A 55077-nucleotide genomic window follows, 5' to 3' on the forward strand; every position below is an offset into this window, starting at 1 on the left:
AAGTCCCAGACGGTGTTCATGGGCGATTTCCCGCTCATGACACCCAAGGGCACCTTCATCATCAACGGCACCGAGCGTGTCGTGGTCTCGCAGCTTGTTCGTTCGCCTGGGGTCTATTACGAACGTAGCGTCGACAAGACGTCCGACAAGGATCTCTATGGCTGCAGGGTCATCCCGTCGCGGGGTGCCTGGCTGGAGTTCGAGATCGACAAGCGGGACAGTGTCGGTGTCCGTATCGACCGTAAGCGCAAGCAGGCCGTCACCGTGCTTCTCAAGGCACTGGGCTGGACCAGCGAGGCGATTCTGGAGCGGTTCGGCCAGTACGAGTCGATGCGCGCCACGCTGGAGAAGGACCACACGGCGGGCCAGGACGACGCGCTGCTGGACATCTACCGCAAGCTGCGTCCGGGTGAGCCGCCGACCAAGGAGTCGGCGCAGACCCTGCTGGAGAACCTGTATTTCAACCCCAAGCGCTACGACCTGGCCAAGGTCGGTCGCTACAAGATCAACAAGAAGCTCGGCGTTGATTCCGCGATCACTCAAGGCACTCTGACCGAAGAGGACATCGTCTCCGCCATCGAATACATCGTCCGGCTGCACTCGGGCGAGGAATCGATGCCGGGCACGGGCGACCGCGAGGTCATCGTCGAGGTCGACGACATCGACCACTTCGGTAACCGCCGTCTGCGCAGCGTCGGTGAGCTCATCCAGAACCAGGTCCGTCTGGGTCTGGCCCGTATGGAGCGCGTCGTGCGCGAGCGGATGACGACCCAGGACGTCGAGGCGATCACGCCGCAGACCCTGATCAACATCCGCCCGGTCGTGGCGTCCATGAAGGAGTTCTTCGGCACTTCGCAGCTGTCGCAGTTCATGAATCAGACCAACCCGCTCGACGGGCTGACGCACAAGAGGCGTCTGTCCGCGCTGGGTCCTGGTGGTCTGTCGCGTGAGCGGGCCGGCTTCGAGGTTCGTGACGTGCACCCGTCGCACTACGGCCGGATGTGCCCGATCGAGACCCCTGAGGGTCCCAACATCGGCCTGATCGGTTCGCTGGCCTCTTACGGGCGGATCAACGCCTTCGGTTTCGTCGAGACGCCTTATCGCAAGGTCGTCGACGGCAAGGTGACCGAGCAGATCGACTACCTGACCGCCGATGAGGAAGACCGTTTCGTCAAGGCGCAGGCCAACACGATCCTCAACCCTGACGGCACGTTCGCCGACGCGCGGGTTCTGGTCCGTACCAAGGGTGGCGAGACCGAGCTGGCGCGGGCCGACGAGGTCGACTACATCGACGTGTCGCCGCGCCAGATGGTGTCGGTCGCCACGGCGATGATCCCGTTCCTGGAGCACGACGACGCCAACCGCGCGCTCATGGGCTCCAACATGATGCGCCAGTCGGTGCCGCTGCTCAAGAGTGAAGCGCCCCTGGTCGGGACGGGGATGGAATACCGGGCCGCGACCGACACGGGCGACATGGTGAGCGCCGAGAAGGCCGGGGTGGTGCAGGAGGTCTCCGCCGACTACATCACGGTCTCCAACGACGACGGTACGAGCACCACCTATCGGGTCGCCAAGTTCAAGCGTTCCAACCAGGGCACTTCGTTCAATCAGAAGCCCATCGTGGCCGAGGGCGACCGGGTGGAGGTCAACCAGGTCATCGCCGACGGGCCGTGCACCGACAGCGGTGAGATGGCCCTCGGTAAGAACCTGCTGGTGGCGTTCATGCCGTGGGAGGGCCACAACTACGAAGACGCGATCATCCTGTCCCAGCGGCTGGTCCAGGACGACGTCCTGTCCTCGATTCACATCGAGGAGCACGAGGTCGACGCCCGTGACACCAAGCTGGGTCCGGAGGAGATCACCCGGGACATCCCGAACGTCTCCGAGGAGGTCCTGGCCGACCTGGACGAGCGCGGCATCATCCGCATCGGCGCCGAAGTAGTGAACGGTGACATCCTGGTCGGCAAGGTCACGCCGAAGGGCGAGACCGAGCTGACTCCGGAAGAGCGGCTGCTGCGTGCGATCTTCGGTGAGAAGGCCCGCGAGGTGCGGGACACCTCGCTGAAGGTGCCGCACGGGGAGCAGGGCAAGGTCATCGGCGTCCGGGTCTTCTCCCGCGAGGAGGGCGACGAGCTGCCGCCCGGTGTCAACGAGCTGGTCCGTGTCTATGTGGCCCAGAAGCGGAAGATCAACGATGGCGACAAGCTGGCCGGTCGGCACGGCAACAAGGGCGTCATCTCCAAGATCCTCCCGGTGGAGGACATGCCGTTCCTGGAGGACGGCACCCCGGTCGACATCATCCTCAACCCGCTGGGCGTGCCCGGCCGGATGAACGTCGGCCAGGTGCTGGAGACCCACCTGGGCTGGATCGCCGCCCGCGGCTGGGACATCTCCGGCGTCCAGGAGGCCTGGGCGGAGCGCCTGCGTGACAAGGGCTTCGAGAAGGTGGCCCCGCGCACCAACATGGCCACCCCGGTCTTCGACGGCGCCCACGAGGAAGAAATCGTCGGCCTCCTCAACAGCACGATTCCCAACCGTGACGGGGATCGGATGGTGCAGCGCAGTGGGAAGGCCCAGCTGTTCGACGGGCGTAGTGGGGAGCCGTTCCCCTATCCCATCGGCGTCGGCTACATGTACATCCTCAAGCTGCTCCACCTGGTCGACGACAAGATCCACGCACGTTCGACCGGCCCGTACTCCATGATCACCCAGCAGCCGCTCGGCGGTAAGGCCCAGTTCGGTGGCCAGCGCTTCGGTGAGATGGAGGTGTGGGCTCTGGAGGCCTACGGCGCCGCCTACGCCCTCCAGGAGCTGCTGACGATCAAGTCCGACGACGTCTTGGGCCGCGTGAAGGTCTACGAGGCGATCGTCAAGGGCGAGAACATCCCCGAGCCGGGAATCCCCGAGTCCTTCAAGGTCCTCATCAAGGAAATGCAGTCGCTGTGCCTGAATGTCGAGGTGCTCTCCAGCGACGGCATGTCCATCGAGATGCGTGACACCGACGAGGACGTCTTCCGCGCCGCGGAAGAGCTCGGCATCGATCTGTCCCGGCGTGAGCCGAGCAGCGTCGAAGAGATCTGACCGCTTTATGACTTCTGGGCGCCTGGTAACTCCTGGGCGCCCAGAAGCGCCTAGCGACTTCTGGGCACCGGCGAGTTCGAGATAGATCTCCTCGCGCGTGCCGAAATAGCGCACCACATTGGACTTCGCCAGCCCGACGGCCGCCGCCACGGCGCACAGGCTTACCGTGCGTACGCCCGACCGCAGGGCGAGCTCGCGTGCGGCGGCGAGGATCGCGCGTTCATCATGCGCAGGATCTTCACCCCGCACGACCGCAGGGAGCAGATCATGCGCACCGTGATGCTCCGCCTGATGAACCGGCCGGGCCTCGGGCAGGCCATGGGCAGAATAATGAAGGGCCCAGACTTCACGAACAAAGAGTTCGACGTCGCCGCCGTGTGACGAGCCATGGAAGAGGACGACTCCGGTGAGCCAGCTGATCGAGCACCAATCGCGCAAAGCCGCCCGCATCCTGGACAGCGCGCGCGAGTTGGTGCTCGACCACGGCGTACGCAAGGTCACGGTCAGCGAGATCGCCCGTACGGCCGGCGTCGGCAAGGGCACCGTCTACCTTTACTGGCCGGCCAAGGAGGACCTCATCCTCGGGCTGTTCGCCCGCGAACTGCTGACCCTCGTGGACGAGATCATCGCCCGCATCACCGCCGACCCCGCCGTGGTGCAGCCGCGCCGCCTGGCCCCGCTGCTGATCCGCACGGCGGAGAGACTCCCGCTGGCGGGTCGCCTCTACGGCGGCGACCCCGACCTGCTGCGGCTGCTCACCCAGCAGGCCGGCGACCGCGAGTTGTTCGCCCGCACCAGGCCCAGCGCGCTGTGCAACGCGGTCATGCCGATCCTCCACCGCTACGGCCTCCTCCGCCATGACCGCCCCTGGCCTGACCAGGCGTACACCGTGCACGCCGTGCTCACCGGATTCGGCATGGCCATGTCCGACCCGGCGACGGCCACGCTCGGCGTCGACGACCCTTACGAGATCCTCGCCGACACCGTGGCCCAGCTGCTCGAACCGCCGGTCGCTCCGGGCGAACCGGCCATCACCGCGGCCGCCGCCGACACCGTCGCCGTCTTCCGCGAAACCAGGGACGCGGTGCTGGAGCTCATCGAGCGCAGCCAGGTCACCGGAGAATGACGATCATCCGAGCAACGGGAACTCGGCGTGTTGGTGCCAGCGGTGGCCGTCGCTGACGAACAGGCTGACCGACGACACGTGGGCAGTGACCGGCAATCGTGGGGTGATCGCGGCTTCCACCTCGTGGAACACCTGGTCCTGCTGGCCGTGGGCGACCGTCAGGTGCGGGATGACCTCCGCGAACTGTCCGCCGTACGGTGGCGCTTCGGGCCATCGCGCCGCGACGGCCTCGGTCAGGGCACGGAACGGCTGCTCGGGCGTCGGCGCGAGGTAGAGCACGCCAGGGAAACGCCGGCACTCGTCGAAGCGGACGGCGAACGGGCTGTGCGCGCCGATCAGCGCGGTCAAATCGTCGATGACCGCGGGCCCGATGCGATCGATGTCGAGGAAGGGAACAAGCACCGTCACGTGCGCGGGAATCCCCGCGTTCGCGGAGGAATCAAGACGCCGCCGCCAGCTCCCGACCAATGGCTCGGCTTCCCGCACCACGGCCAGCAGAGCCGTCTCGCCTACTCGGTACTGTCCTGAAGCATCATCCGACATGGCCGGATGATCTCGAACTACTCGGCAGATTCGCCACCCATATTCCGGCCACGGCCTACCTCGAGGTAGCTGCGACGCCGAGACGGTGAGCGCGGAGCCAAGCCCATGCTGGTCCGCCGTGTCCTGCGATCCCGGACCATGCCCGGGATCGCTATTGACAGAATCAACCAGCGCTTAACTTCACGCCCTTGGCCTAAAGCGGTGCGTGAAACCCAGCTTTAGGGGGTGACTGGTAGTGGATCAGCTGCTTCACGGTGGGGGTCGGGAAACCGATCCAACGCAGCAGGATCATCCGGGCTTCCGAGATTCCGCATCCCATGCGACGACCGCTGAGAACGCTTGCGGACCAGGTGAACCTTGATCATGTGCACGGCGTCGTATTCGTTGTGGATCTTGCCAGGGCTCGTGGGCTGCGCGTCGCCGCCGCAGCTGTCACCCTATTGTTCACCCTCGGTGGTCTCGATCAGCTGCCTATGCCCGCGCTGCCGATGCCCAAGGACGCGGCGGCCTCCGTCGAGGAGATCGCTGAGCGACTGCGGGGCCGCGCGAACGATGACGTCGACCGCGGCCTGGAGGACATCGGCGTCACCTACGCGCCCTACGCACTGAGCTTGAACACCCCTTTGTTGCACTGGTGCTGGCCGGGACAGGGACAGGGCGTCGAGGCACGGCTGCCACCCGAGGGCGTGCCCGGCTACACCGCGCAATTGCGCGCTGGGGAGGTGGCAAGGCCGTTGGAGGTACGGTTCTGGATCACCTCGCCCACGCAGGCGACCCGCTTGGTCGCGGCAGCCCGGCGCGGCACCGAGCAGTGCGATGATCGCCCTGACTATGCGCTCAGCGAGGTGGCCGATTTCGACCGCTGGGGATGGCGCGGCATGCAGGCCCTGGTCACCACGGAGAACTGGACGGAGTATGGCGACTCGGGCGCCAGGGCGACGATCGTGGCCGCCCGTGGCGCGCTGCTGGCCGAAGTGTCGTGGGACTGGGAATTCGAGGCGGGCGGCCTACCGGGTCGGCCGCCGCTGCTCCAAGGCGCCGCCGTGGCAACGTCCGTGCTGGCCGCCGTAGGCGGTGCTCCCACCAGCCCCGCACCGGCCGGCGCCGCCCCCGCGGCCTCAACAGCGATGGCCGCGGCTCTGCCCCCGCCGTCCGTGTACGGCGAGGACATGGCGCCGTGGTCGAGCCCTACTGATGCCGACCATGACTGGATCTGCTCACTGGCTTTCAACGAGAACGTGTACGGCAGCGCGCCCGCCATCACGCGTCGCCTGATCGGTGAGGTCTCCGTCCGCGAGGACGTGCTGTTCCTGCCCGATGAGCAGAGCGCCGAGCAGGAGCGCGTCCGGCCACTTCTTTGGGCCGGACCAGGCAAGAGCGGGGGAAGGAGCTGCGACTTCCGCGACGCGGTCTTCAAGAATGTCCGCCCCCGCGTCGAGCCCTTCACCAGGGGCCCATGGATTGGCGAGATCGAGACCTTGGCCGCCGGTCAGGACTCTGTCACGCACGTCGCGGTGTCCGTACGGCGGAGTTCTACCGTGGTCTATCTGCGCTGGCAGGGCCCCTCCGGGACCGATCCGGCCGCCGCTCTGCGCAGAGGCCGCGCCGCCCTCACTCACACACTCGATCTCCTGTCCACCGCCGGCGGCTGAGGCCGTTGACCCGGGCATCCTCACACGGCAGTTGCGGGCCCCCGATCACTGGCCTTCGACCGCCTGACGCTCCTCTGGGGTGGTCACGAAGCTGCCCATGCCGGGTTCGGTGCGGATCAGGCCGTCCGCCCGCAGAGCCCGCATGACCTTCTGACCAGTGGCGTTGGCGATGCCGAACTCCTCAATGAGTGCGATAAGGGACGGGATGCGCTCGCCGGCCTTGTACTCACCCGTGCGGATGCGCACCACGATGATCGCGTGGACTTGCCGCCACCTGGGCCGATTCGCCCTCAACTCCACCACCCATGAACGGTAGGAAGCTGTTGCGTGCCATGGCGATGGACGGCGCGCTATAGCGCGCTATAGCTTTCACAGCTTAAGATGCGGCCATGACTCCTCCGGAGATCGCCCCTGACCGGTGTATCAGTCCGCATGTGGCGATGGCGGAGCGCGACCATGTCCGCCTGGAGTGGCACGTCTCCGGCCTCCGCATCCACAGGACACGATCGCTCGCCTGGACATGCGACTGCCGCGCCACGGTGTACGAACTGTGCGCCGGAAGCGGTCAAGCCTTCATCCGCCGCACTATCCAACTCGACGACGGCCCCAGATCCACGAAACTGCCCCATCGTCGACGAAGGAAGCATGGGGAGTCTGGACGGCTCTGCTGACAGGAACTGCCCGGTAGGCGCGCGTGGCGGCGTGAGATCCGGAGTGACTGGTACGTCCGCCCCGGGTCATCAGCGGTCGTGAGCCGCTCGGCAAGGGCCCGGCTGGTCAGCGGCCGGTCGATCCGTCGATCTGCTCGCGGAGGATGTCGGCGTGGCCGGCGTGCCGGCCGGTCTCCTCGATCATGTGCGCCAGGACCCATCGCATCGATGGCGCCGGCCCTGGGCGCGAGGGTCGCGGGGCGGGAAGGGCCAGGTCCAGGCAGGCGTCGATGACCTGGTTCGCCCGCTCGATGGTCTTCCGGTAGTCGGCGAGTACGCCGTCGACGGTGTCCTGCGCGGACGGCCGCATGGTCGCGGGCCAGTCGCCGGCATCCTCCCCGAGGAAGTAGAACCGTTCGACGAACGCCAGGTGCTTGACCAGCCCCAGAAGGTTGGTGCCCGAGGGCACTGCGGCCGTACGGACCTGCGGTTCCTGCACGCCCGCGACCTTGTCCGCGATCGCGTTCCGCAGATAGTCGAGGAAGCCCCGCAGGGTGGCCTTCTCGTCGGCGCCGGTCCGCGGCGGCGTGGTGTCCTTCGTCCGTGTTCTGGATCGCTGCATCGAGTCACTCCACTGTGGTTCAGGCGGTTGTGGTTCAGGCGGTTCGTTGGATGAGCAGGATGTTGTCGATGACAGTTGCGGTCTCACCTGCGGGTCCGGTGGCCTGGCGGCGGGGCATGTCGGCGCGCAGGACGGACCAGTGCGCGGGGTCGAGATCGAGTTCGGCGGCGATCTCGGTGGGTGTGGGGTAGTGGATGTCGGGGTCCTGGTTCCATGACCAGGGCGCGGTGGAGCCGTGGTCGACGATCAGCAGCAGACCGCCGGGGCGCAGGGCCTGTGCGGCGGTGCGCAGGACTTGGCCGCGGAGCAACGGGAACGGGGTCTGGAAGTACTGGGCGGAGACGAGATCGAACTGGCCGGCCGGGAAGCTTCTGGCCAGATCGTGCTGTTCGGTGGCGACCCGGTCCGCGATGCCGAGATCGCGGGCGCGTTCCCGTACCCGTTCGACGGCGGTGGTGGAGATGTCCACGGCGGTGACGTGCCAGCCCTGCTGGGCGAGCCAGATGGCGTCGCCGCCGGCGCCGCAGCCCAGATCGAGGGCGGCGCCGGGGCGCAGCGGCGCGGCGATCTCGGCGAGCAGCGGGTTGACGCGTGCGTCCCAGGTACGCCGGGTGCGGTAGTGCCGCTCCCAGAACAGCTCGGCGTCCTGATCGCCCGTAGCGTCGGCGGTGGGTTGTCGGTTTCGGGTGGAATCCATAAGGGTTGCCCCTTCGTCAGTCGTGATAGGCACTTTCGGCGCCCGTGATGTACGACAGCATCGCCACCGCCGCTTCCCGCTTGCAAGAAAAGTTGCGGATCCGCATTATCGGGAGGCATGAACAACCCCGCAGAAGACGTGTTGGCCGGAGTCGGGCCGCGTCTACGCGCCCTGCGCAAGGCGCGGAGCACCACGCTGGCGGCGCTGGCCGACGAAACCGGTCTCACCGCGAGCACTCTGTCCCGTCTCGAGAACGGCAAGCTCCGGCCTACGCTGGAACAGCTACTGCCTCTGGCCCGGGCGCACGGCGTCCCGCTCGATGATCTCGTCGCGGCGCCGCCCACCGGCGACCCGCGTATCCATCTGCGACCAGTGCGACGATCCGGACTGGTGATGGTGCCACTGACCAGGCGGGCCGGTGGCATACAGGCGTACAAGGTGATCTATCCACCCGCCGGCCGGGCACCCACGATGAACCTGCGGACCCACGAGGGATACGAGTGGTTCTACGTCCTCAACGGACACGTCAGGTTCGTGCTCGGCGAGCAGGAGTTCCGGCTCGGCGTCGGCGAGGCCGCGGAGTTCGACACCCACGTACCGCACTGGATCGGCAGCGCCGACAGCCAGTCCGCGGAGGTGCTCACCCTGTTCAGCGCGCAGGGCGAACGCGCCCATCTGGCACCGGCCAGACCATCGCAGGGATAAACCAGTTGTGCTTTGCGAGTCGACCGGCCAAGGATCGGCACGACGGTACGGCGAGCAGGAACGCCGAACGCCTTTCTGGATCGTGTCGCGGTACGGGAGGAGAGCCAGCATGTTTACCGACTCTGATCAATGCGGCAGGGAAAACCCCAGTCAGCGTGAGCATGCCCGGCGGCCCTGACACTTCGGGCCCCCGCTGCGGCGGCCTACCTGCGCGCGCTGACCGACCTCCAGAAAACAGGAGATCATGGCGCTGGAAGACGCGCGCAAGAAAGCGATCATCGCGGAGTACGCGACCTTCGAGGGTGACACCGGTTCACGTCAGCTTCTCGGCCGTAAACGACCGAGCTTGCAGCTCCTCGCCCTGAAGTGCAGATCGCGCTGTTGACCCATCGGATCGGCGACATCACCGCGCATCTGCGCATCCATCAGCTGGACCATCACAGCCGTCACGGGTTGCAGAAGCTCAACGGTCGTCGTCGGCGACTGCTGAAGTACCTACGTAACACCGACATCGAACGCTACCGACGCCTCATCCAACGGCTCGGCCTGCGCCGATGACACCTGAGCGGGGGGAAACGACCGCACTGCCGCCTCCCCCGGCTCACAGATCACGGTTGGCCGCCGGTTCCCGGTTTCACGCCGAAAGGGTTGTCGATGGCGTATCGCCAGCGCCCATCTTGCCCGCGTCGGGCGACATCGGTGGCGGTGCCCTCAATGTGTACGGGACGGCCGTCACGATCCATCCCGTCGATGACCCAGTCGACGATCAGCAAGGCGATGTCGCCGGCGGTGTAGACGTATCGCGGCCGAACGGTGATCGGCAGCCCGAGACTCAAGAATCGCTCGTTGGCGGCATGGGCCTCCTGCCCGGTCAGCGGCGAGCCCGGCTCCGGGACGAACACCGCCCCGCCCTCATAGACTTCCGCCACCGCCTCCACATCCCCGGTGTTGAACCGCTCGGCGAACACCGCGGGCACGTCCTCGGGGCGTTCAGCAAGCTGCCGCATCATCGATGCATGTCCTTCCAGCAGGTACAAATCAGTCAGACGCGGCAACGCTAGGAGGCGCCCTCGTGACTCACCAAACGGTTGGCCACCCAGGTCGGCCAGGCTTGCCCGACGACCCTCGCGCCAACGTCACCGAACCCACCCCCTCCTGCCCGGTGGAGATCACCCTCGCGGCTCTGCACGGCCGCTGGACAACCCTGGTGATTCGCGAATTCCTGCAAGGAGATCGCACTTTCACCGAACTCCGCCATGCCCTGCCCGCGCTGTCGGACAAGGTCCTGTCCGATCGGCTGGCGCACCTGACGGAAGCCGGTGTGCTCGCTCGCCACCGTCAGCCTGGCTGGCCGCCCCGGGTCTCCTACACACTCACCGCAGACGGGCGCCGCCTCGGCCCCGTTCTGCAAGCCCTATGGGATTGGGGCGCGGAGCACTAGCCGTCGAAGAGCTGGCCACCGCGCTGGCGGCCTACGGTCTGACGCTGGTCACCCATCTCGCGGCGGCACACGGCCGGTCACTGCCCGACGTGTGCGCTGCAGTCGAAGCCTCCGTGGTCGTCGGCTTCTCCTCCTTCGACCAGGACACCGTCCAGGCCCTGCACCGGGCCGGCGCCGATCTCGTGCTCCCCTCCGAGCCCGAGGACGCCTCTCCCATGCGACACTTGGGCCGCCTGCAGGCCGAGCTCGAACCTCCCGTGGCGCTGACCGTACACCTGGAGATCGCCAGCGCGGCGCAGGCCATCACCGGATGGCGCGAACAGGCGGTGACGGGTGTCTGCGCCTTCAACGACGAGACCGCGCTCGCCGTACTCGCCGGCCTGCACGACCACGGCCTCGCCATCCCCACCGACATGGCCGCCGTCGGAGCCGACGACATTCCCACGGCACGTCTGGCGGTCCCGCCGCTCACCACCGTCTGCTGGGACCTGCACGACGTGGCCCGACACCGCGCCGCGACGATCGTCACCAGCCTCGCCGGAGCAAGTCAGGTCTCAGCAGGTGCGACGTATCGTTGTTCACGCGCGTAAACACGCTAAAAGCAAGCATCGTGGAGACGGCAAGACGTGGCCCCCGTAACGAGTCCGCAATAAAGCGATCGGCCCGTCACCACGTTTCCGCTGGTGACGGGCCTCTAGGACCCGTCCGGTTGGTGCCCGCTCCCCCGGCCTGGACAGATCTGTCAGGCGCCAGGAGCCCGGTATGCCACCTCCATCCGCGCGGCATCGTCGATCTCCTCTGGCGTCAGCAGGACCGCCGTCTTCGTTCGCACCGCCCCGGTCGCCGATATCGTGAGCCCCACAGCGGCCGAAGCCGCGTTGCTCGGCAGCTCGACGATCACATACGTGTCCGTCTCGCCGAACGCGAAATACATCTGCTCGACCCGCCCGCCGACGCTTTCCGCCATGCGCTCCACCGCTTGCCGGCGTCCGGTGCCGCCATCTCGCAGCACTCCTTTGAGGCCATCCGCGGTGTAGGTCGCCTGGATCATGTACTTGGGCATGGTTGAGTCCCTCTTCTCGTACCGCCACCCTGCGCTGGGGCGGCCATTGCGGTCACGAGGTCGAAATTCTCGACTTAGGGCGACGGTAATCCCGCCCGCTGTACTGGTTTTCCCCTGCTGAAGGCTTTGTGGGGGCTCAGCCGTAATAGTCGCGGATTTCCCAGAAGCGGGAGGGGTGGCTGTCGCAGGTGTACTGGACGGCCTCGACGTTGTTCTCGGTGCTGACGCCGCCGGCGATGGTCAGGCATTTGCCGGTCTGGACGTTCCGGAATTGGAGGTGTTGGCCGATCTGATTGCCAAGCGCCCAGTAGCGCGAGGGGTGGGTGTCGCAGGTGTACTGGAGGGCGACGATGTTGTTCTCGGTGCTGACGCCACCGGCGATGGTCAGGCACTTGCCGGTCTGGCGATTCTTGACCTGCAGGTACGCGCTGGAGTAGCCCCAGACGTCCCAGCGGCGGGAGGGGTGGCTGTCGCAGGTGTACTGGACGGCGTGGACGTTGTTCTCGGTGCTGACGCCACCGGCGATGGTCAGGCACTTGCCGGTCTGCCAGTTCACGAGCTGGACGTTCGACGCGGCCCAGACGGCCGTGGCCGACGGCGCGGCGGATGCCGGGGTGGCGGTGGTCGCACCGAGGGCGAGGAGGGGAGCGATGACGGCTGCTGTACGAAGGATGTGTGACTTCATGTGACCCAGCGTGCTGGCGTGGGGCCGGCATGGCCTGAGTACCTCGTACTCAATGTGCGTGCCCTGGGCGGGTTGCTCTGGAACCGTCCCCCCGTCCCCCTGCCCTGCCGGTTAGGGGGGAAATGTACTGCCGCGCCTCACACCGCGCGGTTGCAGCCCGATTCGCCGTCGGACAGCACCATGGCCGCTTGCGGCGATGGCTGTTGCGGCTTGCGGATCACGGTGTCCGCATGCGCGGGAGTGATGCCCAGCGCCAGCACGGCGACCAGGCCGGCGGTCAAAGCGGCGGCACGGCGAGTCCAGGTACGGGTCTTCATACGGCTCTCCCAATCGGCCGATGATCATGACAGTACTGTGCACCAGCATCAGTGCCATATCCCTGATCGTCCACCCCAGAATGGGCGAGTGGCCGCAAGCGGACAGGCCCTCGCTGTTCCTCCTGGGCCTCGGTTATCTTGCGGATGACGCCGATCGCCAGCACGGCCGCGATGAGCATCAGCACGATGCTCACCACATCGAACCGCGCAGCAGCGGCCAGCGACTCCAACTCGTCGGCCCTGAACAGCAGGCGGCTCCCCAAGCTGGTCACCCAGGTGCCGATCAGCCAAGCCGCCCACCAGGCGTTGAACAGCCCCCGAGGAGGCGAGGGGACGCGGGAGGAGGCGTACCAGATGTCGTCCACGATCTGCTTGGGGAACCAGAAGTTGACGATCGGCACCACCCAGCCGAAGATCAGCCACGGCTGGCCGCGCCGGTGGCCGCCGGGTGAAAGGATCTCGGCGTTCGCCCTGACCTTGAACAACCACACCAGGAACGCCACGATGGCCACGACGTAGACGACCGCCTCGAGGATGCCGGACAAGCCGTAGACGAGGTCGGCCGTGTCGATCTCCGCCTCGGGCACGGAGTCGAGGTCAACGACCATGCGGTCCACGAATGAGGCGTACCAGAGGTCGATCCCGACCGCGACGATGCCGACGAGGGAGTCGCACACCAGAGCCACCACGGCGAAGATGGCGACGCCGCGGACCGGACGTAGGGGCATCGGTGGTGGCGGGTAGCCCGGGTGGGAGGGGGGTGGCGGATACATGGGGTGGCCCTTTCAGAATGGGGAGCGAATCAACATGTCGGGCCAAGACCCAGGAAAGGACCATTTGTCCTCGTCATGAAGCTGGACTTTCGGTATTCGTCACGGTGAAAGCGGGCCCGTCACTGTCGGGCGCTGGAACCTCACGTATATCGGAGCTTCGCCCGCGATCACCCTGCCTGTGGCGTTCTACCAGCTCTAGTAGTTGAAACCAACCCATTTAGCCACGCGGCCTAGCAAGCTACGTCCGTTCAGGTGTCTCCCAGAAGACCAGCCGGGCGTGCACAGTCAGTTCCGCGCCAGGAGAAACCTCGCCGCCAGTTCGTTGGCCAACTCAGCAATGCCTCGAGAGCCATCGACCTCCAGCAGCGGCAAATCCTGCTTGAGAGCCTGGCGTCGTACCTCGTCGTCCCAGAGCTCGTCGCGGCCCAGCCGATTCGCCATCGCCTCGACGTGGTCGCAGTTTCCCCAGTTTGCTCGCGCTCGGGCTGGGTCAGCGAATCGAGTGCCCAATGCATGGCGCCGGAATTCGGGCGTTGGCCGCAGAAATACAGCTTGCTCGCGCCACTTCAGCAATGGTGCGACGTGTTCGGGCAGGGTACGGAAATCGTCGACCAGAACGGGGCGGTCGGTTGGCAGGGTGAGCAGGTCTTCGATGACGAGTCCGATGGTCTCGCCGTGCAGACTGGGCATGCTCTGGAAGATCTCTTCCGGCGTGCGGCCCGTCCATCTCTGTTCCAGGGGTGTTTGCAGCAGTGCGCACATGTACGGATGTCGCTGCGGGGAACACCGCTGGATGTAGTGACGTTCGGCCAGATCGCCGTCATAAACGACCACGTCATAGCGTTCGGCCAAGACCTGGCTGAGGGTGCTCTTGCCCGCGCCGGCACCTCCGGCGATCCAGCGGACATGCGCGAGCCGACGGACGAGATCAGCAAAGTCATGTTCGTTCAGGCTGGTCATGCCCGTCAGTCTCACAAGATTGAGCAACTAGAAACAGTCTTGTTCTCGTGTCCCTTGCCGGTGAAGACTGAAGGAGAGGGACGGTTCGTACATGCCGCCGTCCGATCCGCCGCTGACGCCCGCAACCCCGTAGCCGCGGTCACCCGGCCGCCCGAGGAGACGGACAGTCGCGCCACTCGCATCACCCCGCGACGTACGGCACCAGATGCTGGTTGTGCACCAGCCAGATGGCCCGCTCCAGGTCAGGAGTGAGATAGCGGTCATCACCCAGGGGCGTGATGTACTCCCTGAGCTCCGCCAGCAGGGTCCGCGTGCCGGTGCCGAGCGGCAGGCCGGACATCTGCTGCGCGATGAGGTCGATTCCCTGAGCGGACATCAGGTACTGGACCGCCAGGACGATTTCCAGCCGGTCGAGGTTCTCGTGCAGGTGCCGGACCGAGGCCATCGCCATCGTGTTGTGGTCCTCCTGCCCATCCTTGACCGGCCGGGACAGGGTGCCCGCGGGTGTGGCCCTGGCCTGCATCTCCGGGATCAGCGCGGCGGCCACCGTCTGCACCTGCACCATTCCGGAGTTCAGGCCGACCGTCCCGCCGACGAGATTGGCCGGCAGGCCGTAGCTCCACCTGGGGGACAGCAGCCGCCCCGACAGTTCCTGCGACAGCACCCCAATGTCGGTGATCTCCGCGTTCACGGTGTCGGCGAGGTGCCCCATGACGGAGCCGTCCCAGTTGCCGCCCATCACGAACTCGTACCCCGGCCCTTGGTCGCGCTTGAAGATCAGCGGGTTGGAGGTCGAAGCATTGGCCTCCCGTACCAGAGCCCGGCGCGTGTCGGCGAGCACCTGCCGCAGCCCGGCCATGATGTGCGGCGCCGCCCGCACCGACACCGCGTCCTGGACCCGCGGGTGGTAGTCCGCCGGATCGAGGCGCCGGCGGCCCTCTTCCGTCATCCAGCCCGAGCCCGCCACCATCGCGCGCAGACGCGCCGCGATCGCGTTCTGCTCAGGGATGCGGCGTTCTTTGTGGGTACGCGCGTCCAGCGATCCCTGCTCGGCCCTGGTCGCCTCCATGAACAGGGCGAAGGCGCCCTCTGCCTGGTCGGCGAGTACGGTGGCCCGGTGTACGGCGTCCATCAGCGTGGCGGCCAGGACGGTGCTGCCGCTGATGATCGGCAGCGCTTCCCCGGCCTGCAAGGTGAAGTCGCCGGCCAGCCCGGCCTTCGGCAGCAGCTCGGAGGCGGGTCCCTCCTCACCCCGGTAGCGCACCGGCGCGTCCTCGCCTATCGCCGCCAGTCCCGCTGCCGCCTGCGGCTGCAGGTCTCCGGTGCCCAGCGAGCCGATTTGCGGCATTCGCGGCACCACCCCGGCGTTGACCATGGCCAGCAGCCGCTGGGGCACCTCGGGGCGCACGCCGACCGTTCCTCTGGCCAGCTGGTTCGCCTTGAGGATCAGGGCCAGTCTCACCACGTTGTCGGGCAGCGGCTCCCCGACGCCCGCGGCGTGGGAGCGCAGCACGTTGCGCTGGAACTGCTCCGCCTGCTCGGCCGTCAGCGGACGGTCCTTCAGCGGTCCGAGCGCCTGGTTCCACCCGTACACCCGCTGGTCGTCCAGGGCGGCCAGCGCTCCGGTTCGCGTCTGGTTCATGTGGGCCCACGCGTCCGCCGCGAGCCGCACGACGACGGGACGGCCTTCGAGGATCGCGAAGGAGTCGTGCAGAGAGAGCGAATCGCCGTCCAGCACCAGGTCCATCACCGGCGGCGCCGCCCCTGCTGGGGGCGGTTCGGGATCGGCGACCGCCTGCCCCGGCACGCACAGGGCGGCGAGCAGGCCCACACCGGCGGCCATTCGTCCTATATGGGTCATCACGTTGTCCCCCGGGGCGTCACGACGAAGATCAATGCCGCTCCGTTATAGCCACCGGACGCAGGAGAGCCAGAGAGGGCTCAACAGGGCTGGCTCAGCCTCGACCAGTCCTATGACCAGCACTTACTTCTTCGACAAGCCAAGCCCTGGGTCAATCGACCAGCCCGACCTCGATGAGCACCTCGCGCTCGCGCACGGTGAGGGGCGTCCAGCCGACGGGTTACGTGGCTCAGCCGTGGGCTTGTTGGGCGTGTTTGGGGAGCAGGCTGACCAGGAGGAGTGTGAGGAAGTAGAGGGCGGCCGCGATGACGAAGACGAGTTCGGCGGCGGCGGTATAGGAGCCAGTGGTGGGGTGGCCGGCGCGGGCGAAGAAGACCGTGCCGAGTGCGGCGACGCCGAGGGCTCCGGCGAACTGCTGGACCGCGTTGAGCATGCCCGCGCCAGTACCGGCCTCTTCGGGGGTGGCGTCGCCGAGGATGTAGTCGACCAGCGGGACGAAGATCAGGCCGGAGCCGAAGCCGGTGATCAGCAGTGCCGGGGCCAGGTTCCATGAGGTGATCGCGGTGCCGAAGTGCGCGACGGTCCACCACAGTGCGAGCAGGCCGGTGACGGCGAGGGCGAGGCCGATCTGCAGGGTGGCGCGGCCGAGTTTCTCGGCGAGGAAGGCGCCGGCCAGGCCGACGGCGATGGCCGTGCCGAGGGCCCAGGGGATCAGGGTGAGCCCGGCGTGGATGGGAGTCCAGCGCATGCCGAGCTGGAGCAGCAGGTTGATGACCAGGGTGAAGCCGCCCAGTGAGGCGAAGAACCCGCCGGTGATCACCAGGCCGACGACGAAGCTGCGCTTGCCGAACAGCGAGGGCGTGATGAGCGGGTGCCGGCTGCGGCGTTCGGAGACGACGAACAGCGCCAGGGCGACGGCGGCGGCGATCATCATGGCGTACGTCCACACGGGCCAGCCGAGCTCGCGGCCTTGGACGAGCGGGATGATGAGCAGGGCCGAGGCGGCGGTGAGCAGGGCCACACCGGTGAGGTCGAGGCGGACGGTGGCGTCCTCACCGCCACGGCGGGGCAGGACACGCCAGCCCAGCGCGGCGGCGATGACGCCGATCGGGACGTTGATCAGGAAGATGGACCGCCACTGACTGCCGAACAGGTCCATATGCAGCAGCCAGCCCGCCAGAATCGGCCCGGCCACGGTGGCCAGGCCCATCACCGGGCCGAACGGGATCAGGGCCTTGCGTAGGTGCTCGGGCGGAAAGACGACCTTCACCAGGGCCAGGCCCTGCGGGATCATGACGGATCCGAACAGGCCCTGCAGGATGCGGGCGACGATCAGGAACGCGACGCTCGGGGCCAGACCGCAGGCCAGCGAGGCCAGGGTGAAACCGGTCATGCCGATCAGGAACAGCCGGCGGCGGCCGAGCAAGTCGCCCAGCCGCCCGGAGGTGACCAGGCCGAGGGCGAAGGCCGCGGTGTAGCCGGTGAGCACCCATTGCAGGGTGACCGGGCCGCCGCCCAGGTCGGCGCGAATGGAGGGCCCGGCCAGGTTGGCGACGCTGGAGTCGATCAGGTCCATGACGTCGGCGATGAAGACGACGGCCAGGACGGCCCACGCGTGCCGCAGGCTCAGCGTCGTCGCAGGTGGAGTGCGCTCATCTATATCCATAGAACACTGTTCTACTATAGAACAGTGCTCCATTCAAATGGAAAGGTGTTCTATTCGCTGGTAAGGTGACCCCATGAGGTCCACTCCCGAGCAGCGGCGCGCGGCCCGGCATCAGCAGCCCACCGACCAGGACACCGCCGCCCGCGCTGCCGCGCCCGCCCGCCGCAAGCAGCCGATCACCGTCGACCTGATCGTCGACACGGCGCTGGGCATCGTGGCGGCCGAGGGGTACGAAGCGCTGACCATGCGGCGTGTGGCCACCGCCCTCAAGACCGGGCCCGCGTCGCTGTACTTCCACGTGGTCAACAAGACCGACCTGGACGACCTGCTCATCGGCCGCCTCAGCGCCGCGCTGGTCCTCCCCGAGCCCGACCCGGCCACCTGGCGAGAACAGATCATCGGCGTGTGCGCGCAGATGCGCGACCAATACCTGAAATACCCCGGCATCTCCCGCGCCGCCCTGGCCGTCGTACCGACGAACCTGGAAACCCTGCGCGTCGGCGAGGGGCTGTTTTCGATCCTCCTCGCCGGCGGCGTACCGGCGCAGACCGCGGCCTGGGCCGGCGACGCCCTGACCCTGTACGTCAACGCCTACAGCCTGGAAGCCTCCCTGCGCACCACACGGCAGAGCGACAACACCGGAGCCGGCGGGGAAGGCGCCGACGATGAGTGGGTTCTATCTCGCGACGAGCTGCTGAACCGCTTCGCCGCCCTCCCCGAGGACCGATTCCCCAACACCAGGCGGCACGCGGCCGAACTGACCGCCGGCACCGGGCACGAGCGGTTCGAGTTCACCCTCAACCTGATGCTCGACGGCCTCACCGGACGCTGACCTCGGCGTCGTTCATACCGCTACGTGTTCACTCCAGTCCCGGCCTGCTCCGGCGAGTGCCGAGCAGGGGGCGGGCTGGTCGCCGGCAAGGGTGAGCAGCGTAGCCCCACCGGACCGTCAGCTGGAGTGCCGTTTCCAGCCAGAGCCGTTCGAGTGTGTCCCACGTCGCGCGCAAGTCATCGGCTGTCCGCGTCGCGCGCGGCGGTACCACGTCGTCATCGCGCCATTGTCCCCATACCGCCGCGATCCCGAGCACGCCGGCGCTCGGCGAGGTGGTTCCACGCTGATACGACAACGATGGAGACGGCCAGCAACACGACGCTTCCGGCGATGTCGAGCACATAGTGGTTCCCCGTGACGAGCACGACTGCCATCATGCCCAGCGGAAAGATCCATGGCAGCAACGCCCATCGCGGATGGGAGGGCCGCAGCGCGCACCACACGGCGTACGCGCACCACAACGACCACCCCACGTGCATGCTGGGCATCGCTGTCAGGTTCTGGCCGTTCGCGATCTCTCGTGAGGCATGGCCGCCCAGGATGTCGTGCTCGGCGATGATGTCGACGACGCCCGGTAAAGCGAACCGTGGGGGCGACATGGGCAGCGCCCAGTAAACGGGCAGCACGAGAACGAGCATCGTGACGAGGGTCCGCCGAACCTTGACGTAGACCTCGGCATGCCGGACGAAGACCCACACCAGCACACCGATGATCGCGAGGTAGTACAGGCGGTAGTAGTACACCGCCGGCTGGATGAGGGCCGGATGCTCGGTCAGCCACTGGTTCGCCCTGAGTGCGATGTCCAGATGGACGGCCCGCTCTATGGACTGCACGGCCAGAGCGTTGGCGGTGGCGGCTGCGATGTCCTTCCCGACGGCGGTATGAAGCCATGCGAAGAGCAGGATCACGAGCAGCAGAGCGGCCACTTCGGCGAGTGGTGCGGGGCGCTCACCCATCTTCCCGACAAGCGCCGCCGATCGGGCACGAGCGAGCAGGCTCGATAATCGGCCTGCTGCCACCTCACGTGGGCTCACGCGGGTCACCCTAACTCACCGTTCCTGAGGTAGCCGCGCCGCTCCATGGGGGTGGCCGGGTCTCGCCTGGCCTCGGTCGCCCTCGCCGGCCGGGAAGCGCTATCAGGACAGTTTCTCGAAGAAGAACTCGTGCTTGAGAAACGACGTGTCGTATTCGTGCCCTGGGTACGGCGGGATCAGCTGCGACGCCTGGAACAGCCGCCAGCCGTCGCGCAGCGCGTCCACCCCCGTCTCGTACGGCGGTTCGTCCCCGTCACCCGCCGTCGGATCGGTACGCCCGGTGCCGTCGTAGCGGGACCATCCCACCACCGGCGCGTCGAGGGCGGAGGTGGCCAAGTAGAGAACGAGCACTTCTTGCTTCATGCGACCCTCCCGGGACGGTTGTTCACACGCGTGATCCAGTAGTCGATGTCGAAGGAGGGATCCGCGGTCATGGCGCGCCACAGGAGTGCCCGATTGTGGAACTCCAGTCGGCCGGTTGCCTGCTCGTACCAGGGGAAACGCCTGCCCAGCTCGCCGAGGACGGCGGGGTCGGCGAGGTCGGAGGTGTCCCACAGGAGCACCTGCGGGACGGTGGGGTTGAACCGGATCTTGAACATGTACCGCCGGACCGCGCTGTCGTTGCGCCGGCCGCCGTGCCAGATGCCGTGGTGCAGCAGCATCACCGTCCCGGCGGGGCAGGTCAGCCGGGTCTGCCCGAGCAGGTTCTGGTAGCGGCCGGTGTCGCTCTCGTTGACGCGGCGCAGGTGGCTACCGGGCACCACGAGGGTGCCGCCCATGTCCGCGGTGACCTCGCGGGGGTAGTACATGAGCTGTACGTCGAAGGCGTCCACACGGGTGTCGATGATGGCGTCGGCGTGCAGCGGCTGGGCCTGTCCGTTGTACGGCTCGCGGATGTGCACGGCGTGGTGGTCGACGGTCGGGCCGGGCCCGACGAGGGAGTGCAGGGCCCCGGCGACCTGGGGCAGCTCGATGAGGCGGCGGGCGAACGTTCCCTCGGGGAATGCCTTGTCGATCGGGGTCCCGTACGGCAGGCGCGGGATTCCCGCCTCCAATACGTCGATCGCCTGGTCGTTGAGCTCGTCCGGGACGACTCCGTCGAGCCGCAGGTAACCGGCGGCCACGAAGCCGGCCACCTGCGCGGAGGTGAGCAAAGTGGTTCTCATGCCTCAAAGCTAGAATCGGACACTCGCCGTGTCGTGGGTTGTAATCATCATCTACTGGTTGATTTTCCCCCGCTGGGGTAGACATGCGCTGTGCGTCACCTGACGATCGCGCTCTCCGAGCCGCCCGTGGTGGCCGGGGCGGGAGTGGGCGTGCACGGCGTCGTCGGCCTCCACGACGTATTTCGGCTGCCCGACCTGTGGCAACTCCACTTGTACGGCTACGCGGCCGAACTCGTCCTGGACAACACCACGCACGCCATCAAGCCGGGACACGTGAGCCTGATCCCGCCTGGCGCCGAGGTGCACTACCACTATCGGGGCAGATCAGAGCACCTGTACGCGCACTTCCGCCTGCCCGGCGAGGACGAGCGCCGCACCGTGACGGTCATGCGGGACGCCGGCGACCAGGCCCCGATCATCGGCGCAGCGCTGCGCCAGGCCATCGCGGCCGTCCCCGGCACTCCGGCCAGGGCGTCGGCCGAGGTGTGGTCGGTGCTCTGGCGGGTGGCGAGCCTGCCCGTGGTCGGCAGCCGGCCCGCCGTGGTGGCCGCGGCGATCGAGTACATCGAGGCGAACCTGGCCGCGCCGCTGACCGTACCGGACGTCGCCAGGGCCGCCGGGGTCTCGCACAACCACCTCACCCGGCTGTTCCGCGCCCAGAGCGGTGACACGGTGGTCGCCTACATCCGCCGCCGCCGGCTGTCGCGGGCGCTGCACTTGCTGCGCGAGTCGACGCTGGCGATCCCCGCGATCGCCGCGGCAGTGGGGATCGCGGACCTGCAGGCGTTCAACAAGGCGTGCCGCCGTGAGCTGGGCGCCTCTCCCCGCGTCCTGCGGACGCGGCGATGATCCACGGAGATATCGATATAGATCACCGTCCGGACGGCGAGTGCCAATAATGGCGTGTGCCGTTCACCCTGAGCCATGTCGCCGCGATCCTGCCGATGCGGCGGTGGTTACCGCCGTCGGCGCTGGCGGTCGGGGCGGTCATACCTGATCTGCCGTACTACCTGCCGCTGCCGTTCTCGTCGGCGAGCACGCACGCATGGTGGGGGGTGCTGCTGGGGGTGCCGTCGGGCGCGGTGCTGCTGGTGCTGTTTCACCAGGTGCTCCGGGCACCGCTGGTCGCGTTGGCCCCGGCCGGGCTGCGCGCCCGGCTGCCCGTCGCGCCGCGGCCGGCGCCCGTGACGGTGGTGGCGGCGCTGGTCGCCGGGATGGCCACGCACCTGGTCTGGGACGGGTTCACGCAGGTCGGCGGGTTCGCGGTGGCGCACTGGCAGGTGCTGCGGCTACCGGTCATCGGCCCGCATCGTGTGTTCAACGTGCTCATGTACGCCAGTTCGGTAGGTGGTCTGGCGGCCCTGGCCGGATGGTTCGCGCTCTGGTATCGGCGGACCCCGCTCCGGTCGGAACGGCTGCCCGGGGTGGCGGGCCGGGTGCGCGGCGCGGTGCTGGCCATGGTCACGGTGGCCGTGATCGCCGGGGCCGCCGCCGGGGCGGTGACCGACCGCGCCGCGGTGAGCGGCTACGACCTGGTTCGGAGCATGATCCTGGGAGGCGCCGACGGGGCCGCTGTGATACTCGCGTGCTACGTACTCGCCTGGCATGGGCGGAACGTGGTGAGCACCCGACGGGCGGCGCGTGATGCGGGCCCGCCGGCCTGAGCGCTTCGCCTGGTGGCCAGCACGGTAGCGGGTCACCCTCCGTGGGGGTGACCCCCCACGGCCGGCGCCGTGCCTTGCAGCGCATGCTCGATGTTCATGCGGTCTCCTGCATCAGCGTCTGCTCACGCGTAACGCGATTGGGCCGGGTCGGCATCCCCAGTGTCGGGTTGGCGACGCTCCATGCGGCGCTCTTGCAGATCAGTTCCTTGTAGGCGGCGGCCAGTCGGCCGGTCAGGACCGCCTGCTTGGCCCGGTCGTCAGCTGTGACGTACTGGATCAGGCCCTCCTTGCGGCCCAGTGAGACGCACAGGTTGAAGTAGCCGATCGTCTTGTTCGGGACCTTCCGGCCGGTCAGGCGCGCCGCGATGGCGTCGGCGGCCAGCCAGGCGACTGGGATTCCCGAGGCGCACGACATCCGCAGCGGCTTGTCTCCGGCGCCCATCGCCATGGCCGCGTCGCCGACGGCGTACACGTCGGGGTGTGAAACCGAGCGCATGGTCCGGTCGACCACGATCTGGCCGGTGCCGGAGACCTCCAGGGAGGTCGCCTTCGCGATCGGGTGGACCGCGAAACCGGCGGTCCATACGGTGACCGCGGCGGGGATGACCTTGCCGTCGGCGGTGGTGACGTGGTCGGCTTCGACGCCGCTGATGGCGGCGTGCTCGTACGCGGTGATGCCGAGCCCGCCGAAGACCTTCCTTACGTGCTCGCGCCCCTTGGGTGAGAGCCAGTCGCCGAGGCCGCCGCTGGCGGCCAGGGCGACGTTGAGGTCCGGGCGGGCCTCGGCGATCTCGGTGGCGGCCTCCACGCCAGTGAGGCCGCCGCCGACCACCACCACGGCCTGCCCGGCGTCGAGGCCCGCCAGGCGCCCGCGTAGCCGGAGTGCTCCGGTACGGCTGGCGAGCTGGTAGGCGTGCTCGGCGGTCCCGAGTACGCCTTGGCTGTTCCAGTCGCTGCCGAGGGCGTACACGAGGGTGTCGTACTCCAGTTCTTCGGCGCCGCTCGCACCGGTGATGGCGACGGTCTTGCGGTCGACGTCGACGCCGGTGACCTTCGCGAGCCTCAGTTCGACGCCGGTGCCGGCGAAGATCTCGCTGAGCGGCCGGGGCCTGAGGTCCTGGCCGGTCGCGAGCTGGTGATTGCGAACGCGTTCCACGAAGTCGGGCTCGGCGTTGACGAGGGTGATGGCGACGTCCTCGCGGCGCAGCCGCTTGGCGAGGCGGCCGGCGGCGCTGGCTCCGGCGTATCCGGCTCCGAGAACGATGACGCGATGCTGCATTTCAGGCTCCTGTCCGGTTCGGATGTGCCACTTGAACCGGATGGCCCGCCGTTTCCTGACAGGAACGCGGTGTGAGACACGTCACATCACGAGAAGGGGCTCCCCATGGCCGGCCGCCGCCCATTGCTCGGTCGCGCGTTCGAGCTTGTCGGGGTTCGCCTGGGTACGGCAGGCGGTGATGCCCTCGGCGGTGACCTCCAGGCACATGATGGCGACGACCCGGCCTTCCACGACGGCCACAACGGCGGGTTCGCCATTGGCGGTCCAGGCGTATATCTCGGGCGAGCCGCCGACGACGGCGCGCTTGGCCTCGGCGGGCTTGAACATGCCCCACACGAACTTCGCGACCGCGACGGCTCCCTCGAACGCCTTGGTGCGTGCCGGAACCTTCCCTCCGCCGTCACCGATGGAGATGGCGTCCTTGGTGAGCAGGCGTACGAGCTCATCAGTCTGACCACTGGTGGCGGCCGCGAGGAACTCCTCGACGATCCGCCGGGCGGCGGCCTCGTCGATCTCGGTGCGGGCTTTGCCGTACGCGACATGCTTCTTGGCACGGTGAAAGATCTGCTGGCTGGCCGCCTCGGTGATGTCGAGGATCTCGGCGATCTCCCGGTGCGGGTAGTCGAAGGCCTCCCGCAGCACGTACACGGCCCGTTCGTTAGGGGACAGGCGCTCCATGAGGGTGAGGACCGCGTACGAGACCGATTCGCGCTGCTCAGCGGTGTCGGCCGGGCCGAGCATCAGGTCCCCGGCCAGCAGTGGCTCGGGAAGCCATTGGCCCACGTAGGTCTCGCGGCGCGCCCGCGCGGAGGTGAGCTGGTTGAGGCACAGGTTGGTGAGTACTTTCGTCAGCCAAGCCTCGGGGACCTCGACGCGGTCGACGTCGGCGGCCTGCCAGCGCAGGAACGTCTCCTGCACGACGTCCTGTGCCTCGTCTGCGGAGCCGAGGAGACGGTAGGCGATGGCCTCCAGACGGGGCCTCGACAGCTCGAACCGGTCCACGTCAATCACCGTTAAAGGCATGATCCGATCCTAACCCTGTGGTTGTAGATCGCTTTTGGGCCCGAGGGTGACGCCACGAAACGCTCACAGTCTTAGCGGCAGGCGTCGCAGTCGTCGCACAGGGTTTTGATCCAGGGGCGTTTCCTGGCCTGGCCGGGATTACCGCAGTATTCACAGATCCTGGCCGATTCCTGTTCAGCGGCGCGTACGAGGAGTGTCGCCGCGTCGTCCTCCCGCTTGTAGCGTTCCGCCTCATGTGGTTCGGGCCACTTGTCGCCCCCCTGGTGCAGGTGGCGCAACAGGCCGGTGAGGAGGTAGACGCGTAAGGTGCCGTACTTCTCCTTGACCTGTTGGACGCTGTAGCCGGGGCTTACGGCCAGCAGTTCCTCGTGCAGGCGTAGCAGCAGCGGACGCCAGCCCGGGCCGATGCCGTCAAGGTGGGCGGGGATCTGTTCCGACATGGCTTCATGATCCGATGCGGTGAGGTCGGCTGTCGACAGCGTCAACTCGCTGATCCCTTCGCTCGGTAGGGTGCCCGTACGGAGGAGAGTGTGCGCCCCGCCACCGCTCACGACTTCAGCTCAAGCCTCTTCCTCGACGCACCCGGGAACACGACGACCAGGTGCTGCTCCTCCCCCGCAGCGTCGACCCGCACGTAGACACGGAGCCGGTAGCGGCCCTTCCCCGCGATCGCCAGGTTGGGCATCGGGGCGCCCGCGCCCACATCTCCGCCCTCGCCCATGTAGGGCACAGTGAGCTGGCCGCTGCGGCTGACGATCGGCACCTCGCTGACCTGGTCCCACCCGGCCGTCCGCTGTGGCGGTGCGGCGCGGAATGCCTTCACGGTAAGGCACAGATCAGAGACGTCTTCGACGTGCCCGATGAGCGCCGCGCTGCCGGCCACCCCGATGAGGTTGCTGTCGTCGTAGACCTTGCCCATCGCCTCCTCCGCCGCCTCGTCGGCCGCTTCGTCTTCGGGGTCCTGGACCAGATAGCCGGGATCGCCGTCGACGAACAGGAAGTAGTTGGCCGTGCCCTGGACGACACCCTTCGTCCGGGGCCACGGGTCGCGGCACTTCGCGTTCTTCTTGGCGATGTAGGCGGCGTTGTCCGCCTCCGTCTGCGTGGTCGACCGCAGCAGCTCGGGATTTGTCGCACCGACGATCTCCGGGCACACGTAGACGAGGTCCCACGGGTCCACGCTCCAAGCGGGCCGCGCGCTCCCGGCCCGCGTCAGAATCGCCTTCTGCTCGTCGCGGTCCTCTGTACGGCACAGCGCCCGCCCGTACGCGAGGATCGCCTGATCCGACACGCTGTCAGGGAACATGGGCGGGACTCCGCCAGCTCTGCTCCGCGCTCGGCACAGGAACGCGGCGTCGCGTTCCGCGGGTTTCAGGTCGCCGAAGCTCGGCCGGTCGTAGCAGCCCATCGACCGGCCGGTGTAGGTGAGGTGCGCGGCCTGCTCCGGCTGGATCAGTACGATGATCGGCAGCACGGTCACGGCCGCGACCACGACGCGGATCACACGCCGCCGCGCGGGCGGAGGGTCCGCCAGGCAGTCCTCCGCGGGCAGTTCACGGGCGGTCGCGGCCATCCACACGGTGCTGACGAGGTTCACCGCGTCCATCATGATCAGCAACGCCGGAGTGCCGCCGGAGAATACGTTGGGCGCCATCGCCAGCGCGTAGACACCCAGCGACAACAACCCGGCGATCTGCGTGCCGCGGCTCCACCGGCCGTCGCGCCGCTGCCCGACGACCGTGAGGATGGTCGCCACCACTCCGCTCAGCATCAAGACCGGTTCGACGATGCCGCCCGATCCAAGCTCTGGGAGGTCGAGATCGTCGAGCAGTCCGTTGGCCATCCCCGCCAGCTCGACCGCGAACATCGCTCCGGCGGCCGCGCGCAGCATGCGGGACCGCCAGCGGATAACGAGCAGGTAGAGGACGTCGATCGCGGTCCACAGCGCGAGCTGGAATGCCATGTTGACCGCGTCGGGAAGCAGCACGATCGGGAACCACAGCACGAGGTTGTACGCCACCGCGAGATACAGCAGTCGGCGCAGCGCCTTCGCCCGGCGGTTCAGCGGTCCGGGTGCGGGGGCACGCAGGATCAGCCACAGGAGCGCGGCCTTCACCAGGGCGGCCACGAGCAGCACCACAGTCGTCGGGGTGTCGAACCCGCCGCGCAGGTAAAACTCCGCGTAGGCCGGCGGCGACCATTCGACGGCCGCCCAGAGCCAGGCGTCGCCGAGCACTAGGCCCGCGCCAACCGCCGCAAGGACCAGACCGACTAATCCAATCCTGATAATCCGCCATAAATTATCCGAAAGCACGGGACGCGATCTTAGCGCGGCACCGCCGTACTACCGCTGGCGTGAGATCGGCAAAACCCCCGAGGGCATCCGGCTACCCAACGGCGAACTTCGCGTCTACCGCAGCAGATATTCGGATCGGTAGTAACGCAAGGATTGTCAAGCCCCGATGGCGACGCGAACTCGATGACTCGCCATCGCGGGATTTGCCTGTTGCGCCGGAAACAGCGACGTATTCCCAACTGACGATCATCCGACTACGCTGGCCGTGTCTGCTATCACTCACCGGACCGGATGTTCGGGGCGAGATGGCCAACAGAGGGGTGCCTGCGTCCGCACAGGAAACCGACAGGCGTGATCGCGGTGCCAGATGCCACGGGAACCAGGGGGGAACCGCAGGCACACACGGGTGATCAGCGAGCGGCCCCTCACCGCATTCCTGCTGGTGAAGGGCCTCTTTCCGCTGGTGGCAGGTGCAAGGTTCGAACTTGCGCAGGCTGAGCCGACGGTTTTACCGCGGACCGATATTCTCGCCCGCGTCAGCCTCTGACCTGGCCATACGGCTTTCATCTCAGGATCCACCTGAAGATCCATCTGGCGCATATCCCGTGGACATGCATCTGGGGGCGCATGGCTGCTGTATGCAGGGGCCTGCAGGGCTCGAGGAGCGATCGTCAGTCGCCCTGAGCATGGCTCTGTCATGCCCGCTGGACACGGGCGGCCGGCTCAGCTGCAGCGCGCGACGCGGGTCACGGAATACGGCTTGTAGACAGCGGCGTAGAACTTCTTCTTGCCCTTGGTGTGGGCGTTGACCGTCATGCAACGGTACTTGGCCGCCTTGTCGCCGACCGAGCCCTTCCTCACGAACATGATCTTGGCGCTGACCTTGTGGCTGCAGTGGTTGTTGAAGTAGATGGTCGCGGTCGTGTTGCCCTCACCCCACGAGTAGTTGGCCCACTTGCCTCTGGGCCGGGAGCAACTGATGCTGTCGCGCTCGACCCCGGCTTGAGCCGACGCGGTGGTGGCCTTCGTAACGGCGGTCTCCGTGCTCGTCCGTGCGGTGCCCGCCTGTGCGGTGGCTGCGGTCGCCGGTGTCAGCAGCATGGCCGTCGCGGCGGCGGAACCTAGCAGAACGGATGTGAGCTTCTTCATGCTTCAACCTCATAAGAGCAAAGATCTTGACCGAATCAACCGTATCGGCCATCCCAATACTCTGTAAAATCGAGGTTGTCAGCCCGTCAAGCAGATTGTCGCCAGTGTCGTCCAGGCTGTGGGGGCCCTGGAGAGCGAAGAGTTGGAGAGACTGCGGCGTACGTGCCCACCAGCGACGTCCCCACGAGATGACGGTCAGCGCCATCACCACTGCGGAGCCGCTGGTCGACGTCTTGGCGGCGGCGGCAGGAAATTAGCGCCCGTCTCCTCACGCCGAAACAGCGTTAGGAACATGACCAGCACAGCGGCCGCGGTCCCTGCGGTGCTGCGGCGGCTCGATCCTTATCTACCAAGCGTTTGCCCCCAGCAGCGGTGAGTCTCGCGGTGGTCGCAGGTCTACACGTCACACCGCTCCATCGCACTCGAACCGGGAGGCATCTTGAAGCTTCTTCTCACGTCCGGAGGCGTCACGAACGCGAGCATCCGCGATGCGCTGGTGGACCTGCTGGGTAAGCCGATCGCCGACTCCAGTGCCCTCTGCATCCCTACGGCGGAGTATGGCCACCCCATGTGCACGCCGGCCTCAGCCTGGCGCTTCATCGCCGGACAGACCCCGGCACCCATGTGCGACCTGGGCTGGAAGTCGGTGGGTGTCCTCGAGCTCACCGCGCTGCCCAGCATCGGCAAGGACCGCTGGGTCCCCTGGGTGCGGGAGGCCGACGTCCTGCTGGTGGACGGCGGCGATGCGACGTACCTCTGCCACTGGATGCGGCAGTCCGGGCTGGCGGATCTCCTGCCGTCGCTGCCCGAGACGGTCTGGGTGGGGGTGAGCGCCGGAAGCATGGTGATGACCCCCCGGATCGGTGACTACTTCGTCGAATGGACGCCGCCCACCGGAAGCGACCGCACCTTAGGGGTCGTCGACTTCTCGATCTTCCCGCACCTGGGACACGAGCTCATGCCGGGAAACACCATGGCCGACGCCGAGAGATGGGCCGCCGACATCGCGGGTCCGGCGTACGCCATTGACGACCAGACGGCCATCAAGGTGACCGACGGCACCGTCGAAGTCGTCTCCGAGGGCCACTGGAGGTCCCTTTCCTCTTAGGGGGGCGTCCACCTGGGGAAACGCCTCGTGATCCATCCCGCGCATATCCCGCGACCAGCGACAAACGGCGCTCAGGGTGGCTCATGGCTGCATGCCCCTGAAACGCAGAAGAGGCCCCGTAGGGCCTCTGAGCTGCGCTTACTGCGTGTGGCAGGTGCAAGGTTCGAACTTGCGTAGGCTGAGCCGACGGTTTTACAGACCTCTTGCCGACGAAGATCCGCTATCGCCGTTCTTGCTGGTAGAAGGCTTGCTGGTCGCCCAGGAGAACCGCCGCTTTTCCTGCCGTGCCACGAACGTGCCAGATGGCCGACGGTCTTCCACACCACTCCCCTTCAAGTACTCCCCGTCAAAGGCTTCCGCGATCTCCTTGTCTCGACCTTCCACGGCGCGAGCGTAGTGGCGCGTGGTCACGCTGGCATTGGAGTGGCCGAGCCGACGAGCGGCGGCCATCACACCGTGCCGGTCAGCCACCCAGGTCGCATGCGTGGCGACCGACTGTCCTTTGAGCATGCGTACGGTGACCAGGTCGGCCCATGCCTACAGGTGAGCTTGCCGAGGCGGGGCAGGTAGTCGCGGCCCCACAGGTGCCGTCCTAGACCGGAGACGATCATGACGGGTTGCCAGTGTCGCCGGTAGATCCAGGTCAGCCGCCACCAGGCGAGCAGTCGCAGGCCGATCAGTCGGGTGAAGCTCAGCCGGTCCGTGGCGGCCCAGGCAAGGAGTCCGGTGGGGACGGGCGCGAGGAGCAGGAGAGCGGTCTGCCAGCCGTAGGCCAGTGTGAGCGCGCCGGGCGTCGACGTGACGAGGGTCGCGACGGGGTGCCGCCATACGAGCCGGACGCATCCGGTGAGGATGCGCCAGGTGAAGATGATCAGGGTGATGATGGCGGGAGTTCGGATGACGGCCGGGCGGAAGACGACGGCCGTGCCGGGCGTGGTGGTGACGAGGTTGCGCGCCTCATCCCCAGGCAGCCGCTTGAACATATGCTGGGAACCTCTCGTGAGTGAGATCAGGGAGAACCGAGGGGCCGCCGGAAGTTGCACCTTCTGGCGGCCCCGCCTTGCCTGTCAGGCCGCCGTCTGGTCGGTGGCCTTGCCGGTGGCCGGCTGCTCGGCGTGCAGGCGCTCGCAGTCGGCCAGGTAGCGAGCAGCGGCGCTGTAGATCTCGCGAGCCAGGGCCAGGTCGGCGTCGGTGACCGGGCCGCCGCCTGTGGTGGAGACCGAGACGTCCGCCTCCGACGTGCTGAATGCCAGGTACGGGCGGCGCTCGTCGATCACGCGGGCGGCAACCTGAACTTCGCTGGTGTGGAAGGAGACGATGAGCCGCGGAATCTGCACCTGAGTCATCAAGCGGCGGCGCGGCGCGCCGCCGTGCCCCCGGCCCTCCGCCCGCCCGCCGTCCGGGCGTGCGGCCTGGGGGCCGGTCCCGGACGGCGGCGGGACACCGGGCCGGCCGCCGCACGCCAGCACCGCCGTACCGACCGAACGCTCCGACCAAGGTTGCCACGCCGCCGCACAGATACAGCCCTTACGATCGCCACGGCGTGGCCGGCCACCGTACGTGCTTGGGGGCGATCGACGATCCAGGGTTCGTTCCTCACCCTGGCTCACCGAGCAAGGTGGTTGATCGCCGACCTTGACCTCTGAACCGGCGGACTGCAGCGGATGAGCCAGGTGTCGCTGCCCATCTCTGGACGAAGTCATTGCCGCCGATCCGGCCGACAGTCACGGTGGCCGCCGATCTCGTGACTGGTTCACGCAGGGCACTTCCGCAGAACGAAACGCTGGCGTACACTTCTCGAATGTGAACGGCACCGTTTCGATGAGGATCAGCCATGCCGGCGCGCCGACGGGGTGAGATCAGAGAAGAAGCCATCCTGCTCGCAGCCATGAGTCTGCTGAGCGAAGTCGGCTATGACCAGTTGACCATCGAGGCCATCGCAGAACGGGCTCGCGCCAGCAAGGCCACGATCTATCGGCGATGGCCGGGCAAGGCCGACCTGGTGGCGACGGCCATACGGAGGTACGCGGGAACGCCGGTGACCGCTCCACCCGACACGGCGAGCCTGCGTGACGACCTGGTGGCGGTTCTGCTGAGCCTGCGTGCCAGCCTCACCGGTCAAGACAGCGCGCTCATTCTTGGACTGCTCGTCGCGATGCGCCGCGACCCTGATCTCGCGCACACCGTACGCCGACACGTCCTCGACCACAAACGCGATGTGTTCGCGGCCGTCATGGCCCGGGCCATCGATCGAGGCGAGATCCCCGCAACGATGGACCATGCACTCCTCGCCGAGATCAGCTCGGCCACGCTGCTGTCTCGTCTCCTCGTCACCGGCCAACCCCTCGACGACCTGTTCCTGCACACGCTCGTAGACGCGGTGCTGCTTCCCATGCTCAGCCATCAACTCGGCCGACGATAAGGACCTCATGCAATGTGGCAGACGATTGTTCTCAGCTTCCTTGGCAGTCTCGTCGCCGGCAATGGACTGCCTCATTTCATCCGCGGCATCACCAGAAGGCGCTACCCGTCCGCCCTGGGCAATGGGCCCATCACCAACCTCGTCGCAGGATGGACCGGCCTCGTCATCGGCGGCCTGCTGTTGTGGTGGGCGCATATCGACCGATACCCCGCGCTGTCCTTTGCCTCCATCGGTGTGGGCGTCTTGCTCATCGGCCTGTTCCATGCGGGCCCGGGCGCCTTCGGACGCAAGGAGCTCTCGCAATGAGCGCCCAGATGCTGTGCCCCGCGAAGCGCTCCATACGACGGGTTCCCGTCGCAGACTGGGACAGGTGGGCTTGCAGGGATCGGCACGGCGGCCTCGCCCTGGGGGCGGGAACTACAAGGGAAGGCGGGGAGGAGAAGGGGATGGTGGGCTACTGCAACAGCCCCGTGCGATGGGATTCCGCCACAACTGCCAGCCGCGCAATATACGTGCAATGATCATGGTCTGCATCACGGTGAGACAAGGTCATGTCGCAGGTGGAAGGCCATATCCAAGCCGCAACGGTCACGCGCTGTAAAACCGTCGGCAAATCGACGCCGTGCCCGTCGCGTGCCCGATGGGGCGGGCAACAAGGGGAAACAGCGGGGAGTCACGGGGAACGTGACCAGTCTGCTGAGCTGCGTTTTCGCGACTCGAGAAAGATCGACATGCGTCTTTGCAAGCAGGATGTCAGCGGTTCGAATCCGCTAGGCTCCACACATGCGAAAGCCCAGGTCAACGGCCTGGGCTTTCGATTTGTTGAGGCGATGGACGGGCCTTTCTCTTCAGGTCTGGCTCGCCAAGCAAGCGCGACGCGGCGCCCTACACCAGCTACGTCTCGTCTGAATCTACAAGGTGTGATCTGTCGTCGAGATCAACCACCATCTCTCCCAGGAAGTAAGCCCCACAGGTGCGGCAGAAGGCTTCTTCTGCCGCACCGTCGACGACCAGTTGTCCGCCCGAGCCGGGGTAACCGAGGTACCACTGTCCGTCCAGCATGACCATCAGTTGCGGCCATCGCGGCTCGCAGGAGCACAGGGTGACCTTCGGCTCGCGAGCCCACTCGAACGGGGGTGGCGTATCCGGTTCGATGATGAAGCTTCCCGGGTAGATCGCGCCGCACTCGCCGCACCGTGCCGCTAGACCGCCGAGGGAGGTGAACGGACTGCCGTGCTCGTCTGGTAGGCACGGCATGGCATACCCGTTCATCTCCGTCACCAGAGCTGGCCACTGTGGTCTGCACCGGCACGACGACTTACGGGTCCTGAATAGTCTCATCGCTACGCTCCCCACTCCGACCTTGAGGCGATGAGCCTACGCAGGATGCGCAACCTTCAGATTTCCGCCCTCGAACACCGGCTTTCGGGCTTGCGAGACCAGGCCGCTCAGCGTGGTTCAGCGTGGACCAAGAGGGACGTAGACCTGCCTTTGAAGGTGATCAGGACAAGCATTGCGTCGTCGGTAGCAGAGGCGGGCCAACTCGACCCGTCGCCTTGGACGATGAGCAGACCAAGGACCACTCCCCTGACGGGTGGGACGACGGTGACGGGAAGATCAGGCCGGGAAGAAAGTGTGCGAGTCCACACCGGGAACATCCCGATGATCGCGTGCCAGATCCGTGCCAGATGCCACGGAGAAACAGGGGGAATCGCGGGTACTCACGGGCGATCAACGAGAGAGGCCCCTCACCGCGTTTCCGCTGGTGAAGGGCCTCTTTCTGCTGGTGTGGCAGGTGCAAGGTTCGAACTTGCGTAGGCTGAGCCGACGGTTTTACAGACCGCTCCCTTTGGCCACTCGGGCAACCTGCCGTGCCATCCGCTCTCGCGGCGACATCAGAAGAATAGCGGACTTCCGAGGTACACGTGACACCGGTTTGTCCCACGCCGGATCCCGCCTGCCTGCTCCGCCGAAACGGTATTCGCCCCACCGTCGACCGAACCACCCCTTTGACCGGACCCGTGTCCTTGACCTGCGGTAACGGCTTGTCAGGCACCAGGGCGACGAGGAGGTCGCAGAACGGGATCTAGCTGATGAGCTTCGCGCGCCAGTAGGTGGCGGCCTCAGGCACCCGCGCAATCGCCACCAACACCATCGAAAAACGCCCTAATCGAAAAGCGACGCCGGTGATCCTTCGGTGTGGCGGGTGGATCAAGGCCCGGCGCCCTGCACGACGCGCCGATGCTGGCTAGGCTCGTACGCTGGGGTCCGCGTTCGCAGAGGGCGCGTTTCGAGGTCCGCAAGATCTGGAACCGGATACCGCCTAATGCTTACGCAGCGAGAGGATGTGCGTTTTGGCCGATTCATCTTTCGACATCGTCAGCAAGATCGACCGCCAGGAGGTCGACAACGCGCTGAACCAGACGGTCAAGGAGATCGGACACCGCTTCGACTTCAAGGGCACCGGGGCCAGCATCGGCTGGACCGGGCAGAGTATCGAGATCAAGGCCAACAGCGAGGAGCGGGCCGGGGCCGCGCTCGACGTGTTCAAGGAGAAGGTGGTCAAGCGAGGCCTCTCCCTGAAGATCATCGACGCGGACGAGCCCAAGCTGTCCGGCAAGGAATATCGCATGCTGGTCTCGCTCAAGGAGGGCATCGACCAGGAGAACGCCAAGAAGATTTCCAAGCTGATCCGCGACGAGGGACCCAAGGGTGTCAAGGCGCAGATCCAGGGTGAGGAACTTCGGGTCAGTTCGAAGAAGAAGGACGATCTCCAGGAGGTCATGTCCCTGCTCAAGGGCAAGGATCTGGACATCGCCCTGCAGTTCGTGAACTACAGGTAGCGGGCGCCCCGCCGTACGTCAGAGATCGCGCAGGGCATATCCGGGGCACACGGCCGAGCGCTGTCCACAAGGGCACGCGTTTTCTCCTGTGCCTCGGGCCTCCGCTCTCCATAAACACGTGTCGAACGGCGCCCCTACTTGTGGGCCGAGCGATCGTGCGCTGAAGCGCCCTGGTGACGTGGTGAAGGTCTACCAGTGCTGGGCGGGCTCGGACGATGCTCGGTGCCCGACTCACCGCCTCGCCAGGCCGCTGGTCGCCGTATCCGAGGCCTCGTAGTGATCCGGATATGCCAGGGTTGGCGTAATTGGGTGAGCGAAAGGTGAGGGTCTTGGCGTTATCGCGCGTTGTGGCCGGTCTGGCCGTCGGTGTGCTGGCGACCGTACTACCTGCAAGCAGTCCCGCCCAGGCGAGCGCCGCGTTACCGCCGTGTCCGCAGATATTCGGGCATGGCGGCTACCCCAGCGGCGCCAACGGGGCCGACACCTGGAACCGGGATCAGGTACGCCAGCCCAACAACCCCACCGCCATCCGGAAGTACAAGGGCTGGGGTGCGGCAGGTGTCGAAGCGGATCTACAGCTCACCAAAGACGGTACGAAGGCCGTCATGTGGCACAACACCTCCACCTGGGGCCTGAGCGGCGTCAAGAAGAACATCACCGACATCTGGTGGGCCGCCGGTGACACCGCACTCAAGGGGCGGACGATCAACCGGGGGAGCTTTAGCGGCGAGACCGTTTACACCTTCCGCGAGTGGCTGGCCGCCATGAAGGCCAACAGCATGATCGGGCTGGTCGAGATCAAGCCCGAGACCCGGCAGTTCCTGCTCGGCGCCGACGCCGCGGTCAAGTCGCGGGCGTGGGCCGAGGTCCTGGATCCGGTCAAGGAGCGGTACGAGTCGCAGGAGATCATCCTGTACTCCCATGATGCCGATATCGCGGCCGAGCTCAAGAGGCGCGTCACCGCCGCGGGCCTGGCGCGGGTGTTGACCGGCGGGCCCAGCTGGCCGGAGGTGACCAAATGGGAGGAACCGCCGCCCTCATGGACGCTGAACGAGAGCGCGTGGCAGGCCGCGCTCGATCGGTCGACCAAGCGGGTGGCGACCGACTACACATCCCAGCTCAGCGCGTGGCTCAAGGGTAAGTGCCAGTAGCTGTCATCGACCGGCTGACTCGTCAGGGGCGTCATCATGACCATGCTCGTTCACGTCACCGCGGCCAAGAACACGCGGTCGATGCGGCGCAGCGGCATTCGTGCGGTGAGCGGTGGGCATGACGGGATCTCTGGTGTCTATTGCCTGCCGGTGCTCCCGTCGTACCAGATCACCCATCAGTGGGTACGCGAGCTGCGGCGAGGCGGGCAGCGTACCCTCATCGCGGTCTATTTCCGGGTGCCAGATGACGAACCGGTGCAGGTCGGCCACTACAGCCGCTTTCCGGCCGAGATGGCCAGCGCGGAGGCGGCCGCGCTGGTCGCGGCCCAGCAGGACGCACGCGGGTACGAGTTCTTCGTCGCGCGGCCCATCAGGGCCGACGAGATTCACCGCATCCGCGGCGTCAACCAGGTGACCGGGTGGCGTTACATGCCGGACGCCCATGGAAGACCGCCATGCGCGTGCCCGATCTGCAATCCGTCGGGCCAGTACGGCGCGGCCAAGATCCGGAAAGCCTTCGGCGACCCAGACGACTAGTCGGATGGACGAGGAAATCAGTGAGGAGCTGCGCGGCTGATCCGCGCCGCGACCGCTCCGCGCGGCTGACTCGGCTCCCGGCTCACTGGCCTACCTGCGCTACGTGCGGCCCGTGCTACTCAGTGATTCACCGTGCCAAGGACAGGAGGTGGAACGCGCCTCGGATGATGGACTGGCCTTTGGTCGCCATCTCCATCGTGTCGGGCGCGGTGGTGGGGTCGGACACCATGAGGCTGGTGGCCAGAGCGCGGCCGTCGGCCGTGCGGGCGAGGTAGTGCATGGTCACGACGCCGGGTTCGCTGCCGCCCTTGTACCAAACTGCCGGGAACCGGGCCGCGTCCAGGTTGAGCCCGTCGTCGTTGAGTGACAGCGCGTGGTGGATCTCGGGCTGGTCGAGCCGCAGCAGCCCCGCGTACGCGTGGCAGATGTCGGCCGGCGAGGCGAACCATTCGATCTGGTCGATGTTGTTCGGTTGGGGCCAGGTCTTTCGTACGTCAGGCAGAGGCTGCCCTTCCAGTTCCCGTAACGCGGCGGCGCGCTCGTGTCGCGGCAGGGCCAGGTACTGCTGTGCCCGAGCCGCATCCGGGGCGGCCTTGAGCTGGAAGAGCGCCTTGGTGGTGAGGAACGGGATGTTCTCCTGGGGCTGCCGGTGGCCGAACAGCGACAGCTGGCGCACCACCGCGTCCCTGCCCAGGTGGTGGATCAGGTGGTCGGTGGCGGTGTTGTCGCTGATCGAGATCATGTGGTCGGCGAACGCCGCCAGCGGGAGGGTGGTGCCGGCCGGGCGGTCCTGCAGTGTGCCCGAGGGCAGGCTCTTCCAGTCCTCGCGGATCGCCAGCTCTTCGTCCCACGCGGCTCGCTTCTCTGCGACGGCTTGGGCGAGCGCGCCCAGTACGTACAGCTTGAACGCCGAGCCGATCGGCCGTCGCGTGTCGGCGGCGAGGCCGTGGGCGATCCGGCACTGTCCGTCCGGCCCGATCTCCGCGGCGGCGAAGGACACGCGTGTTCCCAGCTCAGCCAGCCGCGTGTCGATCTGCGTCCACGAGGTCGGCTCGCCTTCGTCCGGGGTCAGGCGGAGGTTGTCCACGAGCCCTGCCCCGTCCACATGCACCGTGAGGAGGTAGCCGGCAGCATGACCACGCACCTCCGCCTGGGCCAGATCCGGTCGCGTCGTGAGGATCTTGCCTGCCGCCAGCCTGCCCACCCCGGCCAGTGCGGCGTTGAGTCCCTCCGGCCCGCCGCTCGCGTCCAGCAGGGCCGGTGCCAGGCGCTGACGGATCTCACTGTCCGGCAGCGGGGCTCGGGCTGACGCGCCCAGCAGCCAGTTCAGCTGTTCTTCAGCGGTCTTGGAGGAAGCGTCCGCTGCGGTTTCTCCGATCATTGCCGTGCCCCTCGGTCAAATGTGAGTCGGTGTGGTCAGCGCGTGAGGCCGGAGACCAGTCGGGCGATCTTCCCCTGTCGGGGTGCCAACCAGTCGGCGATGTCGGCGATCACGGCCGCGTCGACGTGCTGGGGCGACTCGTAGTCCGCGGGAGAGGACGGGCCTGAGCCGGAGAAGAACAGGTGGTTGTCGGCGTCGTGGACGCGGATCGTGACGTCCGCCCGGTGGGCAAGACCTGCCTGCCAGCGGGCGAGGTCGTCGGCGACGGTCACCTGGTAGTCGCGGCCGCCCTGCAGGATGAGCATCGGCTTGTCCAGCGCCGCCGCGGTCGCCACCGGGTCATAGCCGCGCAGATCCAGCCAGTACGCCCCCGAAAAGCCGAACGGCAGCTCGGCGGCGGGCGTGTCGGGCGACAGGTCGGGGCTGTCGACCATCGCGGCCTGCCGCGTGATCATCTCGACGGCGGCCTGCGCGCCGGGATCCAGGGAGGCGAGGTAATTGACGACGCGCACGGCGGCCTGGTGCATCGGCTGGGCGTCACCGGCCAGCAGCACCAGACCGGCCACGGAGGGCTCGGCGGCGGCGACTCGCGGGGCCACCTTGCCGCCCATGCTGTGGCCGGCGACGTACACTCTGGCGGCATCCACGTTCGAGTGGCGCTGCAGCAGGTGGATGGCGGCGACGGCGTGCGGGACGTACTCGTCGGTCATCGTGAAGTCGGACCGGCCGGCGTGGGTGTAGGTCACCTTGTCGAAGCGCAGCACCGCCACTCCACGGCTGGCCAGCCCCCAGGCCAGGTCCTTGAGCGGCTTGTTGGGGCCGCTGGTCTCGTCCCGGTCGAACGGTCCGCCGCCGCTGAGCAACACCACGCCGGGCCACGGGCCGCGCCCGCGCGGCAGGCTCAATGTCCCGGGTACAGCCAGCGCGCCGGAGCCCAGGGTGACCTCGTGCTCGTCGAAACACTTACGACGCGCGTACGGCGGCGGCGTCCATTGCTCGGTGAGCGGGGGCGCGAGCCGCAGACCGTGCAGCAGGCCGGCCTCGTCGACCGACATGACCACCGTCAACCCGCCCCGCTCGCACGTCACCGGCACGCTGACCCGGGTCAGCCCCGCCTTGACCGGCTCGCTCACCGGTGTCCCCAGCGCCGAGATCGACCCGATCCTGGAGATCAGGCCCTCCCACTCGACGCGCAGCGCCTCAGCGGACACCATCGTTCGCAGCGGCGGGGCGAATAACTGCTCGATGTCCGCGAAGTGCCCATTTCCCGCCATTTCGACGACCGCCGTGGCGGCGGCCGCCGGGCCCATTTCCACCATCATCCCGACACCAACCTTTCTACTTTTTTGCGAACGGTAGCACAACATGAGATCGTTGTTCGGATGGAATCCTTGGAGCTACTGGCACATCCGGTACGACTGCGGATCGTGCACGCGATGCGCGGCGGGCGCTCACTCACCACCACTCAGCTGTGCGCCCGGATCCCCGACGTCTCGAAGGCCATGGTCTATCGGCACGTCGACCTGCTCGCGTCCGGCGGAATCCTGGAGGTGGCCGACGAGAGGAGAGTGCGTGGCGCGGTGGAACGCCACTACCGCCTACGCCTCGACCGGGTCACCGTCGACGCCGACGCGCTCGCGGCGCTGTCGCCCGACGACCACCGGCGCGTCTTCGCCACCTCGATGGCGGTCCTGGTCGCCGAGTTCAACGCCTACCTCGACCGCGAGAACGCCGACCCGGTCGCGGATCTCGTCGGCTACCGGCAGCACGCCATCTGGCTCAACCGCGGCGAGCTGGAAGAGATGATCAATGGGCTGCGTCGCGTACTCCTGCCCTTGCTGGACAACCAGCCGACGCCGGACCGCGCGCAATACCTGCTCAGCCCGCTCTTCTTCCCTCTCGAACAGCCATCCGGCGACTCCGAGTGAAGCACCGGCCCATCGCAAGCCGGAGAACGCCCGCATAAGCTCCAATGACGTGACGAAGATCCCCCTGCGCCGGTTCACGGCCCGTGCTCTGCCCATCGACGAACAGGGCAGGGTGCTCCTGCTCCACGGGTTCGATCCCGCCCGGCCCGATGAGCCGTTCTGGTTCACCATCGGTGGCGCCGCCGAGGACGGGGAGACGCTCCAGGAGGCCGCGCTGCGCGAGCTGCACGAGGAGGTCGGGATCCGGGTCGGGGCCGACCGACTCACCGGTCCGTACGGCACGAGCACGATCGAGTTCTTCTTCGCCGAGTACGCCATCACCCAGGACCAGACGTTCTTCGCAATTCGGGTGGCCGAGGGCACTGACATCTCGTACGAGCACATGGAGGAGATCGAGAAGGCCACCACGCTGGGTCACCGGTGGTGGAGCCCCGAGGAACTGGAGGCCACTGACGAGGTCTTCTTCCCCGAGGACCTCGCCACCATCCTGCGCAAGATCAACTCGGCTGCTTGACGAGCATGAGGCAAGTTGTCATGAGAGTGGCGGGAGCCCTCGGCGTGGCGGATTAGCGGCGGTAGCCCGCCATGCGCTCCAACCGGGCGACCCGCTCGGAAGTGGGCGGGTGCGTGGAGAACAGCCGCCCGAACCCGGACCCGCTGAACGGGTTGGCGATCATCATGTGGGAAGCCGAGGTGAGGCGGCTGTTCTCCGGCAGCGGCAGCCGGCGCGCGCCCATCTCGATCTTGCGCAGCGCCGAGGCCAGCGCCAGTGGATCGCCCGTCAGCCGAGCGCCGGACTCGTCCGCCTGGAACTCCCGCGTCCTGGAGATCGCCATCTGCACCATCCCCGCCGCCACCGGTCCGAGAACCATCATGAGCAGCGCCCCCACGAACCCGGGCCCCTCATCGTCATCCGACCCGCCGAAGAACACGGCCACGTAGCTGAGCCAAGTGATCATCGTGGCCAGCGCACCGGCTACCGACGAGACCAGGATGTCTCGGTTGTACACGTGGGACAGCTCGTGGCCAAGGACTCCGCGCATCTCGTCCGGGTTGAGCAGTTGCGTGAGCCCGTACGTCACGCAGACCGCCGCCTGGCGCGGGCTCCGTCCTGTCGCGAAGGCGTTCGGTTGCACAGTGGGCGAGATGTACAGGCGCGGCATCGGCTGCCGGGCTTCGTTGGACAGCTCCCGTACGATCCGGTAGAGCATGGGCTGCTCGACCTCGCTGACCTGCCGCGCCCGCATCGCCGACAGGGCGATCCGGTCGGAGAAGAAGTAGGCGATACCGCTGCTCGCCATGGCGAGCACGAACGCGAACTGCAGCCCGGTGCCGCCGCCCAGCCACCCTCCCACCGCGAGTATCAACGCAGATAGGCCGCCCAGCAGGATGGCGGTGCGCAGACCGTTGTGGTGCAAGGTTCCCCCCTTCGCGGGTGTGGGTTCACCTGGTCCAACGACGATCCCCCGGTTCATCGTTCCCTGTGGTGCCCACCGCAGGGCACAGCGCGACCGAACCGCCTGCTCAGAGCGCCAGAACCACGCCCCATCCACCTACTCGTCCGGAGGGAGACGCACCCCATCCGCTAGCTCAGAGCGTCAGAACCACGCCCCATCCACCAGCCCTTCCGGAGGGAGACGCACCCCATCCGCTGGCTCACCCGGAGTCGGATGTGCCTCATCCGCCTGCTCACCCGGAGGCGGACAGCGACGTCATCCCCAGCACCAACTGCGGTGCGACCGAGAACAGCAGTGCCACCACCACAGCGATCCCGACCGCCACCCAGGCGGCGGGAAGCGCCCGGCGGACCCCGGCGGGCACGGGTTCGGCCGGGGTGAACAGCCGGGCCGTCCAGACCACGTAGTAGTACAGACCGATCACGGTGTTGACGGCCATGACCACCGCGAGCCACCCGGCCCCACCCTCGATGATCTCCCGGAACACCACCACCTTGGCGAACAGCCCCGCCAACCCCGGCGGCAGACCCGCCAGGCAGATCAAGCAGAACGCCAGCGCGATCGCCGCCACCGGACTGCGGAAGGCGAGGCCACGGTAGTCGTCCAGCTCGTTGCGCGCGGTCGTCCGCGACATCAGCATGACGACCGCGAAGGCGCCCAGATTCATGGCCGCGTAGATGACGAGGTACGCCATCGACGCCCCGACCGCCCCGGCGACATCACTGGCAGTGTCAGCCGCACCCGCCGCACCGACGGTAAGGCCGGGAGCGCTGGCCATTGCCCCAGTCTGGGCCGTCACCGCGAGCGGGGCCAGGATGTAGCCGGACTGGGCGACCGAGGACCAGGCCAGCAGGCGTACGGCGGAGCGTTGGCGCATGGCCAGGAGGTTGCCGACCGTCATGGTGAGCGCCGCGATGACCGCGATGATGGGCGACCAGGTCGACGCCTGGCCGGGCAACGCCGTGACCAGAACGAGGATCAGGCCCGCGAACCCGGCCGCCTTCGAGATCACCGAGAGCAGCGCGGCGACCGGGATCGGCGCGCCCTGGTAGACATCCGCCGCCCAGGCGTGGAACGGCACCACAGCGATCTTGAACGCGAAGCCCGCCACGACGAGCACCAGCCCGACCGTGACCACGCCCGGTAGCCCGTGACCGGCCGCCAGCAGCGACGAGTATGTCTCCGGCGCCCCCATACCCGGCGCGGGGGTCTTCCCGCTGAACACCGAGGCGAGACGGGAGAGATAGACCGTCCCCGCGATCCCGTACAGCAGCGAGACCCCCAACAGCATCACGGCCGTCGACACGACCGAGACCAGGAAAAGCTTGACCGCCGCCTCGGAGGAGCGCCCGTCGTAGCGTTTGAGCGCGGTGAGGGCGAAGACCGGTAGCGAGACCAGCTCCAGTGCCACCACCAGCATGATCAGGTCACGCGAGGCAGGCAGGGTCACCGCGCCGACCAGCGTACAGAGCAGCAGGAAATACCACTCACCCGCCGGAATGCCGCCCCCGGCCAGCTGGGTCATCGACATCAGCACGACCACGACGCCCGCGACCAGCACCAGCCCGGCGAAGATCAGCGTGAACCGGTCGACCACGAACGAGCACGCCGGCTCACTCCCGGGGCCCGCCGCGGTGGCGAGGCTGTCGGGAACGCAGAAGGTCGCCCGTGCGCCGCCACCGCGTACGGCCTGCGCCACGACGAACCCCAGGGCGACGACGACGCCCGCGAGACTGACCAGACCGAGCCCGGTCCTGGTACGTCCCCCGCTGGGGAGGAACGCGTCGAGCATCAGCACGAGCCCGGCCACCAGCGCGAGGACCAGCGGCACCGCGATGACCGAGTAGTCGATCTGCTGGATCATGACAGGGCCCCCAGCAGGGTCTGTACGGCAGGTGTGGTGAGCGAGAGGAGCAGTTTCGGCCAGAGCCCGAACAGCAGGATCAGCACGATCAACGGCACCCAGGCGGCGAACTCGTAGCCCTGGATGTCCCGCAACACCCGCCCACCGACGCCACCCTCGCCCTTGATCGCCCCCGCGACCCGCTCACTATCGGGCGACTCGCCTGCCCACGCGGCCTGCTCGCTGTCCGGCGACCCGCCCGGCCACGCAGCCTGCTCACTGACGGGCAACTCGCCCGGCCACGCAGCCCGCTCACTGTCGGGCGACTCACCCGCCCACCCAGACCGCTCACTGTCCGGCAACGCAGACGCGTCGGATGGCCGGCCGCCCACGCCAGAAGCGCCCGAGCGGGCGGCGGCCGGGACCGCCTGGGCGCGTTCGGGGCGCCCGTGTGTCACGCGGGACAGCATGACGAGGAAGTACGCCGCCGTCAGAACCGCGCCCAGCCCGCCGATCACCATGAACGTCAGGAACAGCCCCCGAGGCAGTCCGGCCGCCGGCTGGAAAGCGCCGAAGAGGGACAGCATCTCCCCCCAGAACCCGGCCAGCCCCGGCACCCCGAGCGAGGCGATGGCTGCGAAGGTCAGCACCGACCCCAGGTGGGGAAGTGTGGCCAGCATGCCGCCGCCGAGTGCGCGCATGTCGGCCGTGCCGTAGCGCTCCTTGATCGCGCCGGCGAGGAAGAACAGCAGGCCGGTGATGAGGCCGTGGGCGACGTTCGCGAACAGGGCGCCGTTGATGCCCACGGTGGTCAGCGTGGCGAAGCCCAGCAGGACGAAGCCCATATGGCCCACGGAGGAGTAGGCGATCATGCGCTTGAGATCGCGCTGCGCGAGGCAGGCCAGGGCCCCATAAACGATGCCGACCACGGCGAACGCCCCCAGCCAGGGGGCCACCGCCGCCGCCCCTTCGGGGAGGACGGGGATGGCGATCCTGGCGAAGCCGTACGTGCCCATCTTCAGTAGCACGCCGGCCAGCAGCACCGAGCCGACGGTGGGCGCCTCGGTGTGCGCGTCGGGGAGCCAGGTGTGCAGTGGCCACATGGGCGTCTTGACCGCCAGCCCGACGCCGATCGCCACGAACGCGAGGATCTGTACGGCCCTGGGCATGCCCGCGCCGTGTGCCTGGCCCAGGGCGACGATGTCGAGTGTGCCGGTGCGCGCCCAGACGAGCAGCAGGCCGAGCAGCATCACGACCGAGCCCAGCAACGTGTAGAGGATGAACTTGATCGACGCGCTCCGCCGGCCCTTGCCGCCCCAGATGGCGATCAGGAAGTACATCGGGATCAGCACGATCTCGAAGAACACGAAGAACAGCAGCAGGTCGAGCGCGAGGAACGTACCGATCATGCCGACTTCGAGCACGAGCAGCGTGAACACCAGCGCCCGCGGCCGCCCACCCCCCACTCTCGGTCGCAGCAGCTGGCCGGGACCGCGCGCGTCTCCCCAGCTCAGGTAGACGAAGCAGAGGAACGTCAGGAGGGCCGTCAGCGCGATCAGCGGCAGCGAGATGCCGTCGACGGCCAGGTGGAAGTGGAGCCCCAGCCCCGAGATCCACTCCCGGTCGACGGCGAACTGCGGCCGCGCCGCCTGCCCGTAGTCGAACGTCGCCACCATCACCACGGCCAGCGCCAGCGCGACACCCGACACGACCAGCCCGTATACCCGCAGCCAGGGGCGCAACACGGCGGGCGACACCAGCAGGAGCGACGCGCCGAGCAGAGGCACCGCCAGCAGCGCCACAGGAAGCCAGCTCATCATGTGAACACCACCGCCCCCACCACGATCAGGAGGACCCCGGCGAGCACGCCGCTCACATAGAGCTGGACGTTGCCGTTCTGGGCGAGCCGCAGCAGACCGGACAGCCCTCGCGCGGACCGTCCCGAGCCGCGCACCGCCCCGTCCACGACCACGTCGTCCGTCCTGACCACGAGCCTGGCCAGCGCCAGGGCAGGCCGGACGAACAGGGCGGCGTAGACGCCGTCCACGTAGAACGCCCGCTCGCACGGCACGCGCAGGGGGCCGAGCAGCCGGGCCGGGTCGGCGAGGGGGTCGCTGCGCCAGAACGCGTACACCACCCCGGCGCCGAGCAGCGCGAGCACGACGCTGACGGCCGCCACCCCGAGCTCCACATGGAGCCCACCGGCGAACCCGAGGAGCACGGCGGGAACCGAGAGAAGCACGATGGGCACGAGCATCGTGCGTGGCGCCTCGCGGATGTCGACCACGTGGGCCGTGCCGGGCTCGGGCTCGGGCAGCGCCACGACTCTCGCCTCGCCGAAGAAGGTGCGTAGCCAGGCTCTGGTCGCGTATGCCCCGGTGACGGCGACGGTCGCGAGCGCGCAGCCGTACAGCAGCAGGGCGGCGGCATCCGTCAGACCGCCGCTCGACAGCGCGCGGTCCATGGTCAGCAGGAGCTCGTCCTTGCTGAAGAAGCCGCTGGCCGGAGGCAGCCCCGCGAGGGCGGCGAACCCGATCGTCATCGTGACGAACGTGACCGGCAGCGCCCGTCTCAGCCCGCCCATCTGGCTCATCAGGTTGGAGCCGACGTGGTGGATGACCGCGCCGGCGCACAGGAACAGCAGCGCCTTGAACGCGCCGTGCGTGAGGAGGTGGAAGATCGCCGCACTGTCGGAGCCCGCCGCCAGCCCGCCGGCCATGTAGGAGAGCTGGCTGATCGTCGAGTAGGCGAGCACGCGTTTCAGGTCGTCCTGGGCGAGCGCGGCCAGGGCGGCGCCCAGCATGCCGAGGGCGGCCATGACGGCCAGCACGTCGAGCGTGGGACGGGCGCCCTGGAAGGCGGGGAAGAGCCGCGCCACGATGAAGATCCCGGCGGCCACCATGGTGGCGGCGTGGATCAGCGCGCTGATGGGGGTCGGGCCCGCCATCGCGTCGGGCAGCCAGGTGTGCAGCGGAACCTGCGCGCTCTTGCCCGCCACCCCGGCCAGCAGCAGCATGGTGGCGGTCACCATCGTGCCGGTGGACATCTCGGGCACCTTCGCCAGCACCTCCGATATCCGGAAGCTGCCCGCGGCGCCGCCGAGCACGAAGATGCCGAACAGGAAGCCGACGTCGCCGAGCCGGGTGACCAGGAACGCCTTGATGGCCGCCCGCGAGTTGCTCTTGTCCTCCCACCAGTGGCCGATGAGCAGGTAGGAGCACAGGCCCATGACCTCCCAGCCCACGTAGAGGACGAGGAGGTCGCCGGCGTAGACGACCAGCAGCATCGCGCTGGTGAACAGGCTGATGAAGGCGCTGTAGGAGGGATAGCGCGGGTCGTCGTGGAGGTAGCCGACCGAATAGAGCTGTACGGCCAGCGCCACGAGGGTCACCAGGACGCCGAGGATGGCGGACAGGTCGTCGGCCTGGAGGGTCAGCGAGATCGGGACGGCGCCGGTGCCGATGGTGCCGTAGGTGCGGCCGACGGCCGGACCCGGCGTCGCGTCTTCGAGGAAGGCGAAGCCGGGTGCCCAGGCCAGCCAGAGCGCCAGGACCGCGGCGGCCGCCGTGGGCAGCACCGCGATCCACGCCGCCCGCGTGTTGGCCGCAGAGCCCCCTGAACCCGGTCTGCTTTCCGGGCGCCGATGCGGCCAGCGCGACAGCAGCAGGCCGGCGAAGGCCGCGACGAACGGCAGGACGACGGCCACGAGCGGGAAGACCGTCACGACGCGCCCCCTCGCTTGGCGGGCTCGGCTTTCGTGGCCGAGTCCCCCGCCGCCGAAGGCTCTGGTGTCGTGGTCGGATCCCCCGCCACCGCGTTCTCTCGTGTCGTGGTCGGATCCCCCGCCACCGCGTTCTCTCGTGTCGTGGTCGGATCCCCCGCCACCGCGGGCTCACCCAGCCGACGTGTCGGCGGGTCATCCGACGTGCTGGGATCTGCGGGATCGCCCGGCATGCCGGAGTCTGCCTGGTCGCCCGACCTACCCGCCGGGTCCGCCAGGGTGTCCGACGTGCCTGGTTCGGACAGGTCGCGAAGCTGGTCGATGTCGACCGTACGGCGGTTGCGGTAGAGGGACAGCACGATCGCGAGCCCCAGCCCGACCTCGGCGGCGGCGATCACGATGATGAACAGCGTGAGCACCTGGCCGCTGTGCAGCCGATCGCCCAGCCACACGTCGAACGCGACCAGGTTGAGGTTGACGGCGTTGAGCATCAGCTCGACCGACATCAGCACGAGGATCGTGTTGCGCCGCGCGAGCACCCCGTAGACGCCGACGGAGAAGAGGAGCGCGGAGACGACCGCCGGGTAGACGATGTGCACTAAGAACCCCCGGTCTGCTCAGGTGGCGGACCCCCGGGTATATCCGTGCGGGACAGCACGATGGCACCGATCAGCGCGGCCAGCAACAGCACCGAGAGCGCCTCGAAAGGCAGCACCCACGTGCTGAACACGCTGGCGCCCAGCTCCTTCGCCGCGCCGGCGCCGGGTCTCAGCGGTGTGTACGCCGTGCGGAAGCCGTCGATCACCACGGTGACCAGGACGGCCGCCGTCGCCACCGCCACCACGGCCGCCACCCACCGGTTGCCGCTGTCGAGATCGGCGGAGCGGCCGATCGGAGCCCGGGTCAGCATGATCCCGAACAGCAGCAGGACCACCACCGCGCCCACATAGATGAGCACCTGGACCCAGGCCACGAACTCGGCGGTCAGCACCAGGTAGCCGCCGGCGAGGGCGCCGAAGGAGACGACCAGCCAGAGGGCGGCGTGGACCAGCTGCCTGGTCGTGACGACGAGCAGCGCGGATCCGACCGCCACCGCACCCAGCAGCAAGAAGACGATCTCTTGCCCGGTGGGTGACAGATAGGAGGGCACCGCCTCGGTCACGAATCCTCCTCGGACTCCCTTGTCTTTTCCGGGTCGAGCCGCCCGGGCGGGCGGATGGATCGAGGATCGGCCATCCTGCGCCCGCGTCGGCTCGTGCCAGAAGTCTGCTCCCCGCGGCCGGGCGGCGACGACGGTTGGCCCGCGCCTGTGGAAAACTCTTCGGCAGATGGCCGACCTGTGGATGACGGGCCGGATTCAGCGCCGGATTCAGCGCCGGGAGCCGGTCCGGAGGCGGTATCTGCGGCAGGTCCGGACGCCGTACTCGAAGCAGCGGCACTGGAAGCAGGGCCAGAAGTCGCTCCGGACGCGGGGCCAGAACCTACACCAGATGCGGGGCCAGAGGCTTTATCGGCGCGGTCCACGGCCGGGCCCGCGGTGCCAGGGCGGGCGGTGGACGGGCCACGGGCCGGGCGGCGGGCAGCGGTGAGTTCCTTCGGCGGCTCGGCGCCAGGATCGTGGGCAGGAGGAGGCGCGACCGTGGGCGCCCAGGCCGCGAGCCGATCCTTCTCGTGCAGAAGGTTCCGAATGTCACCCTCGGCGTACTCGAACTCCGGCGACCAGAACAGCGCGTCGAACGGGCACACCTCGATGCAGATCCCGCAGTACATGCACAGGGCGAAGTCGATGGCGAACCGGTCGAGCACGTTCCGCTGGCGGGGACGTCCGCCCTCAGGGGCTGGGAGGGTCTCCTTGTGCGAGTCGATGTAGATGCACCAGTCGGGGCACTCGCGCGCGCAGAGCATGCAGGAGGTGCAGTTCTCCTCGACCAGGGCGATGACGCCACGGCTGCGCGGTGGGAGGGTGGGCTTGACCTCGGGATACTGCTGTGTCACGGATTTGCGCAGCATGTGACGAAGAGTGACCGATAGGCCCTTCGCGAGGCCGACTCCCGGTATCCGCGCCATATCAACATCATGTCGCACTTGACCGCGCAGGTGAACGCTCCAGGCCCGTTGTCCCCAAGTTTTCCACAGCTATCCACAGGCAGACCGGAGGTTATCCACAAGATGTGTCCACACCCGATATGTGAAAGTCCTGCGCGATAGTCTTCCCGCCATGTCGTACAGCCAGCCGCCTCGTCCCAGCGGCGGAGCGTGGGCGGCGGCCATCGTGTGGGCGGTGCTGCCGCTACTGACGTGTGGGCTGGCGACGCCGTTCACGATCGGGTTCGCGGCCTACTGGCTGCGGAGCACGTGGCACGTCGTCGCGGCGGGCTTCTATGCCATCTGCATCGGCTCGTTCTTGCTGGCGGCCGTGAGCTTCGCGGAGTTCGACGAGATCCCGGACCCGCTGTCGGGGTTGGTCTCGTTCGCGCTGGTGATCAGCTGGCTGGGCGGGGTCATCCACTCGGGCATCCTCGTGCCCAAGATGGTCAGGGCCCGCCTCAACAAACCTGTCTACCAGCCTCCCCACCAGCACCGGAGCGCTCCCCCGCCCTTCGATCTGCACCAGCGCACCACCGCCCCGAGCCAGCAGCGCCGACCGCACGAGCCCGAGTGGATCGGGCACTACCGGGTGCTCCAGCCGCTCGGGCGGGGCGGGCAGGGCGCGGTCTATCTGGCGATGGCGCCCAACGGCGTACGCGTCGCGGTCAAGGTCCTGCACGACCTCGTAGACGAGGTGGCGCGGGCCAGGTTCGCCAGGGAAGTGGACGCGGCGCGGCGGGTGGCGACGTTCTCCACGGCCCGGGTGCTCGACGTCAGCATCACGGGTCAGCACGCCTACATCGTCAGCGAATACGTCGAGGGTCCGTCGCTCGAACATCTCGTACGCAAGTACGGCCCGCGCGACGAGGACAGCCTGACCCGGCTGGCGTTATCCACAGCCGGGGCACTCGCCGCCATCCACAAGGCGGGGGTTGTCCACCGCGACTTCAAGCCGAGCAATGTGCTGATCGGATCGGACGGGCCGCGAGTGATCGACTTCGGGATCGCGCGGGCGCTCGACCAGATGACGGTGACCTCGGGCAAGATGGTCGGCACCCCGCCGTACATGTCGCCCGAGCAACTGTCCGGGGCACCGGTGGGGCCGCCGTCCGACGTGTTCAGCTGGGCTGTGACGATGATGTTCGCGGCGACGGGGCGGCCGGCGTTCGGGGAGGATACGGTGCCCGCGGTGTTCAACCGGGTGCTCACCTTCCATCCGGACCTGTCGCCGTTACCGCCCGCCCTCCGCGGCATCGCGGGCTCCTGCCTCCACAAGAGCCCCGACGACCGGCCGTCCGCGTCCGACGTCATGCTGGCCATCGTCCACTGACCCGATCCATCGGCTGGCCTGTGGAGGGGCGCTTGCTGGGCCGACTCTTACATGCGGCTTCGCCTGGCAGGCCGGAGCGGGGCTACCGGCTGGGGTCGATGACCAGTTTGCCGGTCGTACGGCGGCTGCGGAGTTCCTCGTGTACCTGCCGGATCTCCGACATCGGGTGGTCACCACCGTTGATGACGCGGAGTTCGCCGGCGGCGACCTGCGCCGTCAACTCCGCGTACGCCTTGGCAAGAGTCGCCGGTTGGGCGAAGGCGTTCATGAGCCAGAAGCCGCTGACAGTGAGGGAGCGGCGCTGGAGCGCGCGTGGCGACACTTTCTCGGGTTCCACCCGGCTGGCCATTCCGTAGAAGGCGAGTCGGCCGAAGGGGGCCAGCGCGGCGATGCTCTGGTCGGTGACAGGGCCGCCGGTCATCTCCAGGACCACGTCGACCTGCTCGCCGTGATTCGCCGCGCACAGGGCCGCGGTGAGATCTTCGGCCGCGGGGTCGACGGCGGCATCCGCGCCGAGAGACAGCGCCAGTTCACGCTTCTCCGGTGTACCGGCCGTGGCGATGACCCGGCCCGCGCCGCTCAGCTTGGCCAGTTGTACGGCCAGCGAACCGACGCCGCCCGACGCCGCGTGCACGACCACGCTCTCGCCGGATCGCACCCGGCCGGTGTGGTTGATCAGCCACCAGGCGGTCAGCCCCTGGATGAGCAGAGCGACCGCGGCGACGTCGTCGACCCCGTCGGGCACGGGGAAGGCGGCGTCCTCCCGTAGTACGGCTTTCTCGGCGTACCCACCGCTCTCGATCATGGCAGCCAGCCGTCGGCCGTCCTCTGTCCGGCCGACGACTTCGCTACCTGGCACCAGCGGCAGCGTGACCGGGGCGATGTAGGAGTTCTCGTGCAGGAGGGTGTCGGCGAAGTTCACCCCACATCGCGCCACGTGGAGGAGGGTCTGTCCGGGGCCGGGCTGGGGGTCGGGCACCTCGCGTACGGCCACTACTTCCGGGCCGCCGAACTCGGTGATCTGCACTGCCCGCATGTCATCTCATCTCTCTAGGAACTTCGTACCAGTTGGTACTGAGTACCATAATGGATCGCGTTCGGAAAGCGATAGACTGTGTTGGTGTCTCGACCGTCCCTCCGCGTACGCAAGCAGCAGCGAGCTCGTGACGAGATCGTCGCGGCCGCCTACGAGCTGTTCGCCGAACGCGGCTATGCCGACGTGACCGTCGCGGACATCGCGGAACGAGCCGAGGCTGGGCGTACGACGTTCTTTCGGTACTTCGGCGACAAGCAGGAGGTCGTTTTCGCCAACGAGCAGGAGTGGGTCGACAAGGTCGCCCGCCGACACCGTGAGCTACGCGTCGACGGGGCGCCCTCATTGCCCGAGGCGCTCGCTCTGCTGCGTGAGACCACCCTGGCCATTTGCGCCGAGGTCACGCGGGACGCGGAGCACTATGTCCAGCGCGAGCGGCTGATCGCCGACAACCCCGAGCTCAGCGACCGCGCGGCCCGCAAGCAGCGGCGCCTCGCCGAGACGCTGGGTGAGATCCTGCGCGACCAGGGCGCGACGGCCGAAACGGCCGCGCTGGCGCCGCAGATCGCGCTGGCCTGTTACAACGCCGGACGCGAGATCGCCGCCGACGACCCAGCCGCGCTCCGACCGAACGTGGCCACCGCGTTCGACCGGCTCGGCATCGCCTCGACCACAGCCCGATAGCCCGATAGCCCGATAGCCCACCGGACATCAACCAGCGCGGCACCGGGCCCACCAAGGCCCGATGCCCACAGGCAGCCCGAGCCTCCGGGATCCGACGGCAGCGACGCGGCCGATGAGGCGGCCGGTGAGACGGCCGAGGACGCCCCGATGGACCGCCTTCGGGGCCATCCGACACGATCAGGGTGTCGCGTCCCGGGAGTTGAGGGTCAGGGCGATGTACTCCTCCCGCGACACCGCATGCACAGCCAGCCTCAGCCCCTGTCGGCGCGCGAAACGGTTGGCCGCGTCGGGCAGCCAGGGCCCTGGGAGATGGTGCACAGCATCTTCCCGCTTATTCAGGATGACAAGTCCGGATAAACCGTCGTAGTGGTAGAGCAGCAAGCTCACCGCGTCCGCCAGCCCTTCACCGAGCCGTATCTTCGGGAGCTGCGCCTTACCCTGGTTGATCTGCAGTTTCTCGTTTGGCGTGACACTGAGGTACACCCCCGTAGCGGAGCCGAGGATCACGCCGCGATCAGCACGCCACCGCTGAATGCGAGCCGACACCGGACGTACGACGAGCAGCAGGGGGCTGAAGCCCACCGCCAGCCACTTGGCCTCCACGACGTCCAAGAGCATCCGGCCGACCGCCGAGATGCCGCGCCAGGCCATCCACATGCCGGTCGACGCGAGGTACACCATCGCGGCCAGCCCGGCGACGCCGACACCGATGCTCACCGGTTTGCGGTACCTGAGGAGCAGCGGTGGAGGCTGGCCGTGGAGGCGACGCCAGCCGGGAGCCCGGGCGGCGAGCACGGTGCGTACCCGCTTCGAGGGGTGGTGGCGGGCGTCGACCAGCGGGATGCCGGTTCTCGCCACGAAGTCGGTCAAGTGTGGGAAGTGCCATTCGCCCGGCAGGTCGAGGAGCACCAGGCCGTCTTCGTCGAGCGCGGCCAAGCCCTGGACCGCGTGGGTCTTGGACTTCTTGGACGACACGCGGAATTCCTGGTCGTAGCTGTAGCAGTAGAGCGTCGCGGGTCTCAGCTGTAAGGACTGGCCGGATGCGGTGTCGGTGACCGCCAGTACGTCGCCGTCCCACGAGATGGCGGTCTTGGGGCAGCGCGCCCCAGGATGCGCCCCCGCTACCGGTCGAAGCTGAACGTCCATGACGATCGTCCTCCCCTAGCCCCCTATTCACATAAGACGGATAAGTCGGAGGTAAAGTTTCGAGGCCCGGAAATGCCCACGTGACGGCCCAAACGACTAATACGGTGACCACAATCGCACTAAGTGAGGACCTTCACCACACCCGTGAGCGCCAGTTGCGCCAGCGCCAGCGGCACCAGCACCACCCAGGCCAGCTTCTGCAGTTGGTCCTCGCGCAGCCGGGGAAAACTCACCCGCAGCCAAATCACCAAAAAGGCCAGCACGAAGACCTTGACCAGCGTCCACACCCACCCGGCCAGCAACGGGCCGTGCCAGCCGCCCAAAAACAGCACCGCGGTCAGGAACGACAGCACGACGATCCCCACATACTCCGAGAGCATGAACAGGGCGAACCGCATCCCGGTGTATTCGGTCATCGGGCCCATGATGATCTCGGACTCGGCGATCGGCATGTCGAAGGGCGGGCGGCGCAGCTCGGCCAGGCCGGCCAGGAAGAACACCACGCCGCCGATGGCCTGCCATGGCAGCCACCACCACTGCCACGCCGACACGATCCCCGGAATGGACAGCGTGCCCGCCGCCATCGCGACCGAGGAGGCCGCCAGCACCAGCGGCAGCTCGTACGACATGAGCTGGGCGGCCGCCCGCATGCCGCCGAGCACCGAGTATTTGTTGGCCGACGCCCATCCCGCCATGATCGAGCCGAGCACCCCGATGCCCATCACCGCGAGTACGAAGAACAGCCCGAGGTCGAGGTCCACGCCGACCAGGCCCTGGTCGACGGGGATGGCGATCAGTACGAGCAGGTAGGGCACCAGCGCGACGCCCGGGGCGATCATGAAGATGCGCCGGTCGGCCGCGGCCGGGATGACGTCCTCCTTCTGCGCGAACTTCACCCCGTCGGCGATGAGCTGCGCCCAGCCGTGGAAGCCGCCCGCGTACATCGGCCCGAGGCGCGACTGCATGTGCGCCATGACCTTGTGCTCGGTCTGCCCGACGATCAGCGGCAGCACGAGGAACACGACGAGAATGGCGACGAAGCGCAGCACCACGTCAAGCATCGGGCGTCCCCCAGTCGGCGGGCACACCGGGCGGCAGCGTCTTGCGCCGGCTCGGCGAGCCGTGCCCCGATTCGCCCGGTTCCTTGGCTCCCGGCCAGGGCTTGGCCACCCGGGCGGCGAGGATGAAGTCCTTGCGCAGCGGATGCCCCTCGAAACCGTCGGGCAGCAGCAGCGGCACCAGGTAAGGGTGGCCGTCGAAGAGCACCCCGAACATCTCGTACGTCTCGCGCTCGTGCCAGTTGGCGCCCCGGTAGACGCCCACGGCCGAGGGCAGGCGCGGGTCGGCGCGCGGCACCCGGGTGCGGACGAGCACGCGTTCGCACGAGTCGGGGTCGTAGACGTGGGCGACCACGAAGAACCCGTCGGGCGGGTCGTCGACCCCGGTCAGCCAGTCGAAGAAGGTGTGGCCGGAGTCCCTGAGGAAGGTCAGGACCTCGATCCAGTCCGCTGTGGCGACGTCGACGGTGGTCTCACCGAAGGAGGTGGAGACCGAGACCCGCTCGCCGAACCGCTCCTCGAGCGTCACGACTCGTCCCCGCCCGACGTGCCGTGGGAGTCCTCCTGCGATCCGTGCGAGCGGGACCACACGTAGCGGTCGCTGAGCCGCTCCGCCGCGATCTTCTCCTGCAGCTTCATGATCCCGTGCAGCAGCGCCTCAGGCCTGGGCGGGCATCCGGGCACATAGACGTCCACGGGAATGATCTGATCGACGCCATTGGTGACGCAGTAGGAGTCCCAGTAGGGCCCGCCGGTGTTGGAGCAGGCACCGAAGGAGATCACGTACTTCGGGTCGGGCATCTGCTCATAGAGGCGCTTGACCGCAGGGGCCATCTTGTCGGTGACGGTGCCCGAGACGATCATCAGGTCGGCCTGGCGCGGCCCGTTGGCGAACGGGATCACCCCGAACCGGATGAAGTCGTGCCGGCTCATCGAGGTCGCGATGAACTCGATCGCGCAGCAGGCGAGCCCGAAGTTGAACACCCACAGCGAATATCGCCGCCCCCAGTTGAGCACGAAGCGCATCGGCTTGGGCGCCAAGCGCGAGATCGGCCCCACTGT

The 55077-nt window shown here is 67.8% G+C and carries 57 protein-coding genes, 1 tRNA gene and 3 pseudogenes (1 of these 61 only partly in view); 22 read left to right on the forward strand and 39 right to left on the reverse strand.

Features of this window, described 5'->3' with window-relative positions; translation table 11 throughout:
• On the forward strand, window positions 1-3081 hold a 3081-nt coding region (rpoB, locus tag ACIBO2_RS47230; protein ID WP_397304407.1), incomplete at its 5' end, for a DNA-directed RNA polymerase subunit beta.
• 84 nt (window positions 3082-3165) lie between these two features.
• Here the strand turns inward: rpoB and ACIBO2_RS47235 are convergent.
• Window positions 3166-3330, reverse strand: a pseudogene (locus tag ACIBO2_RS47235) (TetR family transcriptional regulator); the annotation flags it as partial.
• Between ACIBO2_RS47235 and ACIBO2_RS47240 the strand changes: the two are divergent.
• Together ACIBO2_RS47240 and ACIBO2_RS47245 are read left to right on the forward strand one after the other, a co-directional pair.
• Window positions 3307-3462 carry a hypothetical protein gene (locus tag ACIBO2_RS47240; protein ID WP_358554198.1) on the forward strand — a complete coding sequence of 52 codons (156 nt, stop codon included), beginning with the start codon at window positions 3307-3309 and terminating at the stop codon, window positions 3460-3462. The pseudogene ACIBO2_RS47235 and the gene ACIBO2_RS47240 sit on opposite strands and share 24 nt — an antisense overlap.
• Before the next feature lie 25 nt (window positions 3463-3487).
• The gene (locus ACIBO2_RS47245; RefSeq protein WP_358553911.1) at window positions 3488-4207 is read left to right on the forward strand and encodes a helix-turn-helix domain-containing protein; all 720 of its coding nucleotides are present in this window, start codon (window positions 3488-3490) and stop codon (window positions 4205-4207) included.
• A gap of 3 nt (window positions 4208-4210) precedes the next feature.
• Here ACIBO2_RS47245 and ACIBO2_RS47250 read toward each other — a convergent pair whose 3' ends face one another.
• Complete coding sequence (locus ACIBO2_RS47250) at window positions 4211-4750, reverse strand: 2'-5' RNA ligase family protein (RefSeq protein WP_358553913.1); 540 nt, start codon at window positions 4748-4750, stop codon at window positions 4211-4213.
• 365 nt (window positions 4751-5115) lie between these two features.
• On the opposite strand from ACIBO2_RS47250, the gene ACIBO2_RS47255 reads away from it, so the two are divergent.
• Window positions 5116-6402: a hypothetical protein gene (locus ACIBO2_RS47255; protein ID WP_397304408.1), complete on the forward strand. Its 1287-nt coding sequence runs from the start codon at window positions 5116-5118 to the stop codon at window positions 6400-6402.
• Between the two features lie 45 nt (window positions 6403-6447).
• On the opposite strand, the gene ACIBO2_RS47260 is transcribed toward ACIBO2_RS47255, so the two are convergent.
• From ACIBO2_RS47260 to ACIBO2_RS47270, 3 genes are all read right to left on the reverse strand, one after another.
• Window positions 6448-6705, reverse strand: a complete 258-nt coding sequence (locus tag ACIBO2_RS47260; protein ID WP_397304409.1) for a GntR family transcriptional regulator — start codon at window positions 6703-6705, stop codon at window positions 6448-6450.
• Window positions 6706-7179: 474 nt separating this feature from the next.
• Window positions 7180-7674 carry a DinB family protein gene (locus ACIBO2_RS47265; RefSeq protein WP_397304410.1) on the reverse strand — a complete coding sequence of 165 codons (495 nt, stop codon included), beginning with the start codon at window positions 7672-7674 and terminating at the stop codon, window positions 7180-7182.
• A gap of 34 nt (window positions 7675-7708) precedes the next feature.
• Window positions 7709-8371, reverse strand: a complete 663-nt coding sequence (locus ACIBO2_RS47270) for a methyltransferase domain-containing protein (RefSeq protein ID WP_358553921.1) — start codon at window positions 8369-8371, stop codon at window positions 7709-7711.
• Window positions 8372-8488: 117 nt separating this feature from the next.
• On the opposite strand from ACIBO2_RS47270, the gene ACIBO2_RS47275 reads away from it, so the two are divergent.
• A complete protein-coding gene (locus ACIBO2_RS47275) occupies window positions 8489-9076 on the forward strand; it encodes an XRE family transcriptional regulator (protein WP_358553923.1) in 588 nt (195 codons plus the stop codon).
• 244 nt (window positions 9077-9320) lie between these two features.
• Window positions 9321-9634, forward strand: a pseudogene (rpsO, locus tag ACIBO2_RS47280) (30S ribosomal protein S15).
• Between the two features lie 50 nt (window positions 9635-9684).
• Here the strand turns inward: rpsO and ACIBO2_RS47285 are convergent.
• Window positions 9685-10113, reverse strand: a complete 429-nt coding sequence (locus ACIBO2_RS47285; RefSeq protein ID WP_397304411.1) for a YybH family protein — start codon at window positions 10111-10113, stop codon at window positions 9685-9687.
• Between the two features lie 74 nt (window positions 10114-10187).
• Here ACIBO2_RS47285 and ACIBO2_RS47290 point away from each other — a divergent pair, with 74 nt between their 5' ends.
• A complete protein-coding gene (locus ACIBO2_RS47290; RefSeq protein WP_397304412.1) occupies window positions 10188-10517 on the forward strand; it encodes a winged helix-turn-helix transcriptional regulator in 330 nt (109 codons plus the stop codon).
• A complete protein-coding gene (locus tag ACIBO2_RS47295; RefSeq protein ID WP_397304413.1) occupies window positions 10493-11107 on the forward strand; it encodes a substrate-binding domain-containing protein in 615 nt (204 codons plus the stop codon). Before ACIBO2_RS47290 ends, ACIBO2_RS47295 begins: the two co-directional genes overlap by 25 nt.
• A gap of 152 nt (window positions 11108-11259) precedes the next feature.
• On the opposite strand, the gene ACIBO2_RS47300 is transcribed toward ACIBO2_RS47295, so the two are convergent.
• From ACIBO2_RS47300 to ACIBO2_RS47330, 7 genes are all read right to left on the reverse strand, one after another.
• Window positions 11260-11580 (reverse strand): GYD domain-containing protein, encoded by a 321-nt coding sequence (locus ACIBO2_RS47300; RefSeq protein WP_357655454.1) that lies wholly within the window; start codon window positions 11578-11580, stop codon window positions 11260-11262.
• A gap of 136 nt (window positions 11581-11716) precedes the next feature.
• Window positions 11717-12265, reverse strand: coding sequence for an RICIN domain-containing protein (locus ACIBO2_RS47305; protein ID WP_397304414.1), 549 nt, complete (start codon window positions 12263-12265; stop codon window positions 11717-11719).
• 137 nt (window positions 12266-12402) lie between these two features.
• Window positions 12403-12582, reverse strand: coding sequence for a hypothetical protein (locus ACIBO2_RS47310; protein ID WP_358553933.1), 180 nt, complete (start codon window positions 12580-12582; stop codon window positions 12403-12405).
• Window positions 12579-13310, reverse strand: a complete 732-nt coding sequence (locus ACIBO2_RS47315; RefSeq protein ID WP_397304415.1) for a DUF4328 domain-containing protein — start codon at window positions 13308-13310, stop codon at window positions 12579-12581. The genes ACIBO2_RS47310 and ACIBO2_RS47315 overlap by 4 nt, the downstream gene beginning before the upstream one ends.
• Window positions 13311-13640: 330 nt before the next feature.
• The gene (locus ACIBO2_RS47320; protein WP_358553939.1) at window positions 13641-14315 is read right to left on the reverse strand and encodes a hypothetical protein; all 675 of its coding nucleotides are present in this window, start codon (window positions 14313-14315) and stop codon (window positions 13641-13643) included.
• Between the two features lie 181 nt (window positions 14316-14496).
• Window positions 14497-16176 carry a histidine ammonia-lyase gene (gene hutH / locus ACIBO2_RS47325; protein WP_397304416.1) on the reverse strand — a complete coding sequence of 560 codons (1680 nt, stop codon included), beginning with the start codon at window positions 16174-16176 and terminating at the stop codon, window positions 14497-14499.
• Between the two features lie 229 nt (window positions 16177-16405).
• Window positions 16406-17842: an MFS transporter gene (locus tag ACIBO2_RS47330; RefSeq protein WP_397304417.1), complete on the reverse strand. Its 1437-nt coding sequence runs from the start codon at window positions 17840-17842 to the stop codon at window positions 16406-16408.
• Window positions 17843-17915: 73 nt separating this feature from the next.
• On the opposite strand from ACIBO2_RS47330, the gene ACIBO2_RS47335 reads away from it, so the two are divergent.
• Entirely contained in the window at window positions 17916-18674 is a 759-nt protein-coding gene (locus ACIBO2_RS47335) for a TetR/AcrR family transcriptional regulator (protein ID WP_397304418.1), read from the forward strand.
• A gap of 215 nt (window positions 18675-18889) precedes the next feature.
• Here ACIBO2_RS47335 and ACIBO2_RS47340 read toward each other — a convergent pair whose 3' ends face one another.
• The 3 genes from ACIBO2_RS47340 to ACIBO2_RS47350 all read right to left on the reverse strand — a co-directional run bounded on the left by ACIBO2_RS47340 (window position 18890) and on the right by ACIBO2_RS47350 (window position 20874).
• Window positions 18890-19708, reverse strand: coding sequence for a phosphatase PAP2 family protein (locus ACIBO2_RS47340; protein WP_397304419.1), 819 nt, complete (start codon window positions 19706-19708; stop codon window positions 18890-18892).
• Between the two features lie 102 nt (window positions 19709-19810).
• A complete protein-coding gene (locus ACIBO2_RS47345) occupies window positions 19811-20071 on the reverse strand; it encodes a hypothetical protein (protein WP_358553954.1) in 261 nt (86 codons plus the stop codon).
• A complete protein-coding gene (locus ACIBO2_RS47350; protein WP_364010520.1) occupies window positions 20068-20874 on the reverse strand; it encodes a phytanoyl-CoA dioxygenase family protein in 807 nt (268 codons plus the stop codon). The genes ACIBO2_RS47345 and ACIBO2_RS47350 overlap by 4 nt, the downstream gene beginning before the upstream one ends.
• 90 nt (window positions 20875-20964) lie before the next feature.
• On the opposite strand from ACIBO2_RS47350, the gene ACIBO2_RS47355 reads away from it, so the two are divergent.
• Together ACIBO2_RS47355 and ACIBO2_RS47360 are read left to right on the forward strand one after the other, a co-directional pair.
• A complete protein-coding gene (locus ACIBO2_RS47355) occupies window positions 20965-21723 on the forward strand; it encodes a helix-turn-helix transcriptional regulator (RefSeq protein WP_358553960.1) in 759 nt (252 codons plus the stop codon).
• Window positions 21724-21779: 56 nt separating this feature from the next.
• Window positions 21780-22538: a DUF4184 family protein gene (locus ACIBO2_RS47360; RefSeq protein ID WP_397304421.1), complete on the forward strand. Its 759-nt coding sequence runs from the start codon at window positions 21780-21782 to the stop codon at window positions 22536-22538.
• Between the two features lie 94 nt (window positions 22539-22632).
• Here ACIBO2_RS47360 and ACIBO2_RS47365 read toward each other — a convergent pair whose 3' ends face one another.
• The 4 genes from ACIBO2_RS47365 to ACIBO2_RS47380 form a co-directional block, all read right to left on the reverse strand.
• Entirely contained in the window at window positions 22633-23817 is a 1185-nt protein-coding gene (locus ACIBO2_RS47365; protein ID WP_397304422.1) for an NAD(P)/FAD-dependent oxidoreductase, read from the reverse strand.
• An 81-nt stretch (window positions 23818-23898) separates the two neighbouring features.
• Window positions 23899-24840 (reverse strand): RNA polymerase sigma factor SigJ, encoded by a 942-nt coding sequence (gene sigJ / locus ACIBO2_RS47370; RefSeq protein WP_397304423.1) that lies wholly within the window; start codon window positions 24838-24840, stop codon window positions 23899-23901.
• Window positions 24841-24911: 71 nt separating this feature from the next.
• A complete protein-coding gene (locus ACIBO2_RS47375; RefSeq protein WP_358553971.1) occupies window positions 24912-25280 on the reverse strand; it encodes a hypothetical protein in 369 nt (122 codons plus the stop codon).
• 107 nt (window positions 25281-25387) lie between these two features.
• Window positions 25388-27076 (reverse strand): hypothetical protein, encoded by a 1689-nt coding sequence (locus ACIBO2_RS47380; protein WP_358553974.1) that lies wholly within the window; start codon window positions 27074-27076, stop codon window positions 25388-25390.
• A 466-nt stretch (window positions 27077-27542) separates the two neighbouring features.
• On the opposite strand from ACIBO2_RS47380, the gene ACIBO2_RS47385 reads away from it, so the two are divergent.
• Entirely contained in the window at window positions 27543-27683 is a 141-nt protein-coding gene (locus tag ACIBO2_RS47385; RefSeq protein ID WP_358553976.1) for a hypothetical protein, read from the forward strand.
• A 176-nt stretch (window positions 27684-27859) separates the two neighbouring features.
• Here the strand turns inward: ACIBO2_RS47385 and ACIBO2_RS47390 are convergent, their stop codons facing one another.
• Window positions 27860-28285, reverse strand: a complete 426-nt coding sequence (locus tag ACIBO2_RS47390) for a hypothetical protein (RefSeq protein ID WP_358553979.1) — start codon at window positions 28283-28285, stop codon at window positions 27860-27862.
• Between the two features lie 439 nt (window positions 28286-28724).
• Here ACIBO2_RS47390 and ACIBO2_RS47395 point away from each other — a divergent pair, with 439 nt between their 5' ends.
• On the forward strand, window positions 28725-29393 hold the full coding sequence (locus tag ACIBO2_RS47395) for a Type 1 glutamine amidotransferase-like domain-containing protein (RefSeq protein ID WP_358553982.1): 669 nt from the start codon (window positions 28725-28727) through the stop codon (window positions 29391-29393).
• A gap of 449 nt (window positions 29394-29842) precedes the next feature.
• Here ACIBO2_RS47395 and ACIBO2_RS47400 read toward each other — a convergent pair whose 3' ends face one another.
• Window positions 29843-30376, reverse strand: coding sequence for a hypothetical protein (locus tag ACIBO2_RS47400; RefSeq protein WP_397304424.1), 534 nt, complete (start codon window positions 30374-30376; stop codon window positions 29843-29845).
• An 84-nt stretch (window positions 30377-30460) separates the two neighbouring features.
• Entirely contained in the window at window positions 30461-30730 is a 270-nt protein-coding gene (locus ACIBO2_RS47405; RefSeq protein WP_397304425.1) for a hypothetical protein, read from the reverse strand.
• A 497-nt stretch (window positions 30731-31227) separates the two neighbouring features.
• On the opposite strand from ACIBO2_RS47405, the gene ACIBO2_RS47410 reads away from it, so the two are divergent.
• Both ACIBO2_RS47410 and ACIBO2_RS47415 read left to right on the forward strand, forming a co-directional pair.
• The gene (locus ACIBO2_RS47410; protein WP_397304426.1) at window positions 31228-31815 is read left to right on the forward strand and encodes a TetR/AcrR family transcriptional regulator; all 588 of its coding nucleotides are present in this window, start codon (window positions 31228-31230) and stop codon (window positions 31813-31815) included.
• Between the two features lie 12 nt (window positions 31816-31827).
• Window positions 31828-32121 carry a hypothetical protein gene (locus ACIBO2_RS47415; RefSeq protein WP_358553993.1) on the forward strand — a complete coding sequence of 98 codons (294 nt, stop codon included), beginning with the start codon at window positions 31828-31830 and terminating at the stop codon, window positions 32119-32121.
• Window positions 32122-32709: 588 nt separating this feature from the next.
• Here ACIBO2_RS47415 and ACIBO2_RS47420 read toward each other — a convergent pair.
• Together ACIBO2_RS47420 and ACIBO2_RS47425 are read right to left on the reverse strand one after the other, a co-directional pair.
• Window positions 32710-33087, reverse strand: coding sequence for a hypothetical protein (locus ACIBO2_RS47420; RefSeq protein ID WP_397304427.1), 378 nt, complete (start codon window positions 33085-33087; stop codon window positions 32710-32712).
• Window positions 33088-33604: 517 nt separating this feature from the next.
• A tRNA-Tyr gene (locus ACIBO2_RS47425) sits at window positions 33605-33686 on the reverse strand.
• A gap of 474 nt (window positions 33687-34160) precedes the next feature.
• Between ACIBO2_RS47425 and ACIBO2_RS47430 the strand changes: the two genes are divergently transcribed.
• The 3 genes from ACIBO2_RS47430 to ACIBO2_RS47440 all read left to right on the forward strand — a co-directional run bounded on the left by ACIBO2_RS47430 (window position 34161) and on the right by ACIBO2_RS47440 (window position 36346).
• On the forward strand, window positions 34161-34658 hold the full coding sequence (locus ACIBO2_RS47430) for a YajQ family cyclic di-GMP-binding protein (RefSeq protein ID WP_358553999.1): 498 nt from the start codon (window positions 34161-34163) through the stop codon (window positions 34656-34658).
• A 329-nt stretch (window positions 34659-34987) separates the two neighbouring features.
• Complete coding sequence (locus ACIBO2_RS47435; RefSeq protein ID WP_358554002.1) at window positions 34988-35809, forward strand: glycerophosphodiester phosphodiesterase family protein; 822 nt, start codon at window positions 34988-34990, stop codon at window positions 35807-35809.
• A 36-nt stretch (window positions 35810-35845) separates the two neighbouring features.
• Window positions 35846-36346 (forward strand): hypothetical protein, encoded by a 501-nt coding sequence (locus tag ACIBO2_RS47440; protein WP_358554005.1) that lies wholly within the window; start codon window positions 35846-35848, stop codon window positions 36344-36346.
• Window positions 36347-36473: 127 nt separating this feature from the next.
• On the opposite strand, the gene ACIBO2_RS47445 is transcribed toward ACIBO2_RS47440, so the two are convergent.
• Both ACIBO2_RS47445 and ACIBO2_RS47450 read right to left on the reverse strand, forming a co-directional pair.
• A complete protein-coding gene (locus tag ACIBO2_RS47445; protein WP_358554008.1) occupies window positions 36474-37727 on the reverse strand; it encodes a serine hydrolase in 1254 nt (417 codons plus the stop codon).
• Window positions 37728-37762: 35 nt separating this feature from the next.
• Window positions 37763-39049 (reverse strand): alpha/beta fold hydrolase, encoded by a 1287-nt coding sequence (locus ACIBO2_RS47450; protein WP_358554011.1) that lies wholly within the window; start codon window positions 39047-39049, stop codon window positions 37763-37765.
• A gap of 60 nt (window positions 39050-39109) precedes the next feature.
• Between ACIBO2_RS47450 and ACIBO2_RS47455 the strand changes: the two genes are divergently transcribed.
• Both ACIBO2_RS47455 and ACIBO2_RS47460 read left to right on the forward strand, forming a co-directional pair.
• Window positions 39110-39655 carry a helix-turn-helix domain-containing protein gene (locus ACIBO2_RS47455; RefSeq protein WP_397304428.1) on the forward strand — a complete coding sequence of 182 codons (546 nt, stop codon included), beginning with the start codon at window positions 39110-39112 and terminating at the stop codon, window positions 39653-39655.
• A 49-nt stretch (window positions 39656-39704) separates the two neighbouring features.
• A complete protein-coding gene (locus tag ACIBO2_RS47460) occupies window positions 39705-40169 on the forward strand; it encodes an NUDIX hydrolase (RefSeq protein WP_397304429.1) in 465 nt (154 codons plus the stop codon).
• 52 nt (window positions 40170-40221) lie between these two features.
• On the opposite strand, the gene htpX is transcribed toward ACIBO2_RS47460, so the two are convergent.
• The 7 genes and pseudogenes from htpX to ACIBO2_RS47495 form a co-directional block, all read right to left on the reverse strand.
• Window positions 40222-41073: a zinc metalloprotease HtpX gene (gene htpX / locus ACIBO2_RS47465; protein WP_358554019.1), complete on the reverse strand. Its 852-nt coding sequence runs from the start codon at window positions 41071-41073 to the stop codon at window positions 40222-40224.
• A 271-nt stretch (window positions 41074-41344) separates the two neighbouring features.
• Window positions 41345-42976: an NADH-quinone oxidoreductase subunit N gene (locus ACIBO2_RS47470; protein WP_397304430.1), complete on the reverse strand. Its 1632-nt coding sequence runs from the start codon at window positions 42974-42976 to the stop codon at window positions 41345-41347.
• Window positions 42973-44772, reverse strand: a complete 1800-nt coding sequence (locus tag ACIBO2_RS47475; protein ID WP_397304517.1) for a NuoM family protein — start codon at window positions 44770-44772, stop codon at window positions 42973-42975. The genes ACIBO2_RS47470 and ACIBO2_RS47475 overlap by 4 nt, the downstream gene beginning before the upstream one ends.
• The gene (locus ACIBO2_RS47480; protein ID WP_358554024.1) at window positions 44772-46679 is read right to left on the reverse strand and encodes an NADH-quinone oxidoreductase subunit L; all 1908 of its coding nucleotides are present in this window, start codon (window positions 46677-46679) and stop codon (window positions 44772-44774) included. Before ACIBO2_RS47480 ends, ACIBO2_RS47475 begins: the two co-directional genes overlap by 1 nt.
• Window positions 46680-46990: 311 nt before the next feature.
• A pseudogene (gene nuoK / locus ACIBO2_RS47485) lies at window positions 46991-47275 on the reverse strand (NADH-quinone oxidoreductase subunit NuoK); the annotation flags it as partial.
• Window positions 47275-47838: an NADH-quinone oxidoreductase subunit J gene (locus ACIBO2_RS47490; protein WP_358554027.1), complete on the reverse strand. Its 564-nt coding sequence runs from the start codon at window positions 47836-47838 to the stop codon at window positions 47275-47277. The gene ACIBO2_RS47490 and the pseudogene nuoK, both read right to left, overlap by 1 nt.
• Complete coding sequence (locus ACIBO2_RS47495; RefSeq protein ID WP_397304431.1) at window positions 47835-48686, reverse strand: 4Fe-4S binding protein; 852 nt, start codon at window positions 48684-48686, stop codon at window positions 47835-47837. Before ACIBO2_RS47495 ends, ACIBO2_RS47490 begins: the two co-directional genes overlap by 4 nt.
• Before the next feature lie 208 nt (window positions 48687-48894).
• On the opposite strand from ACIBO2_RS47495, the gene ACIBO2_RS47500 reads away from it, so the two are divergent.
• Entirely contained in the window at window positions 48895-50094 is a 1200-nt protein-coding gene (locus tag ACIBO2_RS47500) for a serine/threonine-protein kinase (RefSeq protein ID WP_358554033.1), read from the forward strand.
• Window positions 50095-50176: 82 nt separating this feature from the next.
• Here the strand turns inward: ACIBO2_RS47500 and ACIBO2_RS47505 are convergent, their stop codons facing one another.
• Entirely contained in the window at window positions 50177-51130 is a 954-nt protein-coding gene (locus ACIBO2_RS47505; protein ID WP_358554036.1) for a zinc-binding dehydrogenase, read from the reverse strand.
• Between the two features lie 84 nt (window positions 51131-51214).
• Between ACIBO2_RS47505 and ACIBO2_RS47510 the strand changes: the two genes are divergently transcribed.
• Window positions 51215-51811, forward strand: a complete 597-nt coding sequence (locus ACIBO2_RS47510; RefSeq protein WP_358554038.1) for a helix-turn-helix domain-containing protein — start codon at window positions 51215-51217, stop codon at window positions 51809-51811.
• Between the two features lie 177 nt (window positions 51812-51988).
• Here the strand turns inward: ACIBO2_RS47510 and ACIBO2_RS47515 are convergent, their stop codons facing one another.
• The 4 genes from ACIBO2_RS47515 to ACIBO2_RS47530 form a co-directional block, all read right to left on the reverse strand.
• Window positions 51989-52957 carry a hypothetical protein gene (locus tag ACIBO2_RS47515; protein WP_397304432.1) on the reverse strand — a complete coding sequence of 323 codons (969 nt, stop codon included), beginning with the start codon at window positions 52955-52957 and terminating at the stop codon, window positions 51989-51991.
• A 119-nt stretch (window positions 52958-53076) separates the two neighbouring features.
• Window positions 53077-54018 (reverse strand): complex I subunit 1 family protein, encoded by a 942-nt coding sequence (locus tag ACIBO2_RS47520; protein ID WP_358554044.1) that lies wholly within the window; start codon window positions 54016-54018, stop codon window positions 53077-53079.
• Window positions 54011-54544 (reverse strand): NADH-quinone oxidoreductase subunit C, encoded by a 534-nt coding sequence (locus tag ACIBO2_RS47525; protein ID WP_357954879.1) that lies wholly within the window; start codon window positions 54542-54544, stop codon window positions 54011-54013. The genes ACIBO2_RS47520 and ACIBO2_RS47525 overlap by 8 nt, the downstream gene beginning before the upstream one ends.
• Window positions 54541-55077, reverse strand: the 3' portion of a protein-coding gene (locus ACIBO2_RS47530) for an NADH-quinone oxidoreductase subunit B (protein WP_397304519.1). The gene runs 6 nt beyond the window's last position; the window shows 537 of its 543 coding nt (coding positions 7-543); its start codon lies off the right edge, out of view — the gene reads right to left on this strand; its stop codon occupies window positions 54541-54543. The genes ACIBO2_RS47525 and ACIBO2_RS47530 overlap by 4 nt, the downstream gene beginning before the upstream one ends.

The organism is Nonomuraea sp. NPDC050022, assembly GCF_044460705.1.
In the GTDB taxonomy this organism is placed as follows: domain Bacteria; phylum Actinomycetota; class Actinomycetes; order Streptosporangiales; family Streptosporangiaceae; genus Nonomuraea.

Coding starts and splice junctions, on each gene's coding strand:
- ACIBO2_RS47300 (WP_357655454.1), bottom strand. CDS start 11,580: ATGCCCAAGTACATGATCCAGGCGACCTACACCGCGGATGGCCTCAAA.
- ACIBO2_RS47330 (WP_397304417.1), bottom strand. CDS start 17,842: ATGGATATAGATGAGCGCACTCCACCTGCGACGACGCTGAGCCTGCGG.
- ACIBO2_RS47515 (WP_397304432.1), bottom strand. CDS start 52,957: ATGGACGTTCAGCTTCGACCGGTAGCGGGGGCGCATCCTGGGGCGCGC.
- ACIBO2_RS47400 (WP_397304424.1), bottom strand. CDS start 30,376: ATGTTCAAGCGGCTGCCTGGGGATGAGGCGCGCAACCTCGTCACCACC.
- ACIBO2_RS47440 (WP_358554005.1), top strand. CDS start 35,846: ATGACCATGCTCGTTCACGTCACCGCGGCCAAGAACACGCGGTCGATG.
- ACIBO2_RS47305 (WP_397304414.1), bottom strand. CDS start 12,265: ATGAAGTCACACATCCTTCGTACAGCAGCCGTCATCGCTCCCCTCCTC.
- ACIBO2_RS47390 (WP_358553979.1), bottom strand. CDS start 28,285: ATGAAGAAGCTCACATCCGTTCTGCTAGGTTCCGCCGCCGCGACGGCC.
- ACIBO2_RS47295 (WP_397304413.1), top strand. CDS start 10,493: ATGGGATTGGGGCGCGGAGCACTAGCCGTCGAAGAGCTGGCCACCGCG.
- ACIBO2_RS47455 (WP_397304428.1), top strand. CDS start 39,110: ATGGAATCCTTGGAGCTACTGGCACATCCGGTACGACTGCGGATCGTG.
- ACIBO2_RS47500 (WP_358554033.1), top strand. CDS start 48,895: ATGTCGTACAGCCAGCCGCCTCGTCCCAGCGGCGGAGCGTGGGCGGCG.
- ACIBO2_RS47335 (WP_397304418.1), top strand. CDS start 17,916: ATGAGGTCCACTCCCGAGCAGCGGCGCGCGGCCCGGCATCAGCAGCCC.
- ACIBO2_RS47520 (WP_358554044.1), bottom strand. CDS start 54,018: ATGCTTGACGTGGTGCTGCGCTTCGTCGCCATTCTCGTCGTGTTCCTC.
- ACIBO2_RS47375 (WP_358553971.1), bottom strand. CDS start 25,280: ATGTCGGAACAGATCCCCGCCCACCTTGACGGCATCGGCCCGGGCTGG.
- ACIBO2_RS47350 (WP_364010520.1), bottom strand. CDS start 20,874: ATGAGAACCACTTTGCTCACCTCCGCGCAGGTGGCCGGCTTCGTGGCC.
- ACIBO2_RS47365 (WP_397304422.1), bottom strand. CDS start 23,817: ATGCAGCATCGCGTCATCGTTCTCGGAGCCGGATACGCCGGAGCCAGC.
- ACIBO2_RS47415 (WP_358553993.1), top strand. CDS start 31,828: ATGTGGCAGACGATTGTTCTCAGCTTCCTTGGCAGTCTCGTCGCCGGC.
- ACIBO2_RS47495 (WP_397304431.1), bottom strand. CDS start 48,686: ATGCTGCGCAAATCCGTGACACAGCAGTATCCCGAGGTCAAGCCCACC.
- ACIBO2_RS47450 (WP_358554011.1), bottom strand. CDS start 39,049: ATGATGGTGGAAATGGGCCCGGCGGCCGCCGCCACGGCGGTCGTCGAA.
- ACIBO2_RS47320 (WP_358553939.1), bottom strand. CDS start 14,315: ATGACCAGCCTGAACGAACATGACTTTGCTGATCTCGTCCGTCGGCTC.
- ACIBO2_RS47265 (WP_397304410.1), bottom strand. CDS start 7,674: ATGCAGCGATCCAGAACACGGACGAAGGACACCACGCCGCCGCGGACC.
- ACIBO2_RS47270 (WP_358553921.1), bottom strand. CDS start 8,371: ATGGATTCCACCCGAAACCGACAACCCACCGCCGACGCTACGGGCGAT.
- ACIBO2_RS47310 (WP_358553933.1), bottom strand. CDS start 12,582: ATGAAGACCCGTACCTGGACTCGCCGTGCCGCCGCTTTGACCGCCGGC.
- ACIBO2_RS47475 (WP_397304517.1), bottom strand. CDS start 44,772: ATGAGCTGGCTTCCTGTGGCGCTGCTGGCGGTGCCTCTGCTCGGCGCG.
- ACIBO2_RS47445 (WP_358554008.1), bottom strand. CDS start 37,727: ATGATCGGAGAAACCGCAGCGGACGCTTCCTCCAAGACCGCTGAAGAA.
- ACIBO2_RS47470 (WP_397304430.1), bottom strand. CDS start 42,976: ATGATCCAGCAGATCGACTACTCGGTCATCGCGGTGCCGCTGGTCCTC.
- ACIBO2_RS47315 (WP_397304415.1), bottom strand. CDS start 13,310: ATGCCCCTACGTCCGGTCCGCGGCGTCGCCATCTTCGCCGTGGTGGCT.
- ACIBO2_RS47420 (WP_397304427.1), bottom strand. CDS start 33,087: ATGAACGGGTATGCCATGCCGTGCCTACCAGACGAGCACGGCAGTCCG.
- sigJ (WP_397304423.1), bottom strand. CDS start 24,840: ATGCCTTTAACGGTGATTGACGTGGACCGGTTCGAGCTGTCGAGGCCC.
- hutH (WP_397304416.1), bottom strand. CDS start 16,176: ATGACCCATATAGGACGAATGGCCGCCGGTGTGGGCCTGCTCGCCGCC.
- ACIBO2_RS47430 (WP_358553999.1), top strand. CDS start 34,161: ATGTGCGTTTTGGCCGATTCATCTTTCGACATCGTCAGCAAGATCGAC.
- ACIBO2_RS47250 (WP_358553913.1), bottom strand. CDS start 4,750: ATGTCGGATGATGCTTCAGGACAGTACCGAGTAGGCGAGACGGCTCTG.
- ACIBO2_RS47345 (WP_358553954.1), bottom strand. CDS start 20,071: ATGAAGCAAGAAGTGCTCGTTCTCTACTTGGCCACCTCCGCCCTCGAC.
- ACIBO2_RS47505 (WP_358554036.1), bottom strand. CDS start 51,130: ATGCGGGCAGTGCAGATCACCGAGTTCGGCGGCCCGGAAGTAGTGGCC.
- ACIBO2_RS47275 (WP_358553923.1), top strand. CDS start 8,489: ATGAACAACCCCGCAGAAGACGTGTTGGCCGGAGTCGGGCCGCGTCTA.
- ACIBO2_RS47240 (WP_358554198.1), top strand. CDS start 3,307: ATGCGCAGGATCTTCACCCCGCACGACCGCAGGGAGCAGATCATGCGC.
- ACIBO2_RS47410 (WP_397304426.1), top strand. CDS start 31,228: ATGCCGGCGCGCCGACGGGGTGAGATCAGAGAAGAAGCCATCCTGCTC.